The organism is Chitinophagales bacterium, from assembly GCA_017303415.1.
Taxonomy (GTDB): Bacteria; Bacteroidota; Bacteroidia; order Chitinophagales; family Chitinophagaceae; genus SpSt-398.
In genome coordinates, this window is record JAFLBJ010000001.1 from 173,015 (window position 1) to 230,685 (window position 57,671).

Below are 57,671 nucleotides of genomic sequence, written 5' to 3' on the forward strand. Positions count from 1 at the left end.
AACGCTCAACCATTCCCCTTCTACCGATGAAGTTTATCAACTTGTTCAGGCGATACAGGACCATCTGGCTAAAAAGAAGACGGATGCCATTGCATCACCAATGTTAAATATCACTGCATCGGGCACGGACACATTTCGGGTGCAGGTCGGAATACCAATTGCTTCCAAATTACCGGATGAACCTCCTTTTTATACCAAGTGGATGCTAAAAGGAGGACATATTCTTACTACCGAAGTAAACGGAGGCCCTGGTCGAATCCGGGAAGCACAACGACAAATGGAACTTTTCATCATTGATCGCCACCATACATCCATTGCCATCCCCTTTCAATCCATGATCACAAACCGACAACAGGTTACTGACACGTCACAGTGGAAAACAAAACTTTTCTATCCGGTCATCTGATCGAATAAAGTTTCAACGGGCCATCATTGACCGCCAAAAGCATTGCTTCCTTTTGTTCCGCCCCTATGTGGATTTTTCTTATCTGTCTGACCTGATAAGGAATATCCATCCCCCTAAGAGGCCCCGAATTCCAAAGACCATTCGCTCCCCGCGCCAAAACGGCCCCCATGCCTGCATCATAACGTCCCATCTGAATATTGTTTCCTTCGTAGTTACCGGTAATAAAGTAGCGTTTATTGGCTGAATCTTTCGTATAAAAAACACCAGCTGCCCGTACGGGGGTCCATTGCGCCTGCCAGGGCAAGGCCTCCAATCGGGTTTCCCTTCCCTGCTCATTGATCAGGACGGCATTGGAAAAATAATCCGCCTCCCAGGTTAAGCCCTTTTTCCTTTTTTCAGGAGGGAAAAGATCATTGAGGCCTGCTTTGGCAAAATCCTCCGCATAGAGATATTTCTTTTTGAGCAGGGGTATCTGTCTTTCCAATTCATCCTTATTGGCAAATGGTAATTCTCGTCCTGCCAGGTAATAGGTCAATACCTGTTCTCGTTTACCATTACCATCAAAATCGCTGTAATATAGTCGCACAGGTTCTTCCCGGCTGGCAGTCAGACGGCTGTTCAATCCCAGGTTGCCGACAAGAAGATCAAGATCCTGATCGCCATCCAGATCATCTACATACAGAGAGTTCCACCAGCCCTTACGATCGGTCAATATACGTTCCTCAAACCGGTCCTTTTTAAAGAGAAAAGCCTTCACTCCACCCCATTCATAAGAGAGTATGATATCGTTCTGCCCGTCATTATCCCAATCCACCCATTCCACATCGGTAACCATTCCGTATAAACGGGAGGTATCTATATATTTTGTGGTTACATCCACAAATCGCCCCTTCCCATCATTTTGCAATAAATAAGAATGAGGGATATCCCCATATTCCCAGGGAATGGTACGCCCACCTAAAAAGAGATCCATATAACCATCCCCATTGAAATCGCTGGCCGCTATGCAAGACTGGGTGGTATAAATTCCCTGAATCGCATCAGGCATTCGGGTCAGGTTTCCTTTTCCATTGTTTATATAAACACGAGGCAGGAGATGTTTATCCTGACCAAAATATTCATTTCCTCCCGATGCCGCGATCAAATCCGGAAAACCATCCCTGTTTATATCTGTCCAGACCGCATCCACATCTTCATACAGACTGTCAAGCAATAAGGCTGATTGTGGTAACGCCTTAAACTGTCCCTTCGCGTCCTGAATGTAAACGGCCCCAGGATTTCGTCTCGAACCACCAATGAAAAAGTCCTCCAACGCGTCACCATTGATGTCAGCCACCGCAAGAGCAGGACCTTCCGTAGAAAGAAGATGAGGCAGCAATGGCTCGCGGTTGAATTCAGGAAAAGGGTTCTCCTTATGCCAGTGATTCAATCCGGATTGAGCGGTAATATCGGTCCAGGGTATCAGGGTTGTATCCTCACCTATTGCGAGTCGGTTGAAGGCAAAAACCGGAAGTGAATCAGAGAATGCCACAGATATCGTCTTTCCCAGGCTATCCCACTGAATTGGTTGATATCCTCCATTGGGCCAGATCAACAAAACTGAATCGATCCTGGTTTGACGAATCCCGATCTGGAGAGGTACCTCCATGCTGGAAGCAAAGCCATGAACAGGAAATTTTTCATAGCTGCGCAATTCTTTTCCTGCATAAACCAATACCCTTGCCCCGATAGCCTGGCGATTTCCTGTCGGGCCCTGTAGTTGAATGTCCACGGAGGTTTCCGGTTGATCCGTATTGTTACGATAAACCTGTACCGGGTCTTCAATATTGCTGACCACAATATCCAGATCGCCATCATTGTCCAGATCAGCATATATCGCCCCGTTTGAATAACTCGGCCCATTGCCTTCTACCGATGTTGACCAGTCTTCAAAACGCAGGTCCTGCTGTTGATGAAAGAAATTGTTGGATATCTTTATTTCTGGAAAACGATTGGCCAGCGAAATGGCTTCCTGGGTTTTTCCCTCGTGCAAATCCTGTTGTACCTGTTTGTTGGAAACAAAACTGACATAGTCGATATCATTCATCCGCTTGGGTATGCCGTTGGAAACAAAGAGGTCGCGCCGCCCATCATTATCAAAATCCATCCAGAGAGGTGACCAACTCCAGTCGGTGGCATAAACACCGGCATACAGACCTATCTCGCTGAAATACCCATTCCCCCGGTTATATTGCAGATTATTCCGCGTGTATTGATAGCTGTATCCCACGCTTATTTTATGGTAAAAAACATCATAGTCATCTTCTCCCAGTGAACGCTTCAGAATATAGGGGTCGGAAGGAAGCATATCGGCTGAAATGATCTCCGGTGACCCATCCTGATTGATATCCGCGGCATCCACCCCCATGGAAAACTGACTGGTATGCCGAAGACGTTTTTCTCCCTCTTCCAGAAAACGGCCATTTCCCTGGTTGATATAGAGATAATCATTTTCATGAAAATCATTCCCAATATACAGATCGGGCCATCCATCATTGTTGAGGTCCGATGCCACTACCCCCAACCCGTACCCGATGGCGGAACTATTGATCCCGGATTCCCTGGTTACATCCATAAAATTTCCCTTCTCATTTTTAAACAGCCGGTCACCCGAAAGGGAATCATAAGTACCCAGAAACTGTTCCCGGGGTGCAAATGAGCCATTCTGATGTACGGCATGATTTAATAAGAATAGATCCAGGTCATTATCACGGTCCATATCAAAAAAGACAGCTTGTGTACTAAAGCCGGAAAAATCGAGTCCAAACATAGCGGCCCTTTCTTCAAATTCAGGCACTCCGTTACGAATCGTTTTACATACCAACAACTGGTTATGACTGCGCATACCCTGAAACCGTCCCACCCGGCAAACATAGATATCCAGCATTCCATCATCATTGATGTCTACTACTGATACGCCGGTTGACCATCCACCATCCTGGGGAATACCAGCGGCTTTGGAATGGTCTGTGAACTTCATATCGCCATCATTGAGATAGAGCTTATTGTCTCCCTGGTTGGAAGCGAAAAAAAGGTCCACCTTTCCATCCTGATTGAAATCTCCCGCACCAACACCCGAGCCATTATAGAAATACATGTAAGTAAACATGTTCATGCTATCGGTAGGAACGAGTTTATTGGCAAAGGATAAACCGGTCTGCTCCGCATGTAATACCGTAAACGGGGCTGGACTGTCCCTCTTCTTTTGGTTGCATGAAGTGAACAACAGTACACCGATCACCAGCAAATATGACCAACTTAATCTCATCGTTTTACAAACAATTGTGGAGCTTCCTGATTAACCAGAAATAAATAATAGGTTTCCTTTCCTGTCCTTCGAATACTGACGACCTCACGTACCATGCCTTTTAACCCGAGATCCGACTTCTCTGCCTGCCACTGTCTTTTCCCCTTATTTGTCAATACAGTTCCTTCACTGGCATCCAAACGCCCCAACTGAGGTTGAAAATCAAATTCATTTCCGGTTAAAACCAGATCGGGCAGTTGATCATTGTTCAGGTCGGTGATCAACACCGCTGCAACAGAGGAAAATTGTGCAGGATCGGGCAGATCGGTCAGCGTAAAATTTCCTTTCCCATTTCCCCAGGCTACAACCGAAGCCGAAGTTATTACCTGGCGTATCCTGGAGCTACTAACTTTTTCCTTCGAAAAAAGTTCGTTCATGGATCGGGAAGCATAGACATTGTTGCGAAGGTTTTGCTTTTTTAACAGAGGCAACTCACTTTCCATTTCATGTTTCATGAATACCGGTTTATCCAGTCCTCCAACACTTCGGCTGATCACCTTATCTACGCTTCCATTGTCATCATAGTCATTCAACCATAATTTGACCGGTTCGGCTAAACTGGGCCGCAGATAATAATTTTTACCATAATTACCCAATACCAGGTCCGGATTTCCATCCCCATCCAGATCGGCTGCTTTCACCGTTTGCCACCAACCCGGGTATTGTTCCAGGTCGGAATTTACTTTAACCATGCTTCCATTTTCCCAGTGATAGATAGCTGGTGACATCCATTCACCCACTACGACAAGTTCGTCGCCGGGTCGGTTGTCAATATTTACCCAAACCGCATCCGTTACCATACCGATCTGCCCTAACCCATTCATGGCCTTTTCAGCTACTTCGTTAAACTTCCCACTACCATCATTCAGATAAAGGTGGCTTTGCGGCGTATAGCCATATACTCCGGTAACACATCGGGCACCAACAAACAGGTCCAGATCGCCGTCATTGTCGATATCATTTGCCACAGCTACCGAAATATTATCGGCGTTTAAAGGAAAAGAATTTGCAGAAAGTGTAAAATTTCCTTTTCCATCGTTTACAAAATACCGGTGTTGCAATTCACGGCTCCCGGGAACAGCAGTATTTCCAGCGGCCCCGATAAACAGATCAGGATCGCCATCCTTATCTCCATCAAAAAACAAGGCCGCCCCATCTTCAAATTCCGAAAAGGCCAATAAAGCTGACTGGGGGTGTGGTGTAAATGATCCATTGGCTTGCTGCAAATACAATTGCCCGGGATTGCCTGTGCTCCCTCCTATGTAAATATCTTCCCACCCATCTCCATTGATATCTGCAGCCGCGCCAACCGGTCCTGGTTTGGAAAGCATGACCGGAATCGCGCGTTCGCGATAGAAATCGGTAAAATCATTTTCCAAATGCGTAGGAAAAACAGAGGCTTGTTGCGGGATCAGAAAATTATAGCCCACCACATGAATCGCCATTCGATTTAATGGCGATGCGGGTGAAAGAATATGATATTGATTCAGGGCTAAATTTGTTCTTGTCTCCTTCTTACCGTCGGGCCATTCGATCACCAGTGAATCCACCTGACGATCCCCCAACCCAAAAAGTAAGCGATACTCCACCGAAGATTGAAACCCCCGGCTGGGGTACAACTCCCGAATTAAGCGTTCCTGCCCGCAATACAAGGTCAGCTTTGTTCCTATTGCAAAAGGATTGGCTCCAACACCTTTAAGATTAAATCCGATAAAATGCCCCTTCCCCTTCTCGCTTCGGTTTCGAAGCACAAGCGCAGGCTCATTCACATTATTTACCACCAGGTCCAGGTCTCCGTCATTGTCCAGATCGGCATAGGCAGCGCCATTGGAAAAAGAATTTTGATCAAACCCCCATTGTTCTCCTATGTCTTCAAACTTCAAATTTCCTTTATTGCGAAATAGTTTATTGGGTACAGCAATAGAAGGAATGCGATCCACAAGATTGTGAATATCCTTCTTTCCGGTCATGATCAATTGCCTGCGAATTTCATCCGCGTCAAAGTCGAGAAAATCCTGATTGGTAAGATCCCTGAAAATTCCATTACACACATACAGGTCATTCCATCCATCATTATCCGCATCAAAGATCAAAGCACCCCAACTCCATTCCGACGCACTCACGCCGCTAAAATGGGCTATGTCCTTGAAATATCCGTTACCCTCATTTAACTGGAGTGTGTTTTGTAAAAATTGATGATAAAAGTCATTGTCTGACCGGAGCCGATACAGGTCAATATTATCAAACCGCAGCGTGGTCTTTAGCCGATAATCATCCGCAGGCAACATATCGGTAGTGAATATCTCAGGCCTGCCATCGTTATTGATATCGCCAATATCGGCGCCCATGGATGCATAGCTGGTATGTTGCATCCGCTCAACCAACTCATCGCTGAAGGTTCCATCCTGCTGGTTGATATATAGGTAATCCCGCTCAAAGAAATCATTGGCCACAAAAATATCAGGGTAATGATCGCCATTGATATCACCGACTGATACGCCCATCCCAAAACTCATTAAGGTTCCATGGATACCGGCTTCGCGGGTAACTTCGATAAATTTTCCATTGTCGTTGCGATAAAGATGATCTCCTCCTCCCTTGAATCGTTCTTCAACTAACCATTTGCGTGCTTCCAAATTGCGTAAACGGGGATACCCAAGGCCACTGATCTCCACCGGGCTGTTATCAATTTGAAAACAATCCAGATCACCGTCCAGATCATAATCAAAAAAGCTGACCTGGGTAGTATAGCCAGCATGGTCCAACCCATAAGCTGCCGCCTGCTCGGTAAACCCCAGTTGATGATCATTGATATAAAGTTGATTTTTCCGAAGACCGGAATCATGCATGTTGCCCGCATTACACACAAAAATATCCAACCATCCATCTGCATTTATATCAGCCATGACGACGCCTGTGCTATACTGTTGCTTCGGACCAAAGCCAGCCCTTTCCGAAATGTCCTCAAAGGTCCAATTGCCTTTATTCAGAAATAATTTATTGGGGCCCTGGTTCGCTGTAAAAAAAATATCAACCAGCCCATCGTTATTAATATCACCGGTTGCTACTCCACCGCCATTGTAAAAATTCCGGTAATTGACAATATTCAGGCTGTCCGTATCCGTCACCCGGTTATTGAACTCGATCCCGGTGTTCGCCACTTCCTCAAACAGGGTCTCTGTTTTGGAAGGAGTACACCCGGCCAACACAACGCACAAGATCAAAATATAGAATGATTGAAGCCGCATAAATAAATCTCGAAATATCAGTTTTATCTCCTTGATTGAACACTATATAGAAGAGGGCGGTCATTATTCAGTACAAAAATGACACTACGGCCGGTACGCTTTGCGATCGGAAAAATGGCTCTTACCTCTCCTCGGATCGTTAATCCTGTTCGGGAAACATCCTGCCAGGTGAAATTTCCCTTGCCGTCATTCAGCAGGACCTCACCAAAATTTGCATCCAGTTTCTCAAATTGGGGAAGGAACCCAAATTGATTTCCTCCGGTCACAAGATCCATGGTGCCATTGCCATCCACATCCAGGGGTAAGAAGGCATTGATACAGGATAACTGTGACATTACCGGTAGCTTTCGAATCTCGAAACGGCCATCTCCCAGGTTGATAGCAATACAGGAGGAAGGATAATTGAAAAGACGTACTGAAGACGTGCGTATCAGTTCCTTTGAAAAAAGATCCTGTACACTTTTCTCCGCATAATCTTTATGCTTGAGGTTTTGTTTTTTGATGGAAGGCAATTGATCCTGGAGGTCATTCTTCAGGAATACAGGCATATCCCTTCCATGAATAGTGTATGACAATAAAGTATTGGCATATTCATTTCCATCATAATCATTTCGCCAGAGCTTCGCGGGATTTTGGATATCCGGGCTCAGGTAAAAATTTTCACCAATATTTCCCAACACCAGATCAAGCCGGCCATCTCCATTAAAGTCCTCCGCACCTACCGTTTGCCACCAGCCCGACAATGCTTCCAGATTGGTTTTAACCTCAGTCATTTTTCCAGACCTGTATTCAAAGATGCGGGGGGTCATCCATTCCCCTACTACCACCAGTTCTTTTCCCGGGTGAGCGGTCATATCTGCCCAAATAGCACTGGTCACCATTCCAAGTTTTGAGAAAACCGGGTTGAGTTCCTCGGATTTGTTGAGAAACTTTCCTTTTCCATCATTCACCAACAGGAGGCTACGCGGGTCACGGCCATATTCACCAGGATAACTTCTTGCCCCAATAAAAAGATCGGGAAATCCATCACCGGTAAAGTCGTACTCCGCCATAGCCCCTGCATTCATACCTAAGGAAGGCATAGCCCCTGCATCCAGGGTAAAGAGCCCGGTTCCGTCATTCCGGTATAGTCGCAATTCCAACTCCCGACTATTGGGCGAAAAATTGTTGCCCCCCGGGGCGATAAGTAAATCCTGATCGCCATCTTTTTCTGCATCAAAGAATATACTGTGTACCTCCTCGAAATCGCGAAAAGGGACAAAGGCAGGTTGTTCTTTCTTTATGAATCTACCGTCCGTTGTTTGCAGATAAATATTTCCTGTAAATCCGGAAGCCCCTCCGATAAAAAGATCGGTCAGGCCATCTCCATTAAGGTCAGCCACTGAACTGGCAGGTCCTTCGCGCGAAAGAATGCGGGGGATGCCCCTTTCATTATAAAAATCGACATAATCATTTTCCTGATGCCTATCCAACGTGGTATCCACCCCTGTAAAAAATGGGGAGTCGGAGGTGGCAAGTGTAAATGCCCGAAAAGGCTCAGCAGGCAAAACCGATTGTTTCCAGTAGTGAGTTTGATCGATCCCCGGTGCGGTAACCTTGCTCACGGTTCGATCGGGCCAGGTGATAATCACCGAATCGATCCTGGTGATAGCCCCTAAGCCAACCACCAGTACATTATCCATCGATGATTGAAACCCGCGACTGGGAACCTGTTCACGAGTCAATATCTGATCGCCGGCATAAACCTGCACCTTTGACCCAATCGCAAAGCGATTCTTCCCGTTACCCTCCAGCGACACCGAAATATAATGGGAAGCCGTTTGTTCCCTTGAGCGGTTTCGGTAGATCAATGCCGGTTGGTTTTCATTACTGATGACAAGGTCAAGGTCACCATCCCCGTCAAGATCTCCATAAGCCGCACCATTTGAAAGTGTCGGCTTGTCCAGGCCCCACTCTTTCCCTATATCAGTAAACCGAAGGTCTTTATTGTTACGGTAAACTTTATTGGGTAAGGGGGTTTGGGGAATTTTTTTAAGCACCTGTTCGATCTCGTCCTTTTTTCCTGTCATCACCATATTCTGGATAACATCATTGGCAAAGAAATCCATGAAGTCCAGGTTTGTCACATCTCGGTTCACTCCATTACAAACCAGGATATCATTCCAGCCATCATTATCCATGTCAAACATCAGGGCACCCCAACTCCAGTCTGTAGCCACCACTCCGGCATAGCGGGCAATGTCCACAAACTGGCCGTGCCGGTTATTTAATTGAAGACAGTTTTTAGTGTATTGATAATAGAATCCTGCATCCCGTTTGCTGTTGAACAAGCTGATATTGTCAAAAGAGCCGGTGGTCTTAAGGCGGTAATCATCCAGTGCCAACATATCTGTTGTAAAGAGATCGGGATAGCCATCATTGTTGATATCCCCTATATCCGTCCCCATGGAGGAAAAACTGGTATGTTGCACCCATGCTTCGAGTTCGTCTTTAAATGTACCATCGCGCTGATTGATATAAAGATAATCGCGTTCATAGGAGTCGTTGGATACAAACACATCCGGATACCCATCGTTGTTGATATCCCCTACAGAAACGCCAAGTCCGAAACTGATAAGGCCACCATGGATACCGGCCTCTCGGGTAACTTCCTTAAAATAACCATTATCATTTCGGTAAAGATGATCTCCTCCCCCGCGAAGAAAAGGCGCAATCTTCCACGCACTGTCAGGCAGGTCGCGGCGGTTTGCAAAATTGAGTTGATTGATCGGAATAGGGCTGTTATTGATCATAAAACAATCCAGATCCCCATCCAGGTCATAATCAAAGAAAGAAACCTGGGTGGTATAGGCGGAAATACCCAGGCCATATTCGTCAGCTGATTCAGTGAAATGAAGATTGTGGTTGTTGATATAAAGCTTGTTCTTGCGCTCTCCGGTACCCATGTGCCCGGAGGTGCTGACATAGATATCCAGCCATCCATCGGCATTGATATCTGCCAGGCAAACACCTGTGTTCCATTTGTCATCGGGTAGTATGCCGGCTTTCTCCGAAATGTCTTCAAATTGAAAATTGCCTTTGTTGAGGTACAGTTTATTCGCCCCGGTATTGGAGGTTAGGAATATGTCGGGCAAACTGTCGTTGTTGATGTCACCAATACCTACGCCACCACCGTTGTAGAAATTTCGGAATAGAAAACTGTTCTCCAGGCTATCATCAATAACCGTATTAACAAACTCTATTCCGGTTTGCTTCATTTCTTCAAACAATGGCACCACTTCTTTTGAAGGAGCAGAACAGGCCCAGATGCCCACCAGGTAACAACATCCCAAAAATCGCCGCATCATCAGATGAAAAAAGTTAATACAAAAATTTCAATAATAGCGAAAGGTCATTGTTGACAATGACCTTTCGCTAAATTATTCAAATATTACGGTATACCCGCTTAGTAACCGGGGTTTTGAGTCAGGTTGGGGTTTCCGGCAATGGCAGTAGTCGGAATGGGGAATATCAGGTATTTGGCATCTGAGGTTCCTGGTTTGGTTGTTCCAAACGGAGCCAGGAATTTACCAAAGCGTACCATATCATTCCTTCTCCAAGCTTCCCAATAGAGCTCACGTCCTCTTTCATCCAGAAGGATATCCAGCGTTAAGGCGCCGAGGTTGGAGGCTCCACGTTGTGCCCGTACGGTGTTTACAGTGGCAAGGGCGCCTGCTGTATTACCCGAACGGAACTGGGCTTCAGCCACCATCAGCAATACATCGGCGTAGCGCAGGAGCACCATGTCGTTGTCAGCCACATCTTTATCGGAAGAGAAGTCAGCCTTCATATCCGGTACATATTTCACCACGCGGATACCAGGGGTTTCCACATTACCGGTTACAATAGAGCTGATGTCGCGGGAATAGAACAGGTCATTACCTGAACGATCCTTCAACTTATTACCGTTTTTATCATACTGCTGACCATACAGCAAACCTACACGCATACCTGTTTGATCAGAGAAACCGATCACAGAATCACCACGACGAACATCGGAAGCCTCAAATTTATCGTAGAAGCTTGCCAGGGTGGTAAATCCGTTCCAGCCAGAAGGATTCTGGTTGTAGTGCTGGCTGGCATGCCAGTGGAAACGTACGTTACCCGATTCGGTAGCGGTATTTTCATTGGCAAAGATCAACTCAGGAGAAATCTGCGTATTGTTGGGTTTAAAGTTATTGAAGAATGGAGCCAGTGAGAACTGACCACTTGCAGTGATCTCATTACCCAAAGTGATCACCTGGGTCATGTCGGCAGCAGCAAAAGTGGGTGTTGCCCTGTTGCTGTAAACCCCTCTATTGAGGTAGCACTTCATTAACAGTGCCTTGGCTGCCCATTTGTTGGCTTTGCTGGCGGGTCCATTACCCAGATTAGGAATAGCCGTATTTAAATCAGCAATGATCTTATCCAATGCATCTGTTCCTTTCAATACCTGAGAAGGATTGAGCAGGTTCTCGCCCGGGTCGCGGAACGGCACCTGATCATACAGATCAAGAATATAGAACATGGCATAGGCACGCAGCATCAGCGCTTCCGCTTTGATGGCATCCGAGGGATTGAAATTGAGCAGGTTGGTCGTATTAAATACGATCGTCGAAAGGTTGTTGAAGTTCTCCCGGATCCGTTGGTTCTCTGCATTCCAGGTTTGCTGGTGCAATACGCGCCAAACCCCGTTATCGTCCCAGTCGCCACCGCGGGTAGGTCCGATACAGACATCGGTACTCATATCTTGCAGACAGAATACACCGGTTTGATCCTGGAAGGGACCACGGAAGGAGTTATAACATCCTTTCAGAAGGTTGCTGATATCCGCATTCTTACGGGCATCTTCGAAAGTGATGTCTCCCTGAAGCTTCTCCTCCAGCTGACTACAGCTGGCCAGGCCCAGGGCCAGGACGGAGGTGATTATAAATTTATTTTTCATTTTCATATGCAAAGAGTTGGGGTTTATAACGAAATGTTTAAGCCAAAGATCACGCTGCGGGCCGAGGGATACGGTGTGTGCTCAATACCAAATGATGGTACGTTATCCACGGGCTTAGGCGTATTTACTTCCGGATCAAACCCGGTATAATTTGTGATCACAAACAGGTTCTGACCAGTTACATACACATTCACATTGCGGAAGGATTTCCCCAGTTGGCCTACATTGTACGAAAGTGTCATATTGGCCATTTTCAGGTAGTTTCCTTTTTCCAGATAACGGTCAGATACCGGCTGAGCATTGGCTTTGTTCTCCAAGGCTCCAGGAGTATAAACGCTTCTGGCGAGGTTTCGGTTGGCTGCAATGTTACCCACAGCAAGAGAAGCTTGTACGGTATTGTTATACACCATGTGACCGAAAGCGCCGTTCATATTGGCACTCAATGACCATTTCTTATAGGTTGCGTTGGCACTGATACCCAACAAGGTAGTGGGGTTAGGGCTTCCGGCATAGAAACGGTTGGCATTGGCGTCGCCACCTTCGTATAAGGCTTCGCCGGTATTTTTGTCCAGACCCAGAAAATGTCCCAGATAGAACACGTTAACCGGTTGATCGTTTACAAATTGCTGGGCACGGGCACCTGTCAAACCCTGACCACTGATCTCACCGGTCAGGAAGGGAGCACCTGTATAGTTGGTCAGCTTGTTCTTCAGGAATGCGGCATTCATACCTACATTCACTGTCAGGTCCTGCTTATTTACCAACGCGGCATTCAATGCAATTTCCAATCCGGAGTTGATCACATTTCCATCAATATTGCTCCAGTATTTGGCAGCAGGTGCTGGTGGAATGGCGTCGAAGTTGAACAACAGGTCTTTTGTATCCTTATTGAAATAATCGATCGAACCAGAGAGGCGGTTATTCCATACGGCAAAATCAAGACCGATGTTGAACTGAGTCGATGTTTCCCATTTAAGATCGGGGTTGGCGATATTATCCAGACGAATGTCGCCAGGTCCGAAATAACGATAACGTTCCTGGGCGGCTCCCGCAGGGAACTCCTGGTTACCTGTCATACCCCAACCTGCCCGAAGCTTCAGGTTCTTGATGAATGAATTGCCCGCCAGGAAGTCTTCATTCGACATTACCCAGGCTGCAGCAAAGGAGGGGAAATATCCATACTTGTTGTTCTCCCCGAACTTACTTGATCCGTCGGCCCGGAAGGAGGCAGTCAGCAAATACTTGTCTTTGTAGTTAATGTTGGCCCGAACAAAATACGATTGCAGATCTGTGATGGGATCCGCATACGAGAACGGACGCAAAGAAGTAATGGTAGAACCCTGGAAATAATTGGTGTAAGGAATGGAGTTACTGGTAAAATCACGACCAGAGATTCCGAATCCTTTATTCTTGAATCGCATAAACTCATAACCCAGGGTGGCACCCAGGGTAAGGTCCTTGCTCAATTCTTTGTTATAGTTCAATACGTGTGTGAGCTGTTGTGTGGTCAATTCGGAATTAGTAAGGAAAGCAAAACCTCTTCCGTAAATGTCCTGCAGATTCATGAGACTGGAAATCTGGCTGCGGCGAATACCATTGCCATAGTTTATACTCAGCGTCATGCGGTACTCCAGGTCGTTGGAGAACTTGTAATATGGAGACAGGCTGGCGAGCACATTGGTCGTTTTGGCCTGATCATCATAATACTCAGAAAGTGCCAGCGGATTCTTATCCTGATCGCCAATTCCAATGGTAGAAGTTGGGAACTGGAAGAAAGTTCCATCAGCGTTACGCAGTGCCTTAGTGGGGTTCCACTGAAGGGCCATACCGATCAAACTACCCTGAGAACCGGCGTTATTAGAGATCGGGGCAATTTGCTCATCGGTTTGAGAAGCGATGATATTGAAATCCAATCCAAGCTTTTTGCTGTCCAGAAATTTAAGGGCTCCGGAAAGATTGGCTGTATAACGCTTCAGACCGGATTTACGAACAACACCTTCCTGATTTAAATAACCAAAAGAAGTACGCATTCTCGCGTTATCTGTACCACCACTCAATGAAACATTGTAATTCTGATAAATACCCTGTTGAGTTACCTCGTCAAATGCATCAACGGAGGATCCGCCATCCACTCCTGTACCGGTAATGGCATAATCGGATAATGCCTTGCGATAGGTGGCCGCATCCAGCACTTCCAGCTTTTTCATCACAGAGCTGATACCAAAAGAAGAAGAAACTTCCACACGGGCCGCTCCCGATTGACCACGTTTGGTAGTGATCAAAACCACCCCGTTGGCACCACGGGAACCATAAATCGCCGTAGCCGATGCATCTTTCAATACATCAATACTGGCAATGTCATTCGGGTTAATGTAATTGAGTGGGTTGCCGTCTGGAGAAGCTCCAAAACCACCATCCACTGCACCCGGACGAGCAGAACGACCATCCAGAGGTACGCCATCCACCACATAAAGAGGTTGGTTACCGGTACGGATCGAGGCGTTACCACGAATACGTACTGATGTAGCGCCCCCAGGCTGTCCACTGTTGTTGACAATCTGTACACCCGCTACTTTACCCTGGATCAATTGATCCGCAGAAACCTGAATACCCTGGTTGAAGTCTTTTGCCTTAACGGAAGAGACAGCACCAGTGAGATCCTTCTTTCGTGCTGTACCATAACCTACCACAATGATTTCATTCAAATCATTGATCGTGGATTCAAGAACAACCGTAACAGATGTTTTACCGGCTATATCCACTTCCTGAGAATTAAATCCCACCGAAGTAATCACCAGTTTCGTGGCATTGCCAACATTCAGGCTGAATTCACCCTGATTGTTTGTAGAGGTACCCGCATTGGTGCCTTTGGCTACCACGCTGGCTCCTGCAATCGCATTGCCACTTTTTGCATCTGTAACTTTACCTGTGATTGTTTTGTCTTGCGCCTGAATGGCCAAAGACAGCAGCAAAAAAGAAAGGAGCAGGGGAATCCCCTGAAGTTTTTTGACAAGCATAAGCATTAGATAAGTGTGTTTACAATTAAATACCTTCCAGTATGTACAAGCGACACAAATATTTAAACATTTTTATGAAAATCAAAAAAATGTTAAAGTTTTCAAATGACGCTAAAACCGTCACTTTCAACTGCCTATCGGTCACTAATACTATTGTAAGATATATAGAAAGGGTACATTTCGGACACCTTCGCTGCTTATAGAACCTTGCAAAGCGTTGCGAAATTGATTGCGAAAACGTTTGCGGGGGAAAACTTATATAAAAAAATTTAGGGGTGTTGGGGTTCTGCAAACAGAAAGGCCCTCCGGGGAACCGAAAGGCCTGCTTTTAAATCTAAAAACTGCCTGCAAGAGGCAGTGATACAAATTTAACCAAAATACATGCTTACGTTTTGTTAATAGTTGGCATTCAGCCGCAAAGGATTGCGCAAATGTTTGCGAAATCCTTTGCAGGGTAGAAAAAAAATGCAGTAAATTAGATTACCAATTCTTGCCATGCATACGAAGATCACACTCAAGGATATCTCCAGGAATCTCAACATCAGCATTTCCACGGTTTCCCGCGCCCTGAAGGGACATCCGGATATATCGGAGGAAACCCGCGAAAAGGTGATGCGCCTGGCCTCGATGATGGAGTATGAGCCAAATACCTATGCAATCAGCCTAAGAACCAACCGCAGCAACATATTCGGGGTGATCGTTCCCGAAATATCCAATTACTTCTACCACTCTTTCATTTCGGCCCTGGAGGAAGAAAGCCGCAAGATCGGCTACTCCCTGCTGATCCTTCAGTCGGGCAATGACCCGGTTCAGGAAGCCGAGAATATCAAGCTTTGCCGGTTGAACCGGGTGGCAGGTGTCTTTATATCTGTAGCAGTCAGTTCGCCGGATATCAGCAAGTACCAAAAACTGGAAGAGACCAATGTACCCGTGATCTTTTTTGATAAGGTCCCGGCGGTGGACGCATGTAACAAAGTTTGCCTGGCGGATGAGGAAGCAGCCTCTCTCGCAGCCAGCCATCTGCTCCAAAAGGGAAAGAAAAACATACTTGCGCTGTTTGGAAGCACAAGTATCTCAATTACCCCCAAAAGAAAGGATGCTTTTCTCAAAACAATCGGATCAGCTTCTGATATCAAGGTGCGATCCTTTCACGCCACCACAAGTGAAGAGGCCCGTGACATTACCTATGAGGTACTCTCCTCTCATGACCGGCCCGATGCACTTTTTACCATGAGCGATGAGATTCTCACCGGCAGCATGAAAGCCATCCAGCAACTGGGAATCCGTATTCCGGAAGAAACAGGTGTTATCTCTATCTCTAACGACGATTTCATCCCACATCTATACGAGCCCGAGATCACATATATCGAAACCAGTGGTTATAAACTGGGCAAACTGGCCTTTCAACGAATCAGTGATTATATGGCTGGCAAAAAATTCTACCGCGAAATGATGCTTCCTGCCAGATTGGTAGAAGGCAGATCATTATAAGCTATTAGCCTATTGTTCCTCATAAAAAAGAAGAGGGCCCAGCTCCTTCTTTCCAGGCCCCCTTCCGATGGATACAAATGGACACGAGGTCCGCATGCATTCAGGGAACGGTTTCATAAGATAAGGTTTCTTGGATTGGACTTCCTGCACTAACAAACTTACCAGTGATTTCCCTGAAGACTACGTGTGTAGCTCCAATACAAATGTCCCATTAGATTGTATCGGTTGTGTAAAAATGTCCCCGGCATTTGAGGGGATTATCACCATAAAAAAATGAGGATTTCACCGCAAAAAAAGAACCGCCTGGAAAGGCGGTTCGCGCTAAACGAAAGCTTGCTTTATGTATCGTAAGATCTTTGCTCGGATCTGTTCAGTTAAATTGAAATGGTCACGGTTTGTGCTTTCTCATCCAACAGGATGGTATAGGTACCATCAGCTGCAGGCGTTTTGAAATTATCTCCACCTTCCCATTTGATTTTGCGGGCTACACCAGTTGCAGTACTTCCGCCACTGTTATCTTCATAGTCAAAGGCACCCCAGGCATTACCGGCGAGGAATTTGATATCCTTGCCGCCCACCAGGGCCAGTGTGATCTGCCATTGGCCATTGCCCAGGTAGGTCATTTGGGGGCTGGCTCCGGGATCCCAGGCGTTTACACCAGAGATACCATCACCTACCACACGCATTTCCGTTGCGGGAGAAAACTCATACTTGATATTATCCCTGTCACGGCCATCCCACATTACGCGGTAACGACCGGCTGAAGGCATATTGGGGAAATTTCCACCATTTACTTCCATGGTGCTTCCACTTCCACCACTGGAACCATAGCTGCGGGTATTGGTCACGGTCAGGTCACCGCTATTCCACTCATTATTATCAATCAATTTCCAACCATCTACAGTGAAATCGGTCAACCCAACAAACAGGTTAGGTGCAGCCAATCCCATCGCACGTAAAGGGAATACGCTGGGAGGATCCCAGCCAGAAGGAGTACCACCTCCAACAAAGCCCATACGGCCTTCGCGGATGTCATACTGTAATCCGGTACGGTCAATGGAAATCCGGTAATAACCGGCTGTGCTTACGGTGAAATTTGCTCCATTGTTTGCCAGCACACCACCGGTACCGCCATAGTTCACATCCCAACTGCGGCCCTGTGTTACTTTGAACTCAGCACCGGCAGGAAGATAGATATAGATGTAATACAGTTTGTTCAAAGCACCTGTGCGGTTATCACGGATCAGCTCGGGAGCAGTTCCGGGATCCCAGTCATTACCATTACCAGTAGCACCTTGGTAACCACCAGGCAGATACAGCCGAACGATGCTTTCATAACTATTGATGGTTACAGAAACCACATTGGAGAAAGAGGTAGAACCGGAAGCGGTAACCGCTTTGATGCGGTATTCGATCTTTCCTTGTGTACCACCAACTACACCGCAGCTCAGGGCAGTTTGGTTCATTTCACCTTCATTCAGTGCTTTGGTCAACACCCCGGTTCCAACAGGAATCTCATTGATGGTGGCAAAGTTCTTACCCGAAGAGTCATACTGCAAAGTATAAGTAACTGTTCCGGTGTATTTTTTAAAGGCTTCGGTCCAGCTAAAGGTATTCGAAGGCTGACCGGCAGTGGCCAGTGTTCCGGTCACGGTAGTCTTCTCGGTAGAAAGCACAGCGGGATCGGCAAATGGTTTGGCCGAAATCGTGAGCACATTCGACAGGTAGCGTTCATTGTTATTACCGTAGGAAGAGATCACACGTACATCCACATTGGATGCTACACCGGCGGTCAGACCCAGGTTCAATAACATGTTATTGAGTTCGCGACCTGTGATGGAGGAAGCCAGGCTTCCAGTCACAGTTTTGGTCACCTTCGTGGCAAAGTTGTTGCCGGCAGGTGTCATCTCAATGATGAATTTATACAAACTGGTATCCTGTCCATACTGAGGGTTGGTCCAGGAGAATGACAATACGTTGGCAACACTATCCGCCAAAGCAGGCGCTACGGTCGCCGTCGAAGAAGTCAGGGTGACTGCCGTTCCCTTCTCATAGAAAGGCAGTTCATCCACCTTGTCGCAGGCGTTGAAAAGAAACGCCGTGAGCGCAAGTAATGATAAGCTGAGCAATTTTTTCATACTATAGTTATTAAGGATGAATTATTGTTTGACGACCGAATATTTACCGGTTTTGAAATTAAGCGTGATCTTATAAGTACCGGCCACAGAAGGTGTGGGAATGGCATCCGGATCGCTACCACCACCCATGTTGTAGCCAATATCTCCACCCGTAGCACTGCTGCCGCCATACTGAGGCTGCCAGGCACCGAGCGTGGATAAGAACTTATACTGACCTCCGGAGGCCAATGCTACCGTAATGTTGTACTCGGTATTGCTCACCTTTACACATTTCTGTGCCAGGGGAGGACTGTTGGTCCAATCACTAGGCATGGCGCTACCCGTGATATACAATTCTCCTGTGGGAGGAATGGGTGTAACCACATCGAGATAGGGGGTGATGATCACCTGAATCACATTTGAAAACAGGGGCACCGTATTGTTGGCCAGGGAGGCTTTCAACCGAAACTCGATATTGTGGGGAATATTCTCCAGCATTTCCAGCTTGGTCATTACGGCATTCAACTCTTTTACCGTAAAGGAAGTGGTCAATTCACGCGCTACCGATATCTCCTGCATGGTAGGACTGGTGAAATTAGACCCTGTGGTATCTACCTGTAAAACATATAATACATCTTGTGAGCTGGTACCCGTTGTGAACATATAGTCCGGGTTGGTCCAGCTGAACCGAATGGCCAGGTTGCTGGCATTGGGTCCCGTAAGCACCATGGCACTGGTGGAAGAAGCCGCCAGCACTGGGGCTGTGCCTCCTTCGAAGTATATCCTGTTCTCGTCTTTTTTGCAAGAACTGAACAAACCCGCCAGGATGCTTATGAAAAACAGTTTGGAAAGTATTGTTTTCATAAATTAATTTTTAAATGAGTGGTTTGGCATTTATTGAATTAATATCCCGGGTTTTGGACCAGGTTAGTGTTTGATGAAATATCAGCCGAAGGGATCGGATACAGTTTTCTGTAACCATCCACACCGGTACCGCTTTTTGCACCACCTTTCCAGGGCCAGAGGTAAGTATCCTCGGTGAAACGGTTGTAGCGAACAAGGTCGGTACGACGGAAACCTTCCCAATACAATTCACGTGCTCTTTCATCGAGAACGAAACTCGGTGTGAGGTCGGTGGTATTGATATTACCGGATGTATTTCCATATGCCCTTGCGCGAAGCAGGTTGATATAGCTAACGGCATTGGCTGTGCTTCCACCGCTACCGCCACGGGCAACAGCTTCTGCATAGATCAGGTACATTTCTGCCAGACGGAAGATCGGGAAATCGATATCTACCCAGGTAAGGCTGGAACCGGCTACATTGGTACGGGAAACGTTTCTGTACTTGGTAACCGCATAACCATCGGTGAATTGGGTAAGATCATTGATCTCTACGTTCTGACCGGCTGTAAAGAACTGCGCGCGTTTATCGGTTGTTCCATTTGGATCGGGGAACAAGGCGGGTATATTCTTTGTGGTACGAATACCAGCCCATCCACCATCCAATCCAAAAACAGAAGCGGTCATGCTACCTCCCACAGATGCGTGGGCCAGGAAGGTGGTACCTCCCCAGTTCTGGGTTTTCAATCCATCATAGTTGATGGTGAGGATGAACTCACTTGTGTTAAGGTGGTTATCGGCCAGCATCAATTGCTGGTAGTTGGTATGCAGGGTATAACCGGCACCGATCACTTTGGCAGCATAGGTGATCGCTTCATTCCAACGGGCAATACCTGTGTACACTTCAGCATTCAGGTACACACGGGCGAGCAATGCCCAGGCAGCAGCCTGGTCAGCACGACCATACTCATTGGTGCGGGCGGCCATCAAAGTATTCTCCAGGTCAAGCAATTCGGAAACGATATAATCATACACCTGGGCACGTGGCTTTTGCGGAGGCAGGAAAGAACCGAGGGCATCGTTCTCTGTGACAAAGGGAACATTGCCAAACAGGTCCATCACCACCCAATACTGATAGGCGCGGAGGAAACGGGCCTCTTCACGGAACATCTTGATCTCATCAGCCGCAGCACCTGTGATACCACGGGAAGCCAGTTTATCATCAGCCGACTGACGGATGAAATCATTGCAGAGAGTGATCTGATAATAGGCACGATAGTACAGACCGGTCAACATGGGGTTGCTGGCGGACCAGTTCATGTTGTGAAAGTCCTGGATACCAGGGTCACCCCAGGATACCACAGCTTCATCGGTGCTCAACTCCTGGGCCTTCCAGAAAAGACGGAGAAAGTCAGAAGTACCTTCGTCGATACCCTGAACGTCACCGTTTCCGGCAGGACCCTGGTTGCCTGTCAGGGCAAACGCGCCATAGATCTTGGCGAAAGCTTGTTTATAACCAGCCGCTGTGGAATAGACATTCTCAGAGGTAATGTCGTTGGTCGGCAGGATGTCTAACTTCTTCGTACAAGACAACAGGCTGCCTGTCAGAAGAAGCGAGGCGAGTGATATTTTAAAAATGTTCCTTTTCATAAATGCGTTTTTAAATGGCATGCAAGTAGATTAAAAGTCAAGGTTAAAGCCAAGGGCGATGGTCCGTGGACGAGGATAGAAATTATTATCTATACCACCGTTGATCTCGGGATCCAGTCCTTTGTACTTAGTGATCACGAACACATTCTGAACGTTTAAACTAACCCGAAGGTTGGCTTTGTTCTGCATGATCCTACCGGCATTGTAGCCAATGTTGAAGTTATCCATCCGGAGGAACGATGCATTTTGAACATAATAATCAGACAGGTAATAGTTGGTGCCATCTCCGCTAAATCCGGTGTTCAGATAGTCCACCGAACCATTGTTGATGTATCCGATCGGGTTCAGGATGTTCCGGAGGGTACCGGTTCCTGAAGCGACGTTGTTGTACAGGTAGTTACCTACGTTGGCACGCATAACCAATCCCGCATTCCATTTTTTATAAGTCAGGTTCGTACTAAAACCAAAGAAGGCTTTAGGATCGATGCCTTTATATTGATAAAGGTCTTTTTCATTGATCACCCCATCACGGTTGATATCTTCAAAAAGATTGTCAATGGGTTTGTCAGTTCCTTTATCATATACCTGTTTGTACACGAAGAAAGATCCGCGGTTATATCCTACTGACTGGATCAGGACGGAGTTACCAGTACCACCGGAAATACCACCAAAACGGGCACCGGCATAGGAAGGATCATCAGAAATTGTCAGTTTAGTGATCTCATTCTGATTGTAGGTAGCGTTGAAGGCTACATCCCAGGTCATGTCTTTGGTGCGAATGGGTTGGAAATTCAAGGTAACCTCTACCCCATTGTTCTCCATGCTACCAACGTTGGCAACAATATTATTGGAGAAGTTGGTACCGGCCGGCTGGTTGATCGAGTTCAACAGGTCGGTGGTCTCTTTGCGGTAAACCTCTACCGTACCGGAGATGCGGCTGTCAAGCAAGGCAAAATCCAGGGCGATATTGGTGGTGGCTGTTTGTTCCCATTTCCGGTTGAAATAATATCCACCGGGACGATACAGTTGGTAATAAGAACTACCAAACTGATACTGGGCAGTCAGCGAACTGAGGTTGTAATAGGAGATAAAGTCATAGTATCCGATACCATCCTGTTGACCAGTTACACCATAACCCACGCGGAGTTTCAGGTCATTGATCAGGCTGGATCCTTTCAGGAAGGATTCTTCACTGATCTTCCAGGCAAAAGCAGCCGAAGGGAATGTACCCCAGCGGTTGTCAATATTGAACTTGGAAGAACCATCGCGACGAACCGAAGCAGTCAGGATATACTTGTTATTTAACGTGTAGGTCAAACGTCCCAGGAAGGAAACCAGGCGATAACGTGGCTCATCAAAGGGGAAGTTCGGTGTGGAAACCAGTGTACCATCATAGGTATAATCAAAGTACGGGGTCCAGGCGCCATTGGCGTCGGGTTCTGTACCATTGAAATTCTTGGTCAGGTAATCCTGGTATTCATAACCAGCTACGGCTTCGATCCGGCTCTTGATGCTGGTAATGTCTTTGGTATAATTCAGGTAAAAGTTCAGATAGGTATTGGTGCGGGTCTGTTTGTACTGTGTATTTATCCCACCATGGAATGTACCACCTGGATCTTTAAAGCGGTTGTATGACGAGGCTGCACTGTCATTGACCACAACGGTACCCGTACCTTGAGAAATGTCGTAACCGGTATTCAATACCGCACGCAGGTCAGGGAAGAAATGCAGTTTATAATCCAGCATGATATTACCCACACTTCTTTTCACCGTGCTCTTGTCTTCTCTTTGCTCAAGCAAACCGAGCGGGTTAAAGGGAGCAAGGGATTTCAAACCGGTAGTGGAGTTAGGATCCAACCATTCCCAATAACCGCCAAAACGGGCATTCTTGCTATACACTTCTTGTGTGGGGTCAAAGCTGATGGCCGATCCGATCGCGCCCTGGTTACCAAAACGTGTTTGGCTCACCGCGCCTTTCAAACTCAATTCCACTTTAAGGTGGTTTTGGAAAAGGGAGGGGCTCAGGTTGATCCCTACGGAAGTGCGTTTCAGGTTATCCGTTTTGAGGATACCATTTTGATAAAGATATCCCAGCGAAACCCGGTAAGGAAGTTTGTTGATGGAACCCGAAATGCTCAGGTTATTATCATTGGCGATCGCTGTCCGATAGATCTGATCCTGCCAATCGGTATTGGAATTTCCCAATAAAGCTTGCAGGGTAGCACTGCCTTCAGCATTTACAATGCTCCGGATCTGGTCGGCATCCAGCACATCAACGGTCTTGGCCACTGTGGCGGCGGATACCTGTGTACTGAAATTGATCACGGGTTTACCTCTTTTCCCTTTCTTGGTGGTGATCATGATAACCCCGTTGGAGGCACGCGAACCATAGATCGCGGTAGCAGAGGCATCTTTTAACACCGTGAACGATTCGATATCGTTCGGGTTGATCAGGCTAAGCGGGTTGGAAGCACCAGAGATACCATCATTGGAGATAGGCATCCCGTCAATCACGATCAACGGGTCATTGCTCGCATTCAGCGAAGCACCCCCACGGATACGGATCGTACTTCCTGCTCCGGGTTGACCACTGTTGGAAGTGATCGATACCCCGGCCACCTTACCAGCAATCAACTGCTCAGGTGTGGTGATCGTTCCTTTATTAAAATCTTTAGCAGTCACACTGACCACAGAACCCGTAAGGTCCTTTTTACGAGTAGTACCATATCCAATCACTACGATCTCCCCAAGAGAAGACGCGTTAACGGTAAGTACCACGTCGATGGTCGTACGACCCTCAATGTTCACCTCCATGGTATTGAAACCAATCGATGAAAACACTAAGGTTGTCACACTCGGAGCCACAGAAAGACTATACGCACCATTTGCGTTGGTTTGCGCACCAGTCGGAGTGCCTTTTGCAATGACAGTCACGCCGGTAATAGCAGAACCATCTCTTGCATCTGTCACTTTTCCTGTAATGACCCTGTCCTGTGAAAATGAAACTTGAGCTGTTGTAAACAGCGTCAATGAGAGGATGAAAGTCCTCCATAGATTTCTACGGCGCATAAGCAATCATTAAAGCGGTTAGAAGAATTTTAGAAATATTAATGTGTATTTCTTACACAATAATAGTCAATAATTCGAATCCAGAAAAAAAATTTGAGGTGATTTTAATCAGCAACATCCAAGGTATGACCAGGATTACAGGATTAAGGGATTTAGGAGGATGGGAATTAAGTAGTAATATTTTAAAATATAATTATATGACAATCAATACCCTATTGATTATCATACAAATCAATCCTCTAAATCACTAAATAATAAAATCTAGGTCTTCGCGCGATAGAGTTTGCCCGGACGATGAGGCACTTCGGTCTCCATTTCATCCAGGTCAACCACCCAATCTTTGAGCATGATTTTCTTGCGGAAGTTCCGGCGGTCAAGCTTGACGCCCAGAATGGCTTCATAAAGTTCCTGCAACAGGCGGAGGGAAAATTTCTCCGGCAGCAGATTAAATATCACCGGGTGTTCCATGATCTGATCACGCAGGGTCTGGAGACAGGTATCCAGGATCTCCTTATGGTCAAAGGCCATCCGGCGAATGTCGTTAACATTGTGCCAGTGCACCTGATTGTCCGTGATCTTGAGTTGATGGTGATTAATATTGATGAGGGAATAGTAAGCGGTGGTAATTACCCTTCCGGAAGGGTGACGGTTCACGGCACCGAATGTATGTACCTGTTGCAGATAAACATCATCCAATCCGGTACGCGCCTTAAGTACCCGGTACGAGGCACTGTCCAGATCCTCATCGGGCCGAACCAGATCGCCCAGCAGGGAAAGCCTGCCTTTGAATTCTTCCAGGTCGGATTCCATTAAGAGTACCTTGAACTGATCATCATCATAACCGAAGATCACACAGTCAACCGATACAGCTATATTAAAATAGTCAAGGTGACTGATCTTCTCGATCTCCGCGGTCTTAAGCAACATCCTTTCTTCCATATGGCCCGTTTGTTTAACGGTCTAAGATATTATTGTACGACGAATTTGACAAAATTGGCGTATAAACCCGACTTTATCCTGACAATATAATTACCGGCCGCAGGCTTGGTACGCATGGATAAAGGCAGAACATATTCGCCTTTGGCCAGGAACCGGCTATCCAGCAATTGCAGAAACTGACCATTGGCGCTCAGGAGTTCGATCTCCACTTTTCCCGCTTCGGGTATGTTTACCTGGGCATACAGCTCCCCTTGGGAGGGGTTGGGATAAACTTTTAATTGTAGCGGGTTACCATTAAAGTAAAGGTTTGAAACGGGCGTAGTGGCCACATTATTCACGTTTCTATTAATATATACATGGTATTCGCCGGGTTGCAGGGTAACAGTTTGGGCTGCACCCGTGGCGGAAATAATGCTGTTATCCAGATAATCCCACCATACCCCTGCTTCAGGGAAAGTGACCGAAGCGGCCTGTGGTATCAGGTCAAAGTTCCCCACCACAAGTATCTTGGAAGTGTCGGTATTCACCTTCATCCATTTAAAAGCTCCATTCAGACTGCGTTCAATGGTGCCTCCGGTAAATGAATTCCGGAAGGAAGCGTGTTTACGTAAGGCAAATAGTTTACTGTAAACGGTATGCAACGCTTTGCGATTCGCGTTTTGTAAATAATCCCACCGAATGGGCTTGGGATCAAGCCGGCAATCATTATTGACCGTACCATTGGTACAGGTATTGATGGAATAATCGTATCCCATTTCTCCAAACTGCCAAAGCATTTTGGGACCAGGCATGGTGAACAGAAAAGAGGCCGCCATTTCACTCCGTTTCAAGGCAGTATTGAGGTCACGGGTATTATAGGTTCCTTGCGAAAGCCCTTCATTGATCAGACGGTACATCACCCGCTCTTCATCATGGCTTTCCATATAAGAAACCAGGAAGGGGTTGGTCCATCCCCGATTGATATGCAGCGCGCCATCAATATTGGAGTTGCCAATCACACCCATCGCAGCCTGGCTGAAATTGTAATTGATATTTCCCCAAAGCATCATGCCATAATCCGATAGTTCCTTTTCCTCGTTGTTGGCTGCAAAATGTTCAAGTATCACATATGAACCGGCTGAACGGGATTGCAACGTATCAAAATAAGATTTCCAAATGGCCACCCGGCTGGCATCATAATTACTCCAGGCATTGACATCACTTCCGGAGTTGACCTGGGTAAATCCTTTGGAGAGGTCAAAACGGAAACCATCGATCTTATAGTTCACCAGCCAATGTTCGGTAACCCGTTTGAAGAAATATTTGGTCTGGAGACTTTCATGGTTGAAATCATTGAACACATTGAATGGGTGACGCGCCACGGTATTAAACCAGGGGTTGTCGGCTGCGGGACGGTTATTTGCCCCATCCCAGTAAAGGGCTGCCAGGGGACAAAGACCTGTGGCATGATTAAGCGCAATATCCAGGATGACCGCCATGCCTTTGCTATGGGCGGAATCAATAAAGCGCTTGAGGTCATTCTTTGGACCATAATATTTATCCGGAGCGAGGAAGAAATCGGGGTTATATCCCCAACTCAGGTTGCCTTCAAATTCGTTGATCGGCATAAGCTGAATCGCGGAGATACCAAGGTTTTTAAAATAAGTAAGGGTATCACTGAGTGTTTTCCAGTCATGCGCGGCCAGCAGGTCGCGAAGCAGGCACTCATAAATGATCAGGTTGCGTTTATCGGGACGGTTGAAATTCGGCACCGCCCAATTATAAGCTGACTGCCCGGTTTGCACCACACCCACAACACCTGAAGTCGCTGTTGGATAAGGTTTGAGTGAAGGATAGGTAGTACTGGTGATAAATCCATCATTCCATGGGTCAAGTATTTTTTCACAATATGGATCCGTGGTTTTTAAATTCCCATTGATCAAATATTGAAAAGCATATTCCGTACCTGGCGTCAAACCGGTTACACGCACCCACCAGCGGTTGCCATCGGGTGTTTTGTTCATCAGGTATTGTACTTGTTCCAGCCAGTTACTTCCGGGAAACTCTCCAATCACGGAAACCCGGTTTTTATTTGGCGCATACAAAACAAATGTGATGGAGGTATCACCTGATTCATAATTGATCCCATCCTGCACACCGGCCGGCAAGGCAGCAATATTGGGCGAAGAAGGTCCCACAAAAAACCGGATGGTATCGCGTTTTGTAACCGCGCCAGCAACAGCCTCGGCAACCAGTTCCTGTGTTCCTGCGGAAGTGATGACCGGGGAGGCTGAAATAGTTGTTACCCCTGAAGCCGCCTGCACCTGTGTGCCATTCCAGAACAATTTCATATCGGATGACTGACTGGCTACCGCCGTAGCATCAATGCTCTCCCCTACCGCTTTATTGATCGGTTCCAGCACACGCACATATTTGGGTTCAAATGGCGGTTGGTTAAAACGGACGGCCAGGCTGTTATCATACAAGGGAACATACATGTCGCCGCCATCGGTATTCCGCTGCACTTTATTGCCCGCTCCATCACGGAACAGAATCGCGATCTGGTTGATGGTCTCCCCTACCGCAAGATTGAAGAAGGTATTGATATTGGTGATCGAATAGGACCATTTATTGGTACCCGCGGCACTGGCCTGTGCCCCCGCCGGCGTGGTTCCCCAGGTAAAAGGAGCATGCTTCCAATCGGTGGAACTGGTGCTGAGGTTGGTAATTACCCCGATATGTACATAAACCGCACCGGTATGACCCAACAAACCCTGGTTACCCTTTGTGGCATCCACGGTAATGGTTATATTACCTGTGCCATTGGCAAATTCAGGAGTCCAGGTGAGTAATTGCGACCAGGAAACCAACCCAGCCATCATACCCATCCACAAAAGCAGCATCTTCCTTTTCATGGCAAGCTCATTTAGATTTGAATATCTAAGGTACAAATATGTACTTACAACACATTAAATTACAGGCCATTTTTTTCCTCCACTCCAATTTGAATTGACCGTCAATCTTTAATAATTAATAATTAGTAATCAATAATCATATTTTAGTTTTGTTTTGAAGCTCCAATTCAATTTATGTACTCGAATAGTGAAACAAAATCCTGGCAGGAACAAACGCTTGCCTTTTTAAAGTCTGGCACCTTTGCAAAAAAGGATATTCAGGTCCTTCGTGGGGTGTTGAAATTTCATGAACACCGGTATTATGTATTGAATGATCCGTTGATTTCCGATGGGGAATATGACCAATTGTACAAGGGTTTAGAAAAGATCGAGCGGGAACATCCCGAACTGATCAGCGCCGATTCGCCCACCCAGCGTGTAGCCAAAGGGCTGACCAAAGATTTTCCAACGGTACAACACCTGGTGCCCATGTTATCGCTGGACAATTCATACAATAGCGAGGACCTGATTGATTTTGACCGAAAGGCACGGGAAGGATCAGGAGCAAACCAGATTGAATATTGTGTAGAGCCCAAGTTTGACGGAGCGAGTATTTCGCTGATCTATGAAAATGATCTATTGTCCCGTGGGGCTACCCGCGGAGATGGTGTGGAGGGAGATGAGATCACCACCAATTGTCGCCAGATCAGGAGCCTGCCCTTGTCGGCGCAATTTTCAAAGTATGGATTGCAGCAGGTTGAGATAAGAGGAGAAGTGCTGATCAATAAATCGAATTTTAAAAAATACAACGAGCAACTGATGGAACAGGGGGTTCCGCCCCTGGCCAATCCACGCAACGCGGCCTCAGGTACCCTTCGCTTAAAAGATCCGGCTGAGGTGGCTAAGCGAAACCTGGAAGCTTTTGTTTATCATATCAGCGATTACTCTCTATTGGATGGACGACCGGTGCCAAAAGAATTGCAGACCCATGGCGGATCGCTGGGCTTGCTGTGGGAATTGGGTTTTCGCAGTCCGGAGAAAGAAAAGAAAGTATTTCAAGGGATCGAAGCGGTGATACAATACTGTCAGGAATTTGAAGCAGGCCGCGATGACCTGCCATATGAAATTGACGGGATGGTGATCAAGGTAAATTCATTTGCCTTGCAGGATAAGTTAGGTATGACCAGTCATCACCCGCGGTGGGCCATTGCCTATAAATTCAAGGCAAGACAGGGAACCACTAAATTGTTGAATGTAGAATTTCAGGTTGGAAGAACAGGAGCAGTGACACCGGTGGCCAAACTGGAACCCGTGAGTGTGGGAGGTGTAACCGTTAGCAGTATCTCTGTACATAATGAAGAATATATACGGGAAAAGGATCTTCGCAAAGGCGATACGGTCCTTATTGAAAGAGCCGGTGATGTGATACCACAGATCGTGAAATCACAACCTGAATTACGAACCGGCAAGGAAGAACCGATCATTTTTCCTACCCATTGCCCGGTCTGTAACAGTAAACTCTTCAAGGAAGAAACAGAAGCCGTATGGCGTTGTATCAATATCGAATGCCCGGCACAGGTATTGGAACGCATCATTCATTTCGTCAGTAAGGACGCGATGGATATCCGCGGGTTTGGCGATGCCAATGTGCGGAAGTTCTCCGACATGGGACTATTAAAAGATATCCCGGGGATCTATACGCTGGATTTTGATAAACTCAAGGGACAGGAAGGTTTTGGACAAAAGTCAATTGACAATTTGCGTCAGGCAATTGATCATTCCCGTAACCAACCCTTACATCGCCTTATTTACGCCCTGGGTATCCGTTTTGTTGGAGAGACAACGGCCAAGACCCTTGCCAACCGGGTTGAACACCTGCTCGATTTTCAATCATTCACGCAGGAACAGCTGTTGGAACTCGAAGATGTTGGTCCCAAGGTAGCGGGAAGTATTTTTCATTTCTTTCAGAACCCCGATAATATTCATATGCTTAAGCAGCTTGAAGCGGAGGGGTTACAATTAAAAAATACAAAGAAAGAGGTGACCCAGGGGGGATCTTTGGAAGGACAGACCTTCTTACTTACAGGCACACTTCCCACCTTAAAACGCAGCGAAGCCGAGGCGTTGGTGGAAGAGCACGGTGGTAAACTCGTCAGTGGGGTGAGCAGTAAACTCAACTACCTGATCGTTGGCGAAGATGCCGGAAGTAAATTGGAAAAAGCCAAAAAGATCAATACCGTAAAAATCATTTCCGAGGCCGAATTTCTGCGGTTGATCGGACGATAAAACCTAACAAGAATCATATTTGACAATTTCTTTTTTTATTACCTTTCGCATACACGCTGGATAAACATTGCTCGCCAGTTCTAGCTGCATCGCTATTCATCAACCTAAAATTGATGCGCTATGATCAAAAAAATTACCGGAGAAACCTGGAGACAATTGAAATTCTCAGGTTGGAACCAGCTCCGAAACAAGTATGCGCTCTCTTCGCATGGCCGAATCGCCAGTTACAAGAAAGATGTATTGGAAGATGGGAAATTGCTCAATGGCTCCTTTACAACGGGCTATCGCACCCTGAACCTTCATCGCCCGGACAGTAAAGGAACCCTGTACATCCACCGGGAAATCGCTAAACTTTTTTTACCTAAATCCAGTCCAAAACATCGCTATGTGATCCACATCAATCACAACAAACTGGATAATCAAATCAAGAACCTGAAATGGGCTACGCTGGAAGACATGATCAAACACCAGCAAAAAAGCCCTGCCAAGATCGCGTATAAAAAAGTTCAGGCGAACCGCACCGTTGGACTTAAACTCAAGGCCACCCAGGTAAAAAAGATCAAAGACACCTTGAAAGATCCTAAGCGTCGCGTCACGATCAAACGATTGGCCGAACAATACGGCATCAGTGAAATGACGATCTACCGGATCAAGAGTGGGGAGAATTGGGCTAGGGTTTGAGTTTTTACTGCAGAGCAGGAGGACGGAGGACAGATGACGGAGGACAGATGACAGATGACAGATGACGGATGACGGAGGTTTGATGTTGGATGTTGGATGTTGGGTGTTTTATGTTAGCTGGTAGGCGAAGAGCGGAGGGACGCTGTGAGAGACCTCTGGTCTCGCACGATACTCTCGTCGCCTCTGGCGACAAGCATTAAAGCGCTAATTCTAATATTAAATGAACTAAACTCGAGTCGCCAGAGGCGACAAGACAATCGTGCGAGACCAGAGGTCTCGCACAGCCACCCTCCGCCCTTCTACTCCCTTCCAACATCCAACATCCAACATCAGTCATCCGTCATCTGTCATCTGTCCTCCGTCATCTGTCATCCGTCATCCGTCCTCCCCCCTCCCTCCTCCCCCTCATTTTCTCCGCGGCGAATACCCGTCCCCCTTTTATATTTGTAAAAAAAGAATGCTCCAGCCCTCTACCCTCAAATTTCTCAAAGACCTCAAGAAAAACAACAATAAACCCTGGTTTGATGCTCACCGCCCGGCTTACGAGGCAGCCCGTAAGGATTTTGAGATTTTTGTTCAATCGCTTATCGATGGCATAGCTAAAAAGGATGGAGACCTCACCGGTCTTACAGCCAAAGCCTGTATGTTTCGCATCAACCGCGATGTGCGCTTTTCAAAAGATAAATCACCCTACAAAACCAACTTTGGCGCTTTCTTCAATAAAGGGGGAAAGAAGGCAATGACCGCTGGTTATTATTTTCACCTCGAGCCTGGTAAGATATTCATTGGTGGTGGTCTCTACATGCCCATGCCACCGGATCTGGCCAAAGTGCGTCAGGAGATAGACTATAATTTGAAGGATTTTAAAAAGATCGTTCAGGGAACCAAATTCAGGAAGGTCTATAAAGACCTCGACCGTTCAGATGAATACACCCTGACCCGCGTACCCAAGGGATATGAAGCCGACAATCCCGCCGCTGAATACCTGAAGTTGAAAAGTTATGTGGCCACCATTCAAATGAGTGATGCAGAGGTTACATCAGCAACGGCGAAAAAGAAAGCGATAGAAGCCTATGAGGCATTGATGCCATTGGTGAAATTTTTGAATGGGGCTGTTGGGTAGGGGGAGGGTGGGTGTTGGATGTTGGATGTTGGATGTTGGGCGAAGAGCGGCGTGTTGCTGTGCGAGACCTCTGGTCTCGCACGATTGTCTTGTCGCCTCCGGCGACCCGAGTTTAGTTCATTTAATATTAGAATTAGCGCTTTAATGCTTGTCGCCAGAGGCGACGGGAGAATCGTGCGAGACCAGAGGTCTCGCACAGCGTCCTTCCGTCCTTCGACTCCCTTCCAACATCCAACATCAAACATCCAACATCCAACATCCGTCATCTGTCATCCGTCCTCCGTCATCTCTCATGCGTCCTCCAAAATCCAACCTACCCCACCAACCCCTTCTCCATCAAATACTCCGCGATCTGGACGGCATTGGTAGCGGCGCCTTTACGCAGGTTATCCGATACGATCCACATATTGAGTGTACAGGGCTGGGTTTCATCGCGACGAAGACGACCTACAAATACTTCATCTCTTTCATGGGCATCTTTGGGCATTGGGTATTGCTGGGTGGCAGGATCATCCACCACAACTACTCCCGGAGCGGATTCCAACAAGGCCTTTACTTCCCGCAGATCAAACTCATCGGTAAATTCCACATTCACCGACTCACTATGACCGCCTACAACTGGTATCCGTACCGTGGTAGAGGTCACCCGGATGGTGGTGTCCCGCATGATCTTCTGGGTTTCATTGACCATTTTCATTTCTTCTTTGGTATATCCGTTTTCCAGAAATACATCGATCTGTGGAATCACATTCAGATCGATCGGATATTTATAGGCCATTGGGCCTTCCACCCCTTTTCGTTCATTGAATAACTGATCAACGGCTTTTACGCCGGTACCTGTTACACTCTGATAGGTACTTACTACGATCCGTTCAATACCGTACCGCTTATGCAAAGGGTTTAACGCCACCACCATTTGTATGGTAGAGCAATTGGGATTGGCAATGATCTTATCATTGGCCGTTAATATATCTGCATTGATCTCAGGTACAATCAAAGGTTTGGTAGGATCCATGCGCCAGGCAGAAGAATTATCAATTACCGTGATACCAGCAGCAGCAAATCGGGGCGCCCATTCGGTAGACGTGCTTCCACCAGCGGAAAACAAGGCAACGGCCGGTTTAGCAGCAATCGCGGATTCCATCCCTACTACTGTGTATTTCTGCCCCTTGAACTCTACCTGTTTACCCACTGATTTTTCCGAGGCAACCGGAATCAATTCCGTTACCGGGAAATTTCTTTCTGCTAACACTTGTAACATTTTTGTGCCTACCAGTCCGGTGGCGCCGACTACTGCAACTTTCATTGTTGATACTCCCCCCGATCTTCTTACGAAGACTTTTTAATTGTTATAAATTGGTTTTAAAAAAAATAAGGCCCTCCGTTGGGGAAGGCCTCAGTTCGTTTATGTTTCATCACATACAACTCACCCGAGCCTTCCTCTGGAAAGTTTCTTCGTGCGTTTTGTATGTTTGGTCATTTGCATGATGAGCAGCAAAAGTAAAGCGGTATCGTGTTAACCGCCAAATTTTCCCCCTGTTTATTTTGATCCGGTACACTTATTTTTCGGCAAACCTTTTCTTATGTCAAAAAAACAAGTGTTCGTATTCGGTATCAGTTGCCTGCTCTCGGCGTTGTCTTTTTCCCAATCAAGGTATGATGTGTTGATCCATGAGATCATGGCCGACCCAACACCGGTAGTGGGTTTACCTGCTGTGGAATGGATCGAACTGGTGAACCGATCAGGCGTACCGATTTCGCTTGCCGGCTGGAAGCTGCGCGACCGCACATCCACCAGCGGAGCCTTTCCCGATTTTACCCTTGAACCAGGGCAGTTGGTATTGCTGGGTTCATCCACCACCGCTACTGTGATGGCAGGCTATGGACCCATCATACCTGTACCCTCCTTTCCATCGCTTGATAATGAAAGTGATCTGATCTCACTGCTTGATCCTTCCGGCCAAACCATTCATGCCGTAGCTTATTCGGTCAATACCTACAAAAGTGAAATTAAACGATCGGGTGGTTGGAGCCTGGAAATGATCGACCGGCAATTTCCCTGTACTGGACCGGCTAACTGGCAGGCAAGTACCCATCCAACGGGCGGTACACCCGGACAGCCCAATGCAGCTGCCGGCGTTATGGTGGATACTGAAGGTCCCCGTATAACTAATACTCATATGGAAGGAGACCAGATCCTCCATATTCAGTTCAATGAACCATTGGACAGTACCCGAAGTGTAGCCCGGGAGAATATTCAACTTCCTGCCGGTTTTTCATTGATCAATATCCGGCTCTCCCCGCCTTTGTTTGATCAATTGGAAATTGAAATATACCCGGCACCTGAACCTGGTAAAATGGAAGAACTCACGTTGAACCATATCCGAGATTGCCGGCAAATCCCGATAGCACCCATGACCATAGTGCGCTGGGGAAGACCGGTAATTCCTTCCCTCCATGATCTTGTCATCAATGAAATTTTGTTTAACCCCCGTTCGGGTGGATCGGATTATATAGAGATCTATAACCGGAGCACACAGGTATTTGATGCCAGAGAACTTTATCTCGCCAACCGAAAAGAAAACGGTGAGGCAGGGACACCATATCCGCTTCGCACTGAAAGTCGCCTGATTTTTCCGGGTGAATATTGGGTAGTAACAACGGACAGCCAGGCATTGATCCGAGATCATTGGGTAAAGAACGCGGACAGGATCACGGAACTGAGCCAACTCCCCTCCTTTCCAGCTGATAAGGGGCATGTATTGCTCCTGCACCAGCAGGGAACGATATTGGATGAGGTCAACTACGATGAAGACTGGCATTCGCCACTGGTAAATGATCCGCGAGGTATATCCCTGGAGCGGATCGACCCCAATGGCCCTTCACAGGACCCTATGAACTGGCATTCGGCAGCCACCACTTCTCGCGGGGGAACACCGGGCTACAGGAATTCCCAATCGATTGAATCAGGAACAGGCGGGGAGGAATTTTGGATAGAACCGGTAATTATCAGTCCCAATAATGATGGATTTCACGACCATTCCACCATATCCTATCAACTGGCGGAACCGGGTCAGTTGGCGCATATCCGCATCTTTGATCAGGATGGGCGTATGGTTCGTTTCCTGGTAAATACAGAAATCACCGGTCGCACAGGTACCTGGACATGGGATGGCTTGGGGGATGGACGAAAGATATTACCCTCCGGGAACTATATCGTATGGGCAGAATTTCTAACCCTGCAGGGAAAAAGGAAACGATTCAGGCGACTGATCTCAGTGGTGCGCGGGTATCCATGACCCGGATCATTCCAGTTCGATCTCAAAATTGACCAGATCGCGGAACTGCTGGATTCTTCCTTCCAGTTCACCATGGCGAAGTTCTTTCAACCGGGTGGTACCAAATTTCTCAACGCAGAAACTGGCAAGGGCAGAACCGGCGATGATCCCGGATTTCATATTGTTGAAGCTGATGTCTTTTGTACGGGCAATATGTCCAATGAAACCTCCGGCGAAGGTATCTCCCGCGCCAGTGGGGTCAAACACGTCCTCCAACGGAAGGGCCGGGGCAAAAAAGACCCCATCGTCATGAAACAACAAAGCCCCATGCTCCCCTTTTTTAATGACCAGGTATTTAGGCCCCATTTTCATGATCTCCCTTGCGGCTTTCACCAGGGAATATTGGGCACTGAGTTGGCGGGCTTCGCTGTCGTTGATCATCAGCACATCCACTTTCCGAAGCACTTTTTCCAGGTCGGGCATGGCGGTTTCCATCCAGAAATTCATGGTATCCATGACTACCAGACGCGGTCTGGTCCGGAGTTGGTCGATCACGGCCATTTGAACGGCAGGCACCAGGTTACCCAGCATCAAAAACTCACAATCCTGATAGCTTTCCGGAACCACCGGGTTAAAATTAGCCAGTACATTTAATTGAGTATCAAGGGTGTCACGGGTATTCATGTCCAGGTGGTACTTACCACTCCAGAAGAAGGATTTCTCATCTTCTTTGATCTGTACCCCTTCCAGGTTTACACCCCGGGCCTCGAGCATTTTCAGTTCCTCTTTGGGAAAATCACCCCCAACCACGGAAAGCTGTTTGATAGGACGGGTAAAATTGGAGGCACTCCAGGCGATATAGGTAGCCGCTCCGCCTACGATCTTATCACTTTTACCAAAAGGGGTTTCGATCGCATCAAAAGCCATGGAGCCGACAACAACGAGTGACATGATATGGGGTTTTGGGGTTTGAGTTGTTCAAAAAAGCCGTGCAAACCTAAGCCAAAAAAGACAGTTTGGGAAGTCAGATGGTGGATTTGTTTAATAAACATCCTCTATCTTTGAAACATGCCAACGACAAAACGCCGTTCCTCTAAAAAAGAGGTTATCCTCACCAAAGCCGCCCAGATGTTCCGGGAAAAAGGCTTTGCTGCCACATCCATGCGTGATCTGGCCGAGCGGGTGGGTATTGAAGCCGCCAGCTTATACAATCATATCAAGTCAAAAAACGAAATACTGGAAGCGATCTGCTTTGATGTAGCCAATCGTTTTATGCTTAAACTGGAAGAAACAGAAGCCAGTGACCTTCCCACCATTCAGAAGCTCGAAAACCTGATGCGATTTCATATTCAGGAAATGATCGAACATTATGAGGAAGTGTATGTAAGCGACCGCGAATGGAAACACCTGAATGAACCATTCCTTTCCAATTTCCGCAACCAACGTCGTCAATACCGCCGCATGTTTGCCGCCATCATTGAAAAGGGTATTGCCAAAGGCGAGATCAAAAAAATTGATGCACCTACAGCGGTGATCATACTTCTTCAATCTGTAAGCGGTATTGAATCCTGGCACCGTAGCCAGGCCAAGATCTCGGCGAAAGATTTAGAGAATAATATGGTGACGATTTTAATTGATGGGCTTAGGAAATAGGATGACTGATGGCGGATGACTGATGACGGATGTTGGATGTTGGATGTTGGATGGTAGATGACGGAGGACAGATGACAGATGACGGATGACAGAGGTCCGGAGTCGGAAGTATGGCAAATTAATTTCAGTCAACTGTCATCCAACATCAGTCATCTGTCCTCCGTCCTCCGTCATCTGTCATCCAACATCCATCCTATCCCCAATTCCAGTAACTTTGATCCATGTCGATTCACTTTCATCCGCTTGCCGTAAAAAAGATTAAAAAAGAAACCGCTGATTGTGTTTCTATCACGTTTGAAATCCCTGAAACACTCAAGGAATTATATACCTATCAACAAGGACAGAGCCTCACGCTTCGTACACATTTACATGGGGAAGAAGTGAGAAGAACCTATTCTTTGTGTAGTTCCCCTCTTGATCAGGAATGGAAGGTGGCTGTTAAAAAGGTCGAAGGTGGTGTGTTTTCTACCTATGCAAATGAAAAATTAAAAGCCGGAGATGTACTCGAAGTCATGCCCCCGGTTGGTAAATTCAATACGCCGCTTCATCCCGAACAGAAAAAACATTATGTAGCATTTGCCGCTGGCAGCGGAATCACACCGGTGCTTTCTTTGCTTAAAACCATTCTGCGCACAGAACCGCAAAGCCGCTTTACACTGGTATTTGGCAACCGAAGCCGTGCATCCATCATATTCTTTGAAGAATTGGAAGCGATCAAGAACAAATACCTCGACCGGTTTCAATTAATCCATGTATTGAGCCGGGAGAGAATGGACACGCCGCTTCATTCAGGAAGAATAGACGGAACCAAACTGGATGCCCTTTCCAAATTGATTCCTTTTGACAAAATCGATGAATATTTTTTATGCGGCCCCGAGGAAATGATCTTTTGCGTAAGAGATTATCTCGAAGCCAGTCATGTTCCGAAGAGCCGGATTCATTTTGAATTATTCACTACGGCTGGTTCAAGAGCGGCAAAAAAAGCAACGCCACAAGAAACAGGCACACCCACCGGGCCGCAAAGCCATATTACGATCAAAGCAGATGGAAGGAGCATTGAATTCAATCTCCCACTCGATGCAGATATATCTTTATTAGACGCTGCCCTGAAACATGGCGCCGACCTGCCATTTGCCTGTAAAGGTGGAGTATGTTGCACCTGCAAAGCCCGCCTTCTGGAAGGCGAGGTGAGTATGGATGTACATTGGGGCCTTGAAGATCATGAAGTAGCAGAAGGATTTATACTGACCTGCCAAAGCCACCCGCGAACGGACAAGGTATCGGTGGATTTTGATATCAAATAAAAAAAAGCTAATAGCCATAGGCTATTAGCTTTTTGCATCTTACAGCACGAAGCTCCTTCTACTTCGTCAAATCAAATCGCGATAACAATACTTTATCCCCTTTCAGGGTTTCGCTTAAATAGATCACATAGTTGCCCATTTCCAGCACATTCTTACCAGGCATGAGATAGAATTTTCGTTTCTCATCCTCACCCAGTGTTTTGAATTCAGTAGCCGTGCCATTGGCGGCATTGATGATACCATACTGCACGGAATACAAAGGCGTGTAACTGGTGGTGGTGGTAGTGGTTTGAATACCGGTAAGGTAATTGTAATCGTTATCGATGTCCGTATCAGTATCGATGGCTTTGCACATGGTGATCATCCAATAAATTCTCTTCTTGTCGGGTGATTCAAAAAGGGAACTATAGGCCGGGAACATATCAGGGGTAAGCCCCTTGCTAAACATCCCCATGTATTTTTTCTGATCCAGCGCTACACCATAATTGCGTTTATACGCGCCATCTGCCCCAAATTGAAGGAGGTAAAGGCCTTTGTACAAACGGGTTCCTTTGTTTCCGCCAAAATTATCCAGCTTATAGTCCTGCCCGGTCACGAAAATATTATCTCCGGCTACCACGCCAATAGCTGTAGTGATAAACCGTTTGCCATCAAATTCGATCTCCTTTTTTTGGTCGGCGGGTTTTACGTTTGCTTTATTGATCTCGCTGATTGATGGAGCGGTCAGGAATTCCAGTTTACCATTGCTGAGTTTGCCTACTTCAAAATGGCTGTATTTCATTTCATCCAGGCGTCCGTCGATCTCGGCCTGTGTGATCTGACTGGCTTCGCCACCGGCCATGGATTTGATACCCCCGAGCAAACCTTTTCCCTTTGACTCCCCTTCCTCATCACTGGTATTTGCAATGATGGGGCCTTTGAAAATCTCATTGCTGTGTTTGTCCTTTTCAATACCCGGGCCATAGAGATAGACCTGGCCATTTTTTTGAAAAGCCCCCAATATCCTCCATCCGGGTACAGGTACCTGGAAGTCGAACTTCTCCTTCAATTGGCCTTTATAATCATAGCGGCAATAGGTATAGGCCTTGGGGTCGCCTTCCACTTTATTCATACCCGGACCACCATAGGGGGCAAAGATCAGTACCCAGTCACGCGGATTATCGTCGTTGGAGCTTGGATCATCATCACTCAGGGGTTCAGAGAAAACCGGTGCCTTGGCAAAAGGGAAACTGATCTCATCCTTGCGGGTGATATTCACTTCCTGATCCACAAAGAGGATATGGTATTTTAAAAAAGAACCATTCACATCCCGGCCATCCCGCAATCCGGCACAAACCAGAAGATAACCCTCCGGGTCATTTTCATAATAACCTCCCCTGAACATGTAGCGGGCACCCGTTTCTTCATCTTTAGGTTTGACTTTATCGCCCAGGATCACCTTTTTGGCGTAGCCACCCCTGAGCCAACTCCATTTAAAGCGGACAGTCTTTTCCCGAAAGATCATTTCACTTTTCATATTGCTCCGCACAAATACACTCTTGCTCTCATAGGTTTCCCCCTTGTACTTGAACCATTTGTACTTCTTCCTCACTTTTTCCACCTCTTCTTCCTCTTTCACCTGATTCTTCATATTCAGATCCTTGTCAAATGTGTAGGTCTCGGTAATGATCTTGCTATTGGTGGATTTCAACACATAAATAAGATCAAATGTCTGGTTGGCCTGGTTGGTTTCGATGGCACCGAGATACCCTTTTCGGGCTTTTCGGGTGATATCATGATCCTTTTCCAGGATCTCCATTTGGGCCTGCAGGGTAAGGAAAGACCCCATCAAAAACAGGAACAGAAAGGCAAATCGTTGCATAAATTAAAAATTTTTGAAAAGTACCCGGGATTGACTGGCAACACAATACCATCCTGACGGTATTTTGAACAAAACCTGCAAACACCCGTTAGTTTTATTAGATTTGTCACCTAATTTTTACCTATGGACCTGCCGCAACAGGAATCAATATTTTGGCAAAAGATCGAGAATGAAGTGAAGATCGAGCCGCTGGATTGGATGCCCGAAGCCTATCGCCGAACACTGATCCGTCAGATCAGTCAACACGCCCATAGTGAAGTGGTGGGTATGTTGCCCGAAGGGAATTGGATCACCCGTGCGCCTTCGCTGAAAAGAAAGGCGATCCTGCTGGCCAAGGTACAGGATGAAGCAGGGCATGGATTGTATCTCTACTCCGCCTGCGAAACACTTGGTGTGAGCCGGGAACAAACGATCGAGGATCTGCACAGCGGAAAGGCCAAATACTCTTCCATTTTCAATTATCCCACATTGAGCTGGGCCGATATAGGAGCCATTGGCTGGCTCGTGGATGGCGCTGCCATCATGAACCAGGTCATGCTATGCCGCACTTCCTACGGCCCCTACGCCCGGGCCATGGTACGTATATGTAAAGAAGAGAGTTTTCACCAACGTCAGGGATTTGAATCGCTATTGGTACTGAGCCGTGGCACCCCGGCACAAAAAGCCATGTGTCAGGACGCGATCAACCGCTGGTGGTGGCCTGCCCTGATGATGTTTGGCCCGCATGACAGTGAATCGACCCATAGTGAACAAAGCATGCAATGGAAGATCAAGCGAAAAAGCAATGATGAATTGCGCCAGAATTTTGTAGATATGTGTGTGGAGCAGGTGAAATTGCTGGGCATGACCCTGCCCGATCCTTTGTTAAAATGGAATGAGGAAAGAAAGCATTATGATTTCGGGCCTATCAACTGGAATGAGTTTTGGAATGTGGTAAAAGGCAATGGCCCTTGTAATAAAGAAAGGTTGAAGACAAGAAAAGATGCCTGGGATAAAGGTGAGTGGGTAAGAGAGGCAGCGGCTGCATATGCGGCAAAACGTGCCAGCAGAGCGGCATAGAGATTATTAATTATTAAAATAAATAATTAAACAATTCACTAAAGAATCTGCAATCCAAAGCCAACAAACAATAATTAATAATCTTATAATAATGCCATTCCAGATAAAATTATTTCGATACGGTGATATCCCGGATACAAATTCCGGCAGCACCGAAGCATCAGGCAATTTGAACGCTACTGACTGGCCACTGTGGGAGGTTTTTATTCGCAGCAAACAAGGCCTCGACCATAAACATGTAGGCAGCCTGCATGCAGCTGATGCACAAATGGCCATTGAAAATGCAAGGGATGTGTACACCCGTCGAATGGAAGGGGTAAGTATATGGGTGGTTGAATCAAAATATATCCATGCCACCAATCCCGAAGAAGCAGAAAGCCTTTTTGAACCGGCCAATGACAAGATCTATCGCCATCCGACATTTTATGATCTGCCGGATGAAGTGAAACATATGTAGCGAGGGACGTGAGGCGTGAGACGTGAGTTTGACGCCCCTCCTCTCACGACTCACGAAAAAAAATCAATCCTAAAGTATGCAACTCGCCCTCCATCTCGCTGACTCTGTCCTTATTCTGGCGCAACGTAACGCTGAATGGTGTGGACATGGCCCCGTACTGGAGCAGGATATTGCCCTGACAAACATTACGCTTGACCTGGTGGGACAAGCCAGGAGCCTTTACCAATATGCTGCCAATCAGAAAGGCGGTGATGCCACGGAAGATAGCCTGGCCTATACACGCCTGGAACACGAATATCTCAATGGCCTGCTGGTAGAACAACCCAATGGCGATTGGGCCCAAACCGTTCTTCGGCAGTTCTTTTTCAGTGCTTTCCAGTCGGCTTATTATACACAATTGGAAAAATGTACGGATAAGGATCTTTCCGCCATTGCGGAAAAGTCACTCAAAGAAATCCGCTACCACTTACGCTGGAGCAGTGAATGGGTGATCCGATTAGGAGATGGTACAGAAGAAAGTCACTCCCGCATGGTGCAAGCGCTGGAAAACCTGTGGCCCTATACCGGCGAATTGCTGGAGCCGGCCGATTACGAATTAGCCCTTGGCTTTTTACATGCTGATGTATTAAAACAGGAATGGCAATCAACCGTTCGAAATGTGTTGGAGGAAGCCTCCCTTGCTTATCCCGCTCCCGCCTTTATGCATACAGGAGGTAAATATGGCCGACATACCGAACATATGGGCTATATACTTTCCGAGCTTCAGTATATGCAGCGGGCTTATCCCAATTCGCAATGGTAATGCGTACTACCCTCCACGATACCGATAAAAAAACCATCTATGACCGGTTGGAAACGGTCACCGATCCGGAAATACCTGTACTGAGTATTTTGGATATGGGTATCGTGCGTGAGGTGTATTGGGAAAATGAAGTGCTTACCGTATTGATCACCCCAACTTATTCGGGTTGCCCGGCCATGGATGCCATTGCTACCGGTATCCGGGTGGCCTTATCCGATCTCGGTTTTGCCAAAATAAAAATTAAGCAGCAACTCTCTCCGGCCTGGACCACCGATTGGATGACTGAAGAAGGAAAAGAAAAATTGCGAGGATATGGCATTGCCCCACCCTTATCAAAAGCCCAAAGTTGTCAGCCGGCCTTGTTTGCTGCAGAAGAGGCCGTTCCCTGTCCCCGTTGCGGATCATGGCATACAAAACGCCTGAGTGAATTTGGTTCAACGGCCTGTAAAGCTCTTTACCAGTGCCAGGAGTGTAAGGAAGCGTTTGATTATTTTAAATGTCACTGATGGTGGTTGTTCGATGACAGATACCTTACCCAATCAATCATACGGCTTGTAAACCCATACTCATTATCAAACCAGGCAATGATCTTTACCTGTTTGCCCATAACAGAAGTGAGTGAACCATCAATGATACAGGAATGGGTGTTGCCTTTTATATCGGCTGATACCAACGGGTCCTCCGTATATTGAATGATCCCCTTGTATTCTCCTTCCGCAGCCCGGCGCAGGAGGTGGTTGATCTGTGCTTTTGTGACCTCCTCTTTCATTTGAACAGTAATATCCGCCATGGCCCCATTGGTGACCGGCACCCTTACAGATACCGCAGCGATCCTGTCCTTCAACGGCAATAACCTTTCCAGGGAATGTGCCAGATCGATCTCTACCGGAATGATGGATTCGGCTGCTGCTCTTCCACGGCGGAATTGCGGATGGGCGGTATCCACCAACTCCTGTCTTGAAGTGTAGGAATGGAGGATATTCATGTGCACCGACTCTATCCCGATTGAATTCAGCAGGTATAAAATATGCGTGGAGCAATTGGTCATACACCCTCCAGGTGAAATGATCGGTTGTGCCCGGCTGTCTTCCTTATGATTATGCCCAAATATCAACAAGGGTATATCCGATGAGCCAGTGGTACTTAATAAAACCCGTTGGGCTCCTGCTTTTATATGCTTTTGCGCTCCGGAAAGATCTGAAAAACGACCCGAACATTCCAGCACAATATCCACCTTCATACCAGCCCAATCAAGCAATAAGGGGTCTGCCTGCCGGAAGACCTTCACCTCCTGACCACAAGTGTGTACAGATCCCTCTTCATACCGGATTTCTTCTGGCCAGGTACCATAGAGGGAATCATATTTAAGCAAATAGGCCAGATTGGCGGAATCCATAATATCATTGATGGCTACGAGGGTAATATCCTTCTCTCCCACCAACCGACGGAAAAGAAGACGGCCGATTCGTCCCATTCCATTGATAGCTATACGCATTAGCAAGAATTTTGAGACGCAAATATCGGTTTATTCAAACTTTAGCTGTTTGTTAAAAAAAATAATGACATCCGAATTACGCGTTGACCGGTGAAAGATGCGACCTTTAGGAAAAGAACCCTACTGATATCATGAAAAATTACAATGACCCCTCCAGAAGAAAATTCCTGAAAAATACGGGCAAAGCCGGAATCGGCGCGGCCCTGGGACTGTCTTCACTCTCTACCCTGGCAGGTTCTGCGCCAAGGGTATTCAGTCTCGATGGTGAAGAAATTGATTTTACGCAAAAACCATTGGGCTATGCCTATAATGCCATTGAGCCCGCAGTGGATGCCATGACCATGGAGATTCATTATACCAAACATGCGGCAGCCTATGCCAAGAACCTGGCCGATGCAGCCAAAGATGAAAAGGTAGATATAAGCAAGACCTCCGTGACTCAATTACTTTCAGGCATTTCCAAATACTCCACCAAGATGCGAAACAATGGTGGTGGCCACTATAACCATGAACTTTTCTGGCGTTCCTTGCGCTCACCCATAATGGGCAATACCCCATCAGGTGCATTGGCCACCCAGATCACAAAAGATCTTGGTTCCTTTGAAACCTTTCAACAAAAATTCGGCGATGCCGGAAAAAACCGCTTTGGCTCAGGCTGGGCCTGGTTGGTATGGACACCGGAGAAAAAACTGGTAGTAAGCTCTACGCCTAACCAGGATAATCCACTGATGGATCTGGCCGAAGTAAAGGGAACACCCGTATTGGGATTGGATGTATGGGAACATGCCTATTACCTAAAATACCAGAACCGCCGCCCGGATTATATCAATGCATGGTGGAGTGTGGTGAATTGGGAGTATGTGGGGAAAAGGTTTGATAGTTTATTATAAGGATTTTTCACCGCAGAGAACATGAGAACGCAGAGGTACGCAGAGATTTTTTATAAGCCTAAGGGCTAATTGCTAATACCTAAATTTCTCTGCGTTCTCATGTTCTCTGCGGTGAATCAAATATCAACATCTCTGTACGCCTTTATTAATTTTTCCTCTCCCTCCCTGCCTGGAAAGGCATTACCATGCTCCATGCCCAATATGCCTTTATACCCTTTATCAGCAATGTGTTTAAATACATTCTTATAATTGATCTCACCCGTAGTTGGCTCATTCCGTCCGGGGTTGTCGCCGATCTGGATATACCCGATCTCTTCCCAGGTCTTGTTGATATTCTGTATGATATTCCCTTCATTGCGTTGCATATGGTATATATCATAGAGAATTTTGCATGACGGGCTGTTCACCGCTTTACAGATCATATAGGTCTGATGTGAATGACGCAGGAACAGGTCCGCATTATCACTCAGTGGTTCCAGCACCATCACCAGTCCGGCGGGTTCAAGAATATCCGTGGCCATCCGTAAAGCCGAGATCACATTGGCTGTTTGCATATCATGCGATAAACTTCTGTCATAGTTTCCGGGCACCACTGTCATCCATTTGGCATTACAGCGCTTGGCCACTTCAATGGCTTCGCGGCAGTCCTTCTTCATACGGTCAATGAATTCAGCCTTGCCCGTTGTCAGGGAGGTCTTCCAGTGCCAGCTGTCTGAGGTGATCACAAATACCCCCATCCGCATTCCCAATTTGGCCAGGGTGTCCCCTATGCGTTTTTGTTCTTCAACCGGGCGCGCCATCATGCCATTGTCTTCTATGCTCCGAAAACCCCGGTCGTGGGCCCATTTGATCTGGTCGATAAAATCATTCCCGGCACTGTTCCGGAACATGCCTTCATGAAAAGCATAGTCCAGGTGAAATACCGGGTCAGCGGCCTGAGGACCTGGGTTTGAAGCAGCCAGCGCCTGTGACGCGGTCATAACGGCGGTACCGGTAAAAAGCCCGGAGCGGATGAAGTTTCTGCGGTGCATAGTTTGTATCTTTCGCATTAAAATTATAAAACCACAGAGACACAGAGAATTATTTGTCAAAAATCTCTGTGTCTCTGTGGTTGAAAAAATCGTTACATGAGAATTGTTTTGCTATTAATTGTCCTCTCCTTCTCTTTCCTCACAAGAGCGCAAAAAGATACAGCATTTTCAGCGAAGAATATTCTCCTGCCAAATTCCAGTCTCACGTATAAAATGATCCTGCTCCCCGCCGGCTCTTTTCAAATGGGAAGTCCCGACAAGGAAGCCGGTCGTAAAAAGGATGAAGGCCCTGCAAAAAAGATCAGTGTTTCCTCTTTTTGGATAGGCGCCTTTGAAGTCACACACGATCAGTTCGACCTGTTTTATAAAGACGTTACGGTTAGCCAGGACCAGATGAGTGATGCCGTTACACGGCCCAGTGCCCAATACGTTGACCTCAGTTGGGGTATGGGAAAAAGCGGCGGCTACCCCGTCAATAGTTTGCAACAGCGTACCGCCCTGATGTTTTGCCGCTGGTTATATCAAAAGACCGGAGAATTCTACCGTCTGCCTACAGAAGCCGAATGGGAATATGCCTGTCGCGCAGGAACAACCACCACGTATTTTTTTGGCAATGACGCCGCCCAATTAAAGAATTATGCCTGGTATAAGGACAATTGTAAACAAGGATATAATAAAGTGGGTCGGTTAAAACCCAATCCCTGGGGTTTGTATGATATGCTGGGTAATGTGGGCGAATGGGTGCTGGATCAGTATGATGAAAATAGTTTTACTACCATGACCAAGACAAAGGACCCGGTACGTGAGCCGACTTCCAAACAACCGCGGTTGCTGAAAGGCGGATCTTATCTGGATGAGGCAAATGCGGTTCGTTGTGCTGTCAGGCTTTCATCAAAACCCGACTGGAACAAACGCGATCCACAGGTGCCCAAGAGTCCCTGGTGGTTGACCGATGCCCCCTTTGCCGGGTTCAGGATCGTTAAACCGGCGGTGGCGCCTTCCAAAGAAGAGATCGACGCATTTTTTAAAAAATATATTTCTAATTAGGTTTCCTGGGGCGTTTCAACGGTTAACGCCACAGAAACAGAAATAAACCCAATCAAAACAACACTTATGTCCACACGTCGCCAATTTGTCAAACAAGGCTCCCTCCTCACGAGTGGTCTCCTTGCTGCCCCCTTTATGTCCCGCGCCAACTTCTTCTCGGGAAGTGATGATGTTATCAAAGTCGCCCTCATTGGTTGTGGTGGCCGCGGCACTGGTGCCGCTATGCAGGCCCTGATGAGTGGACAAAATGTAAAACTTGTGGCCATGGCCGACGCCTTCCGCGACCGGCTTAATGATTGTTATAAATCGCTGACGGCAGATGATCTCTCGGATTGGACGGGTAAACCTGGTAACCTGAAAGACCGGGTTCAGGTGCCGGAAGAAAATAAATTCACCGGATTTGACGCCTATAAAAAAGCCATTCCGCTGGCAGATGTGGTCATTCTTACCACGCCTCCGGGATTCAGGCCTATCCATTTCCAGGAAGCCATTGCCATGGGGAAACATGTATTCATGGAAAAACCCGTGGCGGTTGATCCGGTGGGGATCAGGAAAGTATTGGAAGCAGCCGCTTTGGCCAAACAAAAGAAACTGAATGTGGTGGTGGGTCTTCAGCGGCATTATCAATATTCCTATCGCGAACTATTCAATAATAAAAAACTCATTGGCGATATTGTTGCCGCGCAGGCCTGGTGGAACAATGACGGAGTGTGGGTGAATAAACGGCAATACGGACAAACAGAAATGGAATACCAGATGCGCAACTGGTATTACTTCAATTGGCTTTGCGGGGATCATATCAATGAGCAGCATATTCACAATATTGATGTGGTCAATTGGTTCAAAGGCTCCTATCCGGTAAAAGCCCAGGGCATGGGTGGACGTGAAGTAAGAAAAGGCAAAGACCATGGAGAAATATTTGATCACCACTATGTCGAATTCCAGTATGCCGATGGTTCTATTCTCAATAGCCAATGCCGCCATATTCCTGGTACCATGAGTAAAGTGGATGAACTGCTGATTGGCACCAAAGGAAGTATTCGTTGTGGCCAGGCTACCATTCAGGACCATGCCGGTAAGACCCTCTTTGCCTTTGACCGGCAGAAAGAGAACAATCCTTACCAAACAGAACATGATGAACTCTTTGCCGCTATTGCCAAAGGCGAATACAAATTTGCTGATGCGGAGAACGGGGCAAAAAGTACCATGACCGCCATCATGGGACGAATGGCTACCTATTCCGGACAGGTCATAGAATGGGATAAGGCCCTCGAGTGTGGTCTTGACCTCTCACCCAAGGTGTATGACTGGAATGCGGAACCACCTGTATTACCCGATGAGGATGGGCGGTATACCATCGCACGTCCAGGGCTTACCAAATACTTCTGAGTTTTTTATATTTACACCATAAAACCTTGAATGAAAATAAGCAAGCCCACTGACCTGGCGATCAATGTTGCCCTGCCGCTGGCATTGGGTATTACCTGCTATTTTTTTAAAGGATCTGCTTTCATGCAATACCATCTGGCCGATGGGTTATGGGCCTATGCCTTTCTTTCCACCTTGCTGATCATTTGGGATAGGAGGATTCCCCTGCGCTGGATCATAGCAGTTTTTACAGTGGCCGCAGCCTGGGAATGGGCTCAATTCAGTGATTGGGTTTCCGGAACCGGGGATCAATGGGATATTGTTACTTATTTCATTTTTTTTCTCATTGCCCTTTTATTCAATCGTATTTTTTTTACAACCATAACTACAACACATGAAAAATAAGCATTTGTTATCCCTTCTTGCAGTTGGTTTCTTTGTTTTTCTGGCCCTGGCATCCAAAGTGAATAAGATTCACTATGGCGCCTTTAACTACAAAAATGCGGTAGAAGAAAAATCAGAGAAAGGCGATTACCTCGACCTGACAAACGGAACCCGGGTCTATGGAAAAAATATCCAGTGGAAATCGGGTTTACTGGTAAAAGATGTAGTAAAAATTGACGACCAAAGCTTCAAATTTGGAGAAGTAAAAGGGCTCCGGATGGGAGATACCTATTACGGTCGTTTGGGAAAAACCTTCATCCAACGCATTGTTCATGGCAAGATCAATGTGTATGTACACATGTACCAGGTAACTACAACCTCCACCAGTTCAGCGGGTTTTGTCAGAACCAGCTCGTATACCAGAACCGACCACTATGCCCAAAAAGGAGAGGATGGACCGCTGGAAGTTTTTGCCGGACAAAAAGACATCAAGCGACTGGTAGCCGATTGTCCAATTGCCGTTCAAATGGCCGACATCGGTAATGGGAAAATGCGGAAGTCCATTCGCAAAAACCGCGATTATTTAAACCAGATTTTTGAGATCTATAATAACGACTGTCAACCCCTATCGGTCAATTTCTATTAATCTCCTCACCTGAGTCCTTTCAAAGAGGTAATAGAAATAAAAGCATGTCATAATCATCCTGACTTAACCAGGAAGAAATATCCCCGTTTGGATTCCGGGGCCAGGGGCAGCGAAATTCGATTGAGCCACAGGATTTTGTGATTTAAATAAAATATTTATTGTTTTTCAATAAATATTTTCCGATATTTGTGCCATCATTTACTAAATAACTGATGCACAATGGAAATCAGAATCACTACATCCCAGGTCCTGAAAGTCTTGCAGGTCATTTCCTGGATCCTCTTTTTTGGTCTTGCCGTGGAGGCAGGGGGTGTTGTTGTAAACACCTTTTTTGCCGCCTTTATTAATCCCGACCAGGCAAAGAACTTTTGGGAAGGGTCCGCCTACCTGATCAAACTTTCGCAGTTTGACCGTGGACATTTTTTTGTCCTCACAATTACTATGTCTATCGTTGCGGTGCTAAAAGCCATTCTCTTTTATCTCATCTTAAAATTGCTTTCAGAGAAGAAGCTGGATATGACCAAGCCCTTTAGCAAGGAGGTAAGGCGATTCATTTTAAACATCTCCTATTTGTCCATTGGGATTGGCCTCTTTTCTTCTTCCGGTGCCAATTTTACCTCCTGGCTCCACAAACAGGGCATGGAGATGGCCGATATTGCCGAATTAAAACTGGCCGGGGGTGATGTATGGCTTTTCATGGCGGTCATTCTGATCGTCATCGTTCAGATCATCAAGCGCGGAATAGAAATTCAAACTGAAAACGATTTAACCATTTAATCTATGGCTATTATTGTCAACCTGGATGTGATGATGGCAAGGCGAAAGATGTCACTCAATGAGCTTTCTGAAAAAGTAGGCCTGACCCTTTCCAATCTTTCAATATTAAAGACAGGGAAGGCCAAAGCCATTCGCTTCAGCACGCTGGAGGCCATTTGCAAGGTGCTGGATTGCCAGCCGGGGGATATTCTGGAATATGATGGTGCGGTGCAAAGGGATCATTGAATTTCAAATAAGGGGAGAAAATAGTTTTCTAATAGAAAACTTTTTATTACTTTTGCCAATGTTCAACATCATTACAAGAGGTACTCTATTGGCGTATTGTAAAAAATACCCAACAGCTGCAATCGCGTTACAAGAATGGTATCATGAGTTAGTAAGATGTAATTTTAAGAATTTCAATGAATTAAAACGAATGTATGGGAACGCAAGCCTGGTAGCGGATGACAGGGTTGTATTTAATATTTTAGGAAATAAATACAGGCTCGTAGTAAGAATTGTATTTGATTTTAAGGTGATTCAAATTAAATGGTTCGGCACACATGCTGAATATGATCGCATTGATGTTAAAACGGTGCAGTTTAAAAAGAAATAAATATGGAACTTAAAATAATTAAGACAGCAAAACAATATCAACTGTACCTGAATTGGGTAGATGAAATGTTTGATAAAAAAATAAAAATGTCATCTCCAGAAGGGGAAAAACTTCAGATTGCCCTACTTTTAATTAAAGAGTATGAGGACAAGCACTTTCCTATCCCGGTACCAGATGCCATCGCCGCCATTAAATTAAAAATGGAAGAACGAGGTTGGAAGAACAAGGACCTCGTTGGAAAAGTAGGGACTAAAGGATATGTTTCTGCTCTACTAAACCGACGTAAGCCTCTTACACTCGAACTAGCTAAATTGTTTTATCGCGAATTATCGATCCCGGCAGAGGTACTTCTATCCTAAGGATTTACTTTATTTTTCCAACTGTCTATTTCTTCATTTCTGGCTTCGGCTTCAAATATTTGTCCAGAAATTCCAGCGTCCTTTTGGTTGCTGTAATTTGATTCTCCTTTTTCACAAACCCATGCCCCTCATCCGGGAAGACCACATATTCAACGGGTACGCCATTTTTCTTTACACCCTCTACGATCTCATCACTCTCCACCTTTAACACGCGTACATCATTGGCCCCTTGTAATACGATCAGCGGCTTGTTGATCTTTTGATAATTGAACAATCCGGATGCTTCTTTGAGGTGTACACTATCGGCTGTAGTAGGATCACCCATTTCCTCATACAAAGCTTTACGGAAGGCCTCCCAATAGGGAGGAATACTGCGCAGCGTCCTGAGCCAATTGGCCACGCCAAACAGATCCACGCCGGCATTGAACTCATCGGGATACTTACAAAGCGCATTCAATACCATACAGCCACCATAACTTCCTCCATAAATGACAATGGCATTGGTATCAATATAATCCTGACTGGCTAGCCATTTCTTACCCCATATACAATCCTTCAGGTCGGCATTTCCATGATCCTTATTATCCAACTTAAAAAACTCTTTTCCATAACCACTACTACCGCGATTATTTACGGCAAGAACGGCATACCCATGATTCACCAGGTATTGAATGGAATTGCTGAACCCAACCCGGCTTTGTCCACCAGGACCGCCATGCACCCAAACCAGGGCGCCCACCTTATTGTCCTTGGAAGCCTGAAGGGGTTTATAATAAATAGCGGGGATATCCAATCCATCAAATGATTTAAACCGTACTACTTCCGCCTGTACCAGGTCTGCTTCATCAATGGCTTTGTTAAGGGTGGAGGTCAGCCTTTTCAGGCTTTTGGTTTCCAGATTATAAACATAAAGGTTCTGCGGACTGGTGCTGCTGCCAATGGTAAGTAAGAGATTCTTTTCCGAAGGGGAAATATCTACCCCAAGCACATCGCCATCCTTAATTTCGGGGAAGGCAACGGGTTGGTTGGTGGCATGATCAAACAGCAGTACTTTATTTTTCCCGTCTTCATTGACAAAAATGGTATGATACTTTTCATTTTCGCTCAGCCCCATGCCTTCTACATCCCATTTGTCCTCATAGAATTTTTCCGCTTTCATGCTACCAATATGGTATTTGACCAGGTAACTGAAATTGCTGGCATCGTTGGTGGTATAGTAGAAAATGCTGTCATTCTTCTCAAAACCCGATGCATTCCAGGTCGCTTCATTGTCATTGCTGATCTTTCTTTTTTCCTGGGTGGTACGGTCAAACAGATATAGTTCATTTTTATCGGTCGTGATGGACTTGGAAAGGGAGATATAACGTTCACTGGCACTGATCCCAGAGAACTCCATGCCATCATCATTCTGGTAGAGAAGGACAGGGGTCCAACTCGCTGTATCCAATTTCCAGACATCAAAAAACTGTGGATTTCGCTTATTGCTTAGGATGTAGATTCCTTTTTTATCATTTGTCCATCCCGCAAAGGAGTTGGCGCTATTCGGCCAGGGCGTAAGATCACGCGAACTGGTATCGCCTTGTTTCATCAGATAGAGATGGGAATTTTCATTACCACCCTGGTCAGCCACATAAAGGAAAGAGGTAGTACCGGGTAAATAACTTATCGGGAAATAGGAATCCACGGTAGAGAAAGTGAGTTGCTTCATGGTAGTATCCGCCACAGACAATTCATATACGTTGGTTATGCCGGTACTGTTATTACTCACCAATATCTTGTCCTCGGCCTGGTTGAAGTCAGCGCCGTTAATGGAAACATTATTGTACAGGTCTTCAATGGCAAATTGTTTAGGCATACGTGCCTTTTTACCGGCATCATTACAAGCTACCAGTATTAGCAGCCCAAGCAGTGGAAGCAATGGTTTTTGGGACATAGTTATAATTTATATAGGGAATATATCAAATTTGACGGTACTCACCCAAAATGAATCTAAAAATGGGAAGAACGGCAAAGAAGCAGGAAGGTATCCTTAAATTTGACCATGAAATCTGTTATGCTATAAATGAGCTGCTAAAATCAGGTATTGAAATTTAATCATCCATTATTTCTCAGTATGTCATCAGTCATTATCGATATAAAAAACGCCGTCGCTACTATCACCCTTAACCGGCCGGATAAACTGAACTCCTTTAACCGTGAAATGGCTTTCGGCCTGCAAAACCTGTTGGATGATTGTGCTAATGATCCCGGGGTTCGCGCGGTAGTGATCACCGGTGCAGGCAAGGCCTTCTGTGCGGGCCAGGACCTGGAAGAAGTGGTGGATCCAAATGGCCCGGGCATGCAACGGATATTGAGTGAACAATTCAATCCTATCATTACCCGTATCCGTGTGTTGAAAAAACCGGTCATCGCTGCCGTCAATGGTGTTGCAGCAGGTGCCGGTGCCAATATTCCCCTTTGTTGCGATATTGTTATCGCCGCCCGTTCCGCCTCCTTTATCCAGGCTTTCTCCAAGATCGGGTTGATACCTGATAGTGGTGGCACTTTCTTTTTACCCAGACTTATTGGTTGGCAAAAAGCTAGCGCCCTCATGATGTTGGGTGACCGCGTGATGGCCGAAGAAGCAGAACGAATGGGAATGATCTACCAATGTGTGGATGATGAGAAGTTCAATGAAACCATCACCGCCATAGCAGAGAAACTCGCGCAAATGCCAACCATGGGACTTGCCTATACCAAACAAGCCCTTGACTGGAGTGGCCCACATACCCTGATCGAACAATTACAAAATGAAGATATACTCCAGCAACGAGCCGCAGCCACCTATGATTTCAAAGAAGGGGTGCAAGCTTTTCTGGAAAAACGGAAGCCGGTGTTTAGGGGGGAGTGAGGGGCGGGAGACGTGAGACGTGAGGCGTGAGGCGTGAGGCCTGAGACGTGAGGCGTGAGGCGTGAGGCGAGATTATAATATTGATAGAAAATATGTACCTTAGAAATTAAAAATTATTCACGATTCACGATTCACGATTCACGATTCACGATTCACGATTCACGATTCACGATTCACGATTCACGATTCACGATTCACGATTCACGATAACACCCCATGCCCCACACCCCACAATCAGTCGTCTCCCACATGATGCTCCACGATCGCTTTAGTCAGTGGTTAGGCATTGAAGTGCTTGATATACGCGAAGGGTTTAGCCGTATACAGATGACGGTAAGAGAAGAAATGATCAATGGGTTTGGGATCGTTCATGGAGGTATTGCCTTTTCATTGGCCGACAGTGCCTTTGCTTTTGCCTGCAACAACCGAAATAATCTTTCCGTGGCTCTTGATACTTCCATTAACTTTATAAAACCAGTTCATGTGGGCGATCACCTCATAGCCGAGGCCAAAGAACTTCACAATGGAAAATCGACCGGGCTTTATCATATTAGTATTTATAATCAGCATGATCATTTAGTGGCGCAGTTTAAAGGGACTTGCTACCGTACCGGAAAACCACTGGTAAGCTAGACACCAAAACCTCCCGATAATGAAGACCCTCTCCCGGTGGGCGTTTACCCACCCTCGCTTTGCGCGCTGCATCATTGTGGCCGGACATGTGCTACTTGTATGTCTCGCCCTTTTTGTAGGATATTCATTGCAGGAAATGGGTATCACCTTACCTGCCTATGGTTTATACATCCTCATCGGTCTCTTTGTTACCTTTATCGTGCTCTATCCTTCCCGTTCCCAACGGAAAAAGGCAGGAGAGCATTGGGGGTATATTTGGCAAAAAAGCGGGGATGTCGGTATCCTGCTGATCGGGTTTTTAATGGTAGCCTGGGTTTCCGCTTCTCCCAACGCTTCCAACTCCTTTCACACCCCTCTTTTTGGCGCGATCACTCTTTCTCCCGTAAAAGAAAAACCCACCGCGGAAGAGATACTCGCCTCTTTGCAATACCGCGATAAAAAATCACTCACACGCCAGGAAAAAAGGATCCTCCGAAAAGAATTCAAACACCAGTTATCGGTGTATACCAAGGCCACGCTGCAAGGCGATCCGGAAACACGTAACAGGGCCGGTTTAGTTATATTGGCCATTATTGGCGCCGTGGGATTAACCCTTCTGCTTGGCGCCCTCGTTTGCTCCATATCCTGTGGAGGAGCGGAAGGACTTGCCGTGATTGTCGGTCTCCTTGGTCTGGCCGCTATCATCTTGTTGACCTTCGCTGTAATGAGAGCCATTCGAAAAGGGGCCCGAAGGAGAAGGGAACCTGTGTTGGAAAGGGAGGGTTAATAGTATTATTTTATTGATAATCAATATTTTATAAATATCTTATTCGAAATTGCTAATCCTAATTAGCAATTTTATCATTTTTTGCTAATTTCAATAAGCAATTTATCGTAATTTTGCTTGTTTGAATTAGCAAAAATGGATTCACTACTTATTAAATCGAATGCCCTCCTTGCCGACCAATCCTTGGATATCATACGACCAATAGTTGAAAAAATTGATTGGAAGGATAGATTGATAGGTCTACTAGGGGCTCGAGGTACTGGAAAAACGACTCTTATCCTTCAGAAAATGAAGAAAGAGTACGGCCACACAGGGAAAGCGATATTCCTTACACTGGATGATATATATTTCTCTTCGAGCCGCCTGGTAGATGTAGTTGCTTATTTCACTGCCCGGGGAGTGGAGGCATTCTTCATTGATGAGGTGCATAAATACCCTGACTGGGCAAGGGAGATAAAAAACATCTATGATCAATATAAAAAAATAAAGATTGTTTTTACTGGCTCATGCATAACAGATATTATCAGGCAAAATGCAGACTTAAGCCGGAGAGCCATTCAATATGAAATGCCGGGATTGTCCTTTCGGGAATATCTGGAGTTTACAGGGGCCATTCGAGTAAAATCCTTTACACTGGAAGAACTCCTGAAAAGCCATCAGTCCATTGCCACCGAAATGGTGCGACAATTTCAACCACTGGCGCATTTTCAAACCTATTTGCGATATGGTTATTACCCGTTCTTTCAGGAGAATAAAGACACCTACCCGATCCGCTTGGAACAAATAGTAAAGATGACCATTGAGAATGACCTTCGATTCATTGAAGGCTATGACCCAACAAAAAGCAGGAAGATCACGCAACTCTTTTATATTCTGGCTACCAATGTTCCATTCAAGCCGAATATCACGAAACTGAGTGAAAAAACAGGGATCAACCGAAATACCCTTGTTCAATATCTTCACTATCTGGAAATGGCAAGGTTGGTAAATTTTCTTTCCGCAAAAGGTCCAAGTATCAGCAATCTCCAAAAACCAGACAAGATATACCTGGAGAACACAAACCTGCATTACGCCCTATCAGGTAACAACGCCGATAAGGGAAGTATCCGGGAAGCATTTTTTCTAAACCAGGTAAAAAATGCCGGATACAGCGTATCGCTTCCCTTAAAAAATGATTTCCTGATAAATGAAGAAGAGTTATTTGAGATTGGGGGGAAAAATAAAAAAGGAGAAGCAACCACGGACAGACTTTGGGTGGTAAAGGACGACATAGAAATTGGCGTTCTGAATAAAATACCTTTATGGTTGTTTGGAATGATGTACTAGAAAATACAAGAGAATCAAAAAATAACAAATGATCTACTCCTTCGGCCCCTACACCCCCGTCGTTCATCCCTCTTCCTTTATACATCCGCAGGCAGCGGTTACGGGAGATGTGATCATAGGTAAAAATTGTTATATCGGTCCGGGTGCGGCCCTTCGGGGCGATTGGGGAAGTATCATACTGGAAGATGGATGCAATGTGCAGGAAAATTGTACCATTCATATGTTCCCCGGATTTACAACCCTCCTACGAGAAGGGGCCCATATCGGACACGGGGCAGTGATCCATGGTGCGGAGATCGGGCGAAATTGCCTGGTGGGAATGAATGCCGTGGTCATGGACGAAGTGGTATTGGGTGAAGAATCCATTGTTGGCGCACTCAGTCTGGTGAAACAGGGAGAGATCATTCCCCGACGTAGCTTACTGGCCGGGAACCCCGCCAAAATCATAAAAGAGGTTACCGATGAAATGATCGCCTGGAAAACCGAAGGCACCCGGCTCTATCAACAACTGCCGGCAGAAATGTTTGAAAAATGGAAAGCAGCAGATGCGCTCAGAGAAATTCCGAAAGATTGGCCCAAACGGGAGAAAGGAATGCTGACTCCTAAAAAGAAGAATTAATAATACTGTCTCCCTTTACTGAATAAAAAGTCACGGTACGAAAACGACACGGTTAACTGGAAATAATTTTCCCTTATCAGGTCATTCAGTTTTGTTCCCCGTACACCCGCCGTAGCGGATATCGCATAGGCCAACCGGTTATTAAATCGTTTACCATATCCCATCGTCACCCCCATATCATCAATGGCCTCGCTTCGAACAATGAGTGAAGACCGCTCATAAAAAGCCCCCAGTTGAAAAAAACGACTCTCCGCCAATTTTCCCCACTGCTTATTTCGCTTGACCGATTCAAAACCCGCCGCCCAGCGATGACTATCACCATATTTCCAGCCCGTACCATTCACTTTTAGCGAAGCCCAGTTCTCATAGGTATAGTCCGC

At 46.3% G+C, this 57,671-nt stretch carries 44 protein-coding genes (2 of these 44 running past the window's edge); 26 read left to right on the top strand and 18 right to left on the bottom strand.

Annotated features, from left to right (window positions below; all coding sequences use genetic code 11):
• Window positions 1-406, top strand: partial view of a hypothetical protein gene (locus tag J0M30_00735; GenBank protein MBN8665994.1) — the 3' end only. Its footprint begins 536 nt before the window's first position; only the last 406 of its 942 coding nucleotides appear in the window; the start codon falls outside the window, past its left edge; the stop codon is at window positions 404-406.
• Here J0M30_00735 and J0M30_00740 read toward each other — a convergent pair.
• From J0M30_00740 to J0M30_00760, 5 genes are all read right to left on the bottom strand, one after another.
• Complete coding sequence (locus tag J0M30_00740; protein MBN8665995.1) at window positions 399-3,713, bottom strand: VCBS repeat-containing protein; 3,315 nt, start codon at window positions 3,711-3,713, stop codon at window positions 399-401. The two genes, J0M30_00735 and J0M30_00740, sit on opposite strands and share 8 nt — an antisense overlap.
• Window positions 3,710-6,913: a VCBS repeat-containing protein gene (locus tag J0M30_00745; GenBank protein ID MBN8665996.1), complete on the bottom strand. Its 3,204-nt coding sequence runs from the start codon at window positions 6,911-6,913 to the stop codon at window positions 3,710-3,712. The genes J0M30_00740 and J0M30_00745 overlap by 4 nt, the downstream gene beginning before the upstream one ends.
• Before the next feature lie 110 nt (window positions 6,914-7,023).
• A complete protein-coding gene (locus J0M30_00750) occupies window positions 7,024-10,257 on the bottom strand; it encodes a VCBS repeat-containing protein (GenBank protein ID MBN8665997.1) in 3,234 nt (1,077 codons plus the stop codon).
• A 188-nt stretch (window positions 10,258-10,445) separates the two neighbouring features.
• Window positions 10,446-11,969 (bottom strand): RagB/SusD family nutrient uptake outer membrane protein, encoded by a 1,524-nt coding sequence (locus J0M30_00755; protein MBN8665998.1) that lies wholly within the window; start codon window positions 11,967-11,969, stop codon window positions 10,446-10,448.
• Between the two features lie 17 nt (window positions 11,970-11,986).
• The gene (locus J0M30_00760) at window positions 11,987-14,986 is read right to left on the bottom strand and encodes a SusC/RagA family TonB-linked outer membrane protein (protein ID MBN8665999.1); all 3,000 of its coding nucleotides are present in this window, start codon (window positions 14,984-14,986) and stop codon (window positions 11,987-11,989) included.
• A gap of 489 nt (window positions 14,987-15,475) precedes the next feature.
• On the opposite strand from J0M30_00760, the gene J0M30_00765 reads away from it, so the two are divergent.
• Entirely contained in the window at window positions 15,476-16,471 is a 996-nt protein-coding gene (locus J0M30_00765) for a LacI family DNA-binding transcriptional regulator (protein ID MBN8666000.1), read from the top strand.
• Window positions 16,472-16,845: 374 nt separating this feature from the next.
• On the opposite strand, the gene J0M30_00770 is transcribed toward J0M30_00765, so the two are convergent.
• The 6 genes from J0M30_00770 to J0M30_00795 all read right to left on the bottom strand — a co-directional run bounded on the left by J0M30_00770 (window position 16,846) and on the right by J0M30_00795 (window position 27,982).
• The gene (locus J0M30_00770; protein MBN8666001.1) at window positions 16,846-18,609 is read right to left on the bottom strand and encodes a SusE domain-containing protein; all 1,764 of its coding nucleotides are present in this window, start codon (window positions 18,607-18,609) and stop codon (window positions 16,846-16,848) included.
• Window positions 18,610-18,630: 21 nt separating this feature from the next.
• Entirely contained in the window at window positions 18,631-19,452 is an 822-nt protein-coding gene (locus J0M30_00775; protein MBN8666002.1) for a SusE domain-containing protein, read from the bottom strand.
• A 38-nt stretch (window positions 19,453-19,490) separates the two neighbouring features.
• Entirely contained in the window at window positions 19,491-21,080 is a 1,590-nt protein-coding gene (locus J0M30_00780) for a RagB/SusD family nutrient uptake outer membrane protein (GenBank protein ID MBN8666003.1), read from the bottom strand.
• Between the two features lie 30 nt (window positions 21,081-21,110).
• The gene (locus J0M30_00785) at window positions 21,111-24,149 is read right to left on the bottom strand and encodes a TonB-dependent receptor (GenBank protein ID MBN8666004.1); all 3,039 of its coding nucleotides are present in this window, start codon (window positions 24,147-24,149) and stop codon (window positions 21,111-21,113) included.
• A gap of 261 nt (window positions 24,150-24,410) precedes the next feature.
• Window positions 24,411-25,076 carry an NUDIX hydrolase gene (locus J0M30_00790; protein ID MBN8666005.1) on the bottom strand — a complete coding sequence of 222 codons (666 nt, stop codon included), beginning with the start codon at window positions 25,074-25,076 and terminating at the stop codon, window positions 24,411-24,413.
• A gap of 41 nt (window positions 25,077-25,117) precedes the next feature.
• The gene (locus tag J0M30_00795) at window positions 25,118-27,982 is read right to left on the bottom strand and encodes a T9SS type A sorting domain-containing protein (protein ID MBN8666006.1); all 2,865 of its coding nucleotides are present in this window, start codon (window positions 27,980-27,982) and stop codon (window positions 25,118-25,120) included.
• Window positions 27,983-28,156: 174 nt separating this feature from the next.
• Between J0M30_00795 and ligA the strand changes: the two genes are divergently transcribed.
• From ligA to J0M30_00810, 3 genes are all read left to right on the top strand, one after another.
• Entirely contained in the window at window positions 28,157-30,247 is a 2,091-nt protein-coding gene (gene ligA, locus J0M30_00800; GenBank protein ID MBN8666007.1) for an NAD-dependent DNA ligase LigA, read from the top strand.
• A 120-nt stretch (window positions 30,248-30,367) separates the two neighbouring features.
• A complete protein-coding gene (locus J0M30_00805) occupies window positions 30,368-30,928 on the top strand; it encodes an HNH endonuclease (GenBank protein ID MBN8666008.1) in 561 nt (186 codons plus the stop codon).
• Window positions 30,929-31,385: 457 nt separating this feature from the next.
• A complete protein-coding gene (locus J0M30_00810) occupies window positions 31,386-32,051 on the top strand; it encodes a DUF2461 domain-containing protein (protein ID MBN8666009.1) in 666 nt (221 codons plus the stop codon).
• 313 nt (window positions 32,052-32,364) lie between these two features.
• Here the strand turns inward: J0M30_00810 and J0M30_00815 are convergent, their stop codons facing one another.
• On the bottom strand, window positions 32,365-33,357 hold the full coding sequence (locus J0M30_00815) for an aspartate-semialdehyde dehydrogenase (GenBank protein ID MBN8666010.1): 993 nt from the start codon (window positions 33,355-33,357) through the stop codon (window positions 32,365-32,367).
• Between the two features lie 277 nt (window positions 33,358-33,634).
• Between J0M30_00815 and J0M30_00820 the strand changes: the two genes are divergently transcribed.
• Window positions 33,635-35,350, top strand: coding sequence for a lamin tail domain-containing protein (locus J0M30_00820; GenBank protein ID MBN8666011.1), 1,716 nt, complete (start codon window positions 33,635-33,637; stop codon window positions 35,348-35,350).
• 6 nt (window positions 35,351-35,356) lie between these two features.
• Here the strand turns inward: J0M30_00820 and J0M30_00825 are convergent, their stop codons facing one another.
• Window positions 35,357-36,280, bottom strand: coding sequence for a sugar kinase (locus tag J0M30_00825; protein MBN8666012.1), 924 nt, complete (start codon window positions 36,278-36,280; stop codon window positions 35,357-35,359).
• Between the two features lie 117 nt (window positions 36,281-36,397).
• On the opposite strand from J0M30_00825, the gene J0M30_00830 reads away from it, so the two are divergent.
• A complete protein-coding gene (locus tag J0M30_00830; GenBank protein MBN8666013.1) occupies window positions 36,398-36,982 on the top strand; it encodes a TetR family transcriptional regulator in 585 nt (194 codons plus the stop codon).
• A 221-nt stretch (window positions 36,983-37,203) separates the two neighbouring features.
• Window positions 37,204-38,286 carry a phenylacetate-CoA oxygenase/reductase subunit PaaK gene (paaK, locus tag J0M30_00835; protein ID MBN8666014.1) on the top strand — a complete coding sequence of 361 codons (1,083 nt, stop codon included), beginning with the start codon at window positions 37,204-37,206 and terminating at the stop codon, window positions 38,284-38,286.
• A gap of 58 nt (window positions 38,287-38,344) precedes the next feature.
• On the opposite strand, the gene J0M30_00840 is transcribed toward paaK, so the two are convergent.
• The gene (locus tag J0M30_00840) at window positions 38,345-40,147 is read right to left on the bottom strand and encodes a hypothetical protein (GenBank protein MBN8666015.1); all 1,803 of its coding nucleotides are present in this window, start codon (window positions 40,145-40,147) and stop codon (window positions 38,345-38,347) included.
• A gap of 123 nt (window positions 40,148-40,270) precedes the next feature.
• Between J0M30_00840 and paaA the strand changes: the two genes are divergently transcribed.
• The 4 genes from paaA to paaJ all read left to right on the top strand — a co-directional run bounded on the left by paaA (window position 40,271) and on the right by paaJ (window position 42,971).
• Window positions 40,271-41,206, top strand: a complete 936-nt coding sequence (paaA, locus tag J0M30_00845; GenBank protein ID MBN8666016.1) for a 1,2-phenylacetyl-CoA epoxidase subunit A — start codon at window positions 40,271-40,273, stop codon at window positions 41,204-41,206.
• Between the two features lie 91 nt (window positions 41,207-41,297).
• Window positions 41,298-41,663, top strand: a complete 366-nt coding sequence (paaB, locus tag J0M30_00850; protein MBN8666017.1) for a 1,2-phenylacetyl-CoA epoxidase subunit B — start codon at window positions 41,298-41,300, stop codon at window positions 41,661-41,663.
• A 76-nt stretch (window positions 41,664-41,739) separates the two neighbouring features.
• On the top strand, window positions 41,740-42,465 hold the full coding sequence (paaC, locus tag J0M30_00855) for a phenylacetate-CoA oxygenase subunit PaaC (GenBank protein ID MBN8666018.1): 726 nt from the start codon (window positions 41,740-41,742) through the stop codon (window positions 42,463-42,465).
• Window positions 42,459-42,971, top strand: coding sequence for a phenylacetate-CoA oxygenase subunit PaaJ (gene paaJ / locus J0M30_00860; GenBank protein ID MBN8666019.1), 513 nt, complete (start codon window positions 42,459-42,461; stop codon window positions 42,969-42,971). The genes paaC and paaJ overlap by 7 nt, the downstream gene beginning before the upstream one ends.
• Here the strand turns inward: paaJ and J0M30_00865 are convergent.
• Window positions 42,965-43,960 carry an aldehyde dehydrogenase gene (locus J0M30_00865; protein ID MBN8666020.1) on the bottom strand — a complete coding sequence of 332 codons (996 nt, stop codon included), beginning with the start codon at window positions 43,958-43,960 and terminating at the stop codon, window positions 42,965-42,967. The two genes, paaJ and J0M30_00865, sit on opposite strands and share 7 nt — an antisense overlap.
• 131 nt (window positions 43,961-44,091) lie before the next feature.
• Between J0M30_00865 and J0M30_00870 the strand changes: the two genes are divergently transcribed.
• Window positions 44,092-44,850 carry a superoxide dismutase gene (locus J0M30_00870; protein ID MBN8666021.1) on the top strand — a complete coding sequence of 253 codons (759 nt, stop codon included), beginning with the start codon at window positions 44,092-44,094 and terminating at the stop codon, window positions 44,848-44,850.
• A 116-nt stretch (window positions 44,851-44,966) separates the two neighbouring features.
• Here J0M30_00870 and J0M30_00875 read toward each other — a convergent pair whose 3' ends face one another.
• Window positions 44,967-45,881, bottom strand: a complete 915-nt coding sequence (locus tag J0M30_00875; protein MBN8666022.1) for a TIM barrel protein — start codon at window positions 45,879-45,881, stop codon at window positions 44,967-44,969.
• Window positions 45,882-45,977: 96 nt separating this feature from the next.
• On the opposite strand from J0M30_00875, the gene J0M30_00880 reads away from it, so the two are divergent.
• The 8 genes from J0M30_00880 (at window position 45,978) to J0M30_00915 (ending at window position 51,057) form a co-directional block, all read left to right on the top strand.
• Window positions 45,978-46,928 carry an SUMF1/EgtB/PvdO family nonheme iron enzyme gene (locus tag J0M30_00880; protein MBN8666023.1) on the top strand — a complete coding sequence of 317 codons (951 nt, stop codon included), beginning with the start codon at window positions 45,978-45,980 and terminating at the stop codon, window positions 46,926-46,928.
• Window positions 46,929-46,994: 66 nt separating this feature from the next.
• Complete coding sequence (locus J0M30_00885; GenBank protein ID MBN8666024.1) at window positions 46,995-48,317, top strand: Gfo/Idh/MocA family oxidoreductase; 1,323 nt, start codon at window positions 46,995-46,997, stop codon at window positions 48,315-48,317.
• A 30-nt stretch (window positions 48,318-48,347) separates the two neighbouring features.
• Window positions 48,348-48,701 carry a hypothetical protein gene (locus tag J0M30_00890; protein ID MBN8666025.1) on the top strand — a complete coding sequence of 118 codons (354 nt, stop codon included), beginning with the start codon at window positions 48,348-48,350 and terminating at the stop codon, window positions 48,699-48,701.
• Window positions 48,691-49,326: a hypothetical protein gene (locus J0M30_00895; GenBank protein ID MBN8666026.1), complete on the top strand. Its 636-nt coding sequence runs from the start codon at window positions 48,691-48,693 to the stop codon at window positions 49,324-49,326. The genes J0M30_00890 and J0M30_00895 overlap by 11 nt, the downstream gene beginning before the upstream one ends.
• Before the next feature lie 219 nt (window positions 49,327-49,545).
• Window positions 49,546-50,103 (top strand): DUF2975 domain-containing protein, encoded by a 558-nt coding sequence (locus tag J0M30_00900; GenBank protein MBN8666027.1) that lies wholly within the window; start codon window positions 49,546-49,548, stop codon window positions 50,101-50,103.
• Between the two features lie 3 nt (window positions 50,104-50,106).
• Window positions 50,107-50,328 carry a helix-turn-helix transcriptional regulator gene (locus J0M30_00905; GenBank protein MBN8666028.1) on the top strand — a complete coding sequence of 74 codons (222 nt, stop codon included), beginning with the start codon at window positions 50,107-50,109 and terminating at the stop codon, window positions 50,326-50,328.
• A 58-nt stretch (window positions 50,329-50,386) separates the two neighbouring features.
• The gene (locus tag J0M30_00910; GenBank protein MBN8666029.1) at window positions 50,387-50,698 is read left to right on the top strand and encodes a type II toxin-antitoxin system HigB family toxin; all 312 of its coding nucleotides are present in this window, start codon (window positions 50,387-50,389) and stop codon (window positions 50,696-50,698) included.
• A gap of 2 nt (window positions 50,699-50,700) precedes the next feature.
• Window positions 50,701-51,057: a transcriptional regulator gene (locus J0M30_00915; GenBank protein ID MBN8666030.1), complete on the top strand. Its 357-nt coding sequence runs from the start codon at window positions 50,701-50,703 to the stop codon at window positions 51,055-51,057.
• Between the two features lie 25 nt (window positions 51,058-51,082).
• Here the strand turns inward: J0M30_00915 and J0M30_00920 are convergent, their stop codons facing one another.
• Complete coding sequence (locus J0M30_00920) at window positions 51,083-52,990, bottom strand: S9 family peptidase (GenBank protein ID MBN8666031.1); 1,908 nt, start codon at window positions 52,988-52,990, stop codon at window positions 51,083-51,085.
• A gap of 180 nt (window positions 52,991-53,170) precedes the next feature.
• Between J0M30_00920 and J0M30_00925 the strand changes: the two genes are divergently transcribed.
• From J0M30_00925 to J0M30_00945, 5 genes are all read left to right on the top strand, one after another.
• Window positions 53,171-53,947, top strand: coding sequence for an enoyl-CoA hydratase/isomerase family protein (locus tag J0M30_00925; GenBank protein ID MBN8666032.1), 777 nt, complete (start codon window positions 53,171-53,173; stop codon window positions 53,945-53,947).
• A 216-nt stretch (window positions 53,948-54,163) separates the two neighbouring features.
• Window positions 54,164-54,580 carry a hydroxyphenylacetyl-CoA thioesterase PaaI gene (gene paaI / locus J0M30_00930; GenBank protein ID MBN8666033.1) on the top strand — a complete coding sequence of 139 codons (417 nt, stop codon included), beginning with the start codon at window positions 54,164-54,166 and terminating at the stop codon, window positions 54,578-54,580.
• Window positions 54,581-54,599: 19 nt separating this feature from the next.
• Window positions 54,600-55,346: a hypothetical protein gene (locus J0M30_00935; protein ID MBN8666034.1), complete on the top strand. Its 747-nt coding sequence runs from the start codon at window positions 54,600-54,602 to the stop codon at window positions 55,344-55,346.
• A 135-nt stretch (window positions 55,347-55,481) separates the two neighbouring features.
• Window positions 55,482-56,672, top strand: coding sequence for an ATP-binding protein (locus J0M30_00940; GenBank protein MBN8666035.1), 1,191 nt, complete (start codon window positions 55,482-55,484; stop codon window positions 56,670-56,672).
• Between the two features lie 28 nt (window positions 56,673-56,700).
• The gene (locus J0M30_00945) at window positions 56,701-57,291 is read left to right on the top strand and encodes a transferase hexapeptide repeat family protein (GenBank protein MBN8666036.1); all 591 of its coding nucleotides are present in this window, start codon (window positions 56,701-56,703) and stop codon (window positions 57,289-57,291) included.
• On the opposite strand, the gene J0M30_00950 is transcribed toward J0M30_00945, so the two are convergent.
• Window positions 57,288-57,671: the end of a hypothetical protein gene (locus J0M30_00950; GenBank protein ID MBN8666037.1), read on the bottom strand. The gene runs 876 nt beyond the window's last position; the window shows 384 of its 1,260 coding nt (coding positions 877-1,260); its start codon lies off the right edge, out of view; it ends in the stop codon at window positions 57,288-57,290. The two genes, J0M30_00945 and J0M30_00950, sit on opposite strands and share 4 nt — an antisense overlap.

Excerpts from the sequence above, each read along its gene's own strand:
- ligA (MBN8666007.1), top strand. The coding sequence starts at position 28,157 with ATGTACTCGAATAGTGAAACAAAATCCTGGCAGGAACAAACGCTTGCC.
- J0M30_00830 (MBN8666013.1), top strand. The coding sequence starts at position 36,398 with ATGCCAACGACAAAACGCCGTTCCTCTAAAAAAGAGGTTATCCTCACC.
- paaI (MBN8666033.1), top strand. The coding sequence starts at position 54,164 with ATGCCCCACACCCCACAATCAGTCGTCTCCCACATGATGCTCCACGAT.
- J0M30_00880 (MBN8666023.1), top strand. The coding sequence starts at position 45,978 with ATGAGAATTGTTTTGCTATTAATTGTCCTCTCCTTCTCTTTCCTCACA.
- J0M30_00760 (MBN8665999.1), bottom strand. The coding sequence starts at position 14,986 with ATGCTTATGCTTGTCAAAAAACTTCAGGGGATTCCCCTGCTCCTTTCT.
- J0M30_00825 (MBN8666012.1), bottom strand. The coding sequence starts at position 36,280 with ATGTCACTCGTTGTTGTCGGCTCCATGGCTTTTGATGCGATCGAAACC.
- J0M30_00780 (MBN8666003.1), bottom strand. The coding sequence starts at position 21,080 with ATGAAAAGGAACATTTTTAAAATATCACTCGCCTCGCTTCTTCTGACA.
- J0M30_00765 (MBN8666000.1), top strand. The coding sequence starts at position 15,476 with ATGCATACGAAGATCACACTCAAGGATATCTCCAGGAATCTCAACATC.
- J0M30_00900 (MBN8666027.1), top strand. The coding sequence starts at position 49,546 with ATGGAAATCAGAATCACTACATCCCAGGTCCTGAAAGTCTTGCAGGTC.
- J0M30_00820 (MBN8666011.1), top strand. The coding sequence starts at position 33,635 with ATGTCAAAAAAACAAGTGTTCGTATTCGGTATCAGTTGCCTGCTCTCG.
- J0M30_00890 (MBN8666025.1), top strand. The coding sequence starts at position 48,348 with ATGAAAATAAGCAAGCCCACTGACCTGGCGATCAATGTTGCCCTGCCG.
- J0M30_00915 (MBN8666030.1), top strand. The coding sequence starts at position 50,701 with ATGGAACTTAAAATAATTAAGACAGCAAAACAATATCAACTGTACCTG.
- paaC (MBN8666018.1), top strand. The coding sequence starts at position 41,740 with ATGCAACTCGCCCTCCATCTCGCTGACTCTGTCCTTATTCTGGCGCAA.
- J0M30_00895 (MBN8666026.1), top strand. The coding sequence starts at position 48,691 with ATGAAAAATAAGCATTTGTTATCCCTTCTTGCAGTTGGTTTCTTTGTT.
- J0M30_00805 (MBN8666008.1), top strand. The coding sequence starts at position 30,368 with ATGATCAAAAAAATTACCGGAGAAACCTGGAGACAATTGAAATTCTCA.
- paaB (MBN8666017.1), top strand. The coding sequence starts at position 41,298 with ATGCCATTCCAGATAAAATTATTTCGATACGGTGATATCCCGGATACA.
- paaA (MBN8666016.1), top strand. The coding sequence starts at position 40,271 with ATGGACCTGCCGCAACAGGAATCAATATTTTGGCAAAAGATCGAGAAT.
- paaJ (MBN8666019.1), top strand. The coding sequence starts at position 42,459 with ATGGTAATGCGTACTACCCTCCACGATACCGATAAAAAAACCATCTAT.
- J0M30_00775 (MBN8666002.1), bottom strand. The coding sequence starts at position 19,452 with ATGAAAACAATACTTTCCAAACTGTTTTTCATAAGCATCCTGGCGGGT.
- J0M30_00920 (MBN8666031.1), bottom strand. The coding sequence starts at position 52,990 with ATGTCCCAAAAACCATTGCTTCCACTGCTTGGGCTGCTAATACTGGTA.
- J0M30_00905 (MBN8666028.1), top strand. The coding sequence starts at position 50,107 with ATGGCTATTATTGTCAACCTGGATGTGATGATGGCAAGGCGAAAGATG.
- J0M30_00740 (MBN8665995.1), bottom strand. The coding sequence starts at position 3,713 with ATGAGATTAAGTTGGTCATATTTGCTGGTGATCGGTGTACTGTTGTTC.
- J0M30_00815 (MBN8666010.1), bottom strand. The coding sequence starts at position 33,357 with ATGAAAGTTGCAGTAGTCGGCGCCACCGGACTGGTAGGCACAAAAATG.
- J0M30_00750 (MBN8665997.1), bottom strand. The coding sequence starts at position 10,257 with ATGAAGCAAACCGGAATAGAGTTTGTTAATACGGTTATTGATGATAGC.
- J0M30_00940 (MBN8666035.1), top strand. The coding sequence starts at position 55,482 with ATGGATTCACTACTTATTAAATCGAATGCCCTCCTTGCCGACCAATCC.
- J0M30_00790 (MBN8666005.1), bottom strand. The coding sequence starts at position 25,076 with ATGTTGCTTAAGACCGCGGAGATCGAGAAGATCAGTCACCTTGACTAT.
- J0M30_00865 (MBN8666020.1), bottom strand. The coding sequence starts at position 43,960 with ATGCGTATAGCTATCAATGGAATGGGACGAATCGGCCGTCTTCTTTTC.
- J0M30_00935 (MBN8666034.1), top strand. The coding sequence starts at position 54,600 with ATGAAGACCCTCTCCCGGTGGGCGTTTACCCACCCTCGCTTTGCGCGC.
- J0M30_00810 (MBN8666009.1), top strand. The coding sequence starts at position 31,386 with ATGCTCCAGCCCTCTACCCTCAAATTTCTCAAAGACCTCAAGAAAAAC.
- J0M30_00785 (MBN8666004.1), bottom strand. The coding sequence starts at position 24,149 with ATGCGCCGTAGAAATCTATGGAGGACTTTCATCCTCTCATTGACGCTG.
- J0M30_00925 (MBN8666032.1), top strand. The coding sequence starts at position 53,171 with ATGTCATCAGTCATTATCGATATAAAAAACGCCGTCGCTACTATCACC.
- J0M30_00885 (MBN8666024.1), top strand. The coding sequence starts at position 46,995 with ATGTCCACACGTCGCCAATTTGTCAAACAAGGCTCCCTCCTCACGAGT.
- J0M30_00840 (MBN8666015.1), bottom strand. The coding sequence starts at position 40,147 with ATGCAACGATTTGCCTTTCTGTTCCTGTTTTTGATGGGGTCTTTCCTT.
- J0M30_00945 (MBN8666036.1), top strand. The coding sequence starts at position 56,701 with ATGATCTACTCCTTCGGCCCCTACACCCCCGTCGTTCATCCCTCTTCC.
- J0M30_00770 (MBN8666001.1), bottom strand. The coding sequence starts at position 18,609 with ATGAAAAAATTGCTCAGCTTATCATTACTTGCGCTCACGGCGTTTCTT.
- J0M30_00755 (MBN8665998.1), bottom strand. The coding sequence starts at position 11,969 with ATGAAAATGAAAAATAAATTTATAATCACCTCCGTCCTGGCCCTGGGC.
- J0M30_00910 (MBN8666029.1), top strand. The coding sequence starts at position 50,387 with ATGTTCAACATCATTACAAGAGGTACTCTATTGGCGTATTGTAAAAAA.
- J0M30_00875 (MBN8666022.1), bottom strand. The coding sequence starts at position 45,881 with ATGCACCGCAGAAACTTCATCCGCTCCGGGCTTTTTACCGGTACCGCC.
- paaK (MBN8666014.1), top strand. The coding sequence starts at position 37,204 with ATGTCGATTCACTTTCATCCGCTTGCCGTAAAAAAGATTAAAAAAGAA.
- J0M30_00870 (MBN8666021.1), top strand. The coding sequence starts at position 44,092 with ATGAAAAATTACAATGACCCCTCCAGAAGAAAATTCCTGAAAAATACG.
- J0M30_00795 (MBN8666006.1), bottom strand. The coding sequence starts at position 27,982 with ATGAAAAGGAAGATGCTGCTTTTGTGGATGGGTATGATGGCTGGGTTG.